This is a genomic window from Bremerella sp. JC817, assembly GCF_040718835.1.
Classification (GTDB): Bacteria; Planctomycetota; Planctomycetia; order Pirellulales; family Pirellulaceae; genus Bremerella.
Genome location: NZ_JBFEFG010000241.1, coordinates 1 through 57,671, shown reverse-complemented (window position 1 = coordinate 57,671; position 57,671 = coordinate 1). Strand labels below are relative to the sequence as shown.

The following is a 57,671-nucleotide window of genomic DNA, read 5'->3' as shown; positions in this document are numbered from 1 at the left end:
AGGCTGTGGCTTGCCGCAGGTAAAAGATCGACCGCGCAGCCTTCCAGCGGAGCAGGCGTGGCATGCGTCGGGCAGAGAACCACATCGACTTTGGCTTCATCCCATTGCTGAAAGACCTGATGAACCTGTTGTGATGCCTGCCAGGTCACCTGCCAGAGCGAATCCGCCGAACGTGGTCCGGAGGCCTGAAACAGTTGGGCCATCTTATGCTTGCCGAACGGCTTCAAGGCAAGGGCGGCGATTAAAGGTCGAAGCCAACGAGGCAACGCAGCCAGTCGAACCAGCCGGGCGACTTCGCTATCGAGCTTGCTGCCTTTTAGCATCCGGCGGAAGTCGCGGCCGCCATCAGCGCTGGCAATTCCGAAATAGGACTTCAACATGTCGAGCGTCGGTGGTGGTCCGAGAGGAATGATTGTCGCGCCCTGGGCACGCAGTCCTTCGGCGCCTTCGCGTAAGGCTCGGCGAACGGCGGGGCAAACGGGAAAGAACCCATCATCTTCCATCAGACCGACTCGCAACTGCGTCACGTCCATCGCACGGGAAGGCAATCGGACCGGTGGATCTTCGGCGTAGTCCCAACCGCGTGGCGATTCCCCCCGCAAAAGAACTTCCATCGCCAATCGCAGATCGGCTACGTTACGGGCCATTGGGCCAGGCTGATATTCGAGCCAGCTCAGGCCACGCAAGTTAGGACGAGCACCGCTGCGAATCAGACGCCGCGAAGTTGGCTTCAAGCCGCTGACGCCGCAGAAGTGACATGGCAAACGAATGCTTCCGCCCAGATCGCTGCCCAGGCCAAGGGCCGTTCCGCCAGCCGCCAGGATCGCCGCTTCGCCGCCGCTGCTTCCGCCAACGCCGCGAGCCAAATCCCAGGGATTGCTGGTCGTGCCATAGACCGGGTTGCGTGTCTCGTGGATGACCATCAACTGCGGCACATTGGTGATGCCGAGCACGATACCGCCTGCTTCACGCAAACGAGCGACCGAAGTCCCATCGGTAGTGGGGATCTCGGGAGGCGTGGTCATGCCCAAGGTCGCCTTGGCACCGGCAACGTGAAAGCATTCCTTGATGCTCAACGGCACGCCACGCAGTGGTTGATCAGGTGGCGAGCTTTCGTTGTCGAACTTCTTTGCCACCTCGCGGGCCTCGTCGAAGCGAGTTTCCACGATCGCATTGATGTGCGGATTGACCGCCTCTATGCGTTGGATGTGCGCATCGATTACCTCGCTGGTCGAGACTTCGCGAGTCGCGATCAGGTGGGCCAGTTGAGCGGCGCCATGGTGCCAGAGTTGGGGGGATGTGCGTTGCATGTCCCGATTCTACCCAGATCGAGACGCACTGTCTTTGGTCACCTAGAAGAGGGCGGGAAATGCCTAACCTTGGACACTTTCCATCCATTTGCCGAGGCCGCTCAGGATCATGTCGACGGCGATCGTACCGGTGAGCAAGGCCATGATTCGACCGATCGTGTCGAGGTAGCGTTCCATGATCGGTTCGTACCGTTTGCGAATCAGGTCGTGCAGCCACTTCAAGAAGATGATCGACACCACGCAGACCAGGACCGAAAATCCGATCGCCCCGGCCGCTTCCGGAATACTGACCCGCGAGCCAGTCACGATCGCGGCACTGATGGTGCCAGGTCCGAGCATGAAGGGAAGGGCGGTTCCTTCGGCACCTTGAGGGGCATCGCCGCGAAGTCCTTTGAGCGCGGAGCTGCCGATCATCACCAGTCGAATCGAGACCAGCAGGAAGACAACGCCGCCAAAAATCAAAAACGATTCGTAGCGGACCTTAAAGGCATAGGTAAACAGTCGATCCCCGGCGACGGCGAAACCGAAATAGACGGCAGCGCTCATCAAGCCTGCGCGCGTCATCGTTCGCGTGAACGATTTCAAGTCGAGTCCTTGAATCAGGTCGAGCAGGTAAATGCAAAGCAGGAAAGGGTTCAGGAGGACCAACAATAGAATGGTTGAGTCGATCAGGGGCTGGCTGAACATTTCGGACTTAGGCTTCCAGTACGGTCTTGAGAAACTCTTGGGTTCGTTGATGGGTCGGATTGGTGAAGATCTCTTCCGGCGGACCATCTTCCAGAATGACGCCGCTATCGAAGAACAGCACGCGGTCGGCAATTTCACGAGCGAAATTCATTTCGTGGGTAACCAGCAGCATCGTCATATCACTTGCGGACGCCAGTTTTCGCAGCACCGCCAGCACTTCGTGCACCAGTTCGGGATCGAGTGCCGAGGTGACTTCGTCGAACAGCATAATGTCTGGCTGCATGGCCAGGGCCCGGGCAATCGCCACGCGCTGTTTCTGCCCGCCGGAAAGCTGGGCCGGGAAGGCGTCGGTTTTGGTTTCCATACCGACCATCTCCAGCAATTGCATGGCAGTCTCGTCGGCGATTTCCGAAGTGACGTGATTCACCAGTCGTGGTGCCAGGGTTAAGTTTTGCCGGACTGAAAGATGCGGAAAGAGGAAGAAGTGCTGGAACACCATTCCCAGTCGCGATCGCATCCGCCGCATATGGGCTTCATCGGCTGGCTTATTGCCGTCGCCATTGGGCATGGTCCATATCGATTCGCCATCGATTTGAATGTCGCCGGAATTCGGTGCCTCGAGCGTCATCAAGATGCGCAGCAAGGTACTTTTGCCAGAACCGCTGGGACCGATGATGGCGATCTTTTCGCCTGCTTGGATGTCGACGTTCAGCCCGCGCAAGACGGCATTGTTACCGTAAGACTTCTGCAGGTCGCGGACTCGAAGCTGTGGAGGTGTTTCGTTCATGACGTCATTGCCGCGGTGCGTTTGCGTAGCCATTCCACTGACAGTCCGGCCAGCAGACTGAGGAAAATGAAGAGCACACCTACGATCGTTAAAGGTTCCAGGTAGCGGTAATGTTCGTTGCCGAAGATCTTCGCCTCGTTCAATACTTCCAGCACAGTGATCGTGGAAAGGAGCGGGGCTTCCTTCAGCATGGCGATCAGGTAGTTCCCCAGATTCGGCAGAATCGGCGGGATGGCCTGGGGCAGAATCACGTAGCGATAGGTCTGCAAGGGCGTCAGATTCAGAGCCTTCGCGGCATTCCACTGTCCCTTCGCGACACCATCGAGGCCTGCGCGATAGACTTCCGCCGTGTAGCAGCTGTAATGCACACCGAGCACGACAATTCCGGTCATCAGCGGTGACAGCCCGCGACCAACCATGTCGATCATCACGAAGTAGACGAAAAATAACTGCACCAGCAGCGGCGTCGATCGAATGAACTCGACCACGCCCCACGTCGGCCAACTGAGCCAACGCTGCTTTGATCGTCGCAATACGGCCCACAGCAAGCCGAGGATCAAAGCCAAGACCATGCCTCCGGCAACCGCTTCCAGCGTGACAACCAGGCCACTTAAGATGTGTGGCATGACCTGCCAGACAACTTCCCATTTCCACATTGGTTACTGTCCTCCACCGTAGTCGCGACCATGCGAGAGGCGACGTTCCAAAAGACGGAAAGCACCGGTGATACAGATCGACAGCAGGAAATAGATAATGAGCAGAAGGCCAAAGATCTCAAACGAACGATGCGTATCGTCTCGCAGAAACTTGCCTTGCAGCGTCAGGTCGGTGACGGTGATCGTTGAAACCAGGGCGGTCCCTTTCAGCAGTTCGATCATCAAGTTGCCGAACGGCGGGATCATGCTGAGCACAGCTTGCGGGAAGATCACGTAACGCATGGTCTGCCAGCGATTCAGGTTTAAAGCTGCCGCGGCCTGGTACTGCCCTTTGGGTACCGAATCGAGACTCGCTCGAACGACCTCGGCACCGTAGGCTCCAACATTTGCCCCCAAGACGAGGATGCCGGTGGTGATCGCGTCGAGGCGGATGTTCGTCAGTTCCGGTAATGCGAAGTAGAACCAGTAGAGCAAGATCAGGGCGCTCGCTCCGCGAAACAGCGTGATATAGATCGAGCTGAGCCAACGCAGGATCGGATCTTTCGATTTGCTCCAAACACCAAACAACACCGACAGCACAATGGCCACCAGGCTGCCACCGGCGGCGAGGATCACGGTGATATGCAGTCCTTGCAGTAAGAACGGAAGCAAATCAAAAGGGGGCGGAAGGTTTTCGATATTCGAGAGAAGTTCACTCACGGTGTTTGTGTCAGTTCCTTGGCAGTCTTGTTTCCAGGCAGAGTCGATTCGTCAAAACCAAATGGTTTGACCAGCTGCAGGTGCTCTGGCGACCCGATGAACTTTGCCAGCTCTTCGTTAAAGCGTTCGCGGATGGCGACATCTTCCTGGCGAAAGCCAAATGCCCCATATCCACGAATTTCCTGGCCATCGATAACCGGGTCGCTGAAGGGCTGGGCCTTTTCGATCTCGTCACTGGCTTGCTTGGCCAGCAGATCGTTGACCGTCAGATCGGTCGCGGCGACGGCATCGATCTGGTCTCCTTTGAGTCCCAGCAGGGCGCTGGCGTAGTCGGAGTAGACGGCAATCTGTCGCGCGTCGATCCCAAGCTTCTTGGCGTAACCTTGCTCGACGCTTCCTCCCATCACGCCGATCTTGGCGTCAGGGTGATCGAGGATGTCTTCATAGCTGTGCAGATCAAGCGGGTTACCAGCTTTGACGATGAATGACTCTCCAATCCCATAGGTTGGATTGGAAAACGAGATCTCGAGCCCTCGCTCCGGCGTGATATACATCCCGGCAGCGATCATATCGAACCGCTTTGCTTTCAGGCCCGGAATGAGCGAGCCAAAGTCCGCCACGATCGGCTGAACATTGGTCACCCCAATCTGCTCCAGGATGGCTTTCGCAACTTCGGGAGCCTCGCCGGTAACCTGGCCAGTCGAAGTGTCCAGGTAGCCATAAGGGGCTTCGTTCGCAAATCCGATGCGGATTGTTCGCGTTCGCTCGATTCGGTCGAGCGTCGGCTCTTCATTTGTTACCGATTGGGTGGCTTGCCAGAAAATGACGCCGCAAGCTGCTGCTATTATTAGCAGTGCTGATACGCCAGTTAGCGTGATTTCCGACTTATTTTCATCAAACATTGATGTGTGGTAATCGTAACTTATTTCATGTAGATATGTTGTGTCTTCAGTGAGTCGGCCGTCAAAACAGTTGTTGGGACGTTGATCTCCTGAAGTCGATGTGCTAAAGTCTAAAGCTAATTAGTTGCGGCAGCAACCATTGCTGCAGTAATTTTTAAGCGTAAGATATGATCGGAGCTTCCCTCACCAGGGTGGTGTGGGCATTCCGTGTTCACTTTAACGGAGGTCACTTGGCCGGATGATTGTCCGGAAACCACGCGTCGAAGATGGCGCACAACTTCGTCAACTGGTCGCCAACAGCGAGGAGATTGATGACAACTCGTGTTATCTCTATTTGCTGTTGTGCCAAGACTTCGCCGACACCTGTGTGGTGGCGGAACACAATGGATCTGTGGTTGGCTTTGTCACCGGTTACACCCCGCCTGACAGGCCAACTTCTTTATTCGTTTGGCAAGTCGTCGTCGCACCGGAAGCGAGACGCCAGGGCTTAGCCAAGCGAATGCTTGAAGCATTGATTGCTCAGTTTCCCGGACAGAGGCTCGAGTGGGTCGAGGCGACAATTACGCCTGGCAACCAGCCTTCTCGCCGGCTCTTTGATGCCCTGGCGCGTTCCCTCGAAACGGAAATCGGCTTTACGCCGTACTTCCTCGCGGAACACTTTGGAAACTTCTCCCATGACCCGGAAGAACTTTGTCGGGTCGGCCCCATTGGCCCCAATTGAAAGAGACCATGAATATTATTGACCGAATGGAATCAAACGTTCGTAGTTACTGTCGTTCGTTCCCCACCACGTTCAAGACAGCCAAGGATCACCTGATCATCGATGAAAACGGCAAGTCGTACATCGACTTTTTTGCCGGTGCAGGCTCGTTGAACTATGGGCACAATAACGAAACGCTGAAGAGAGCGTTGATTGAATACATCGAAGGGGACGGCATTACGCACGCCCTGGATATGACCACTGTCGCTAAGAAGCGTTTGCTGCAGTCGATGCAGGATGTGCTTTTCGCCCCTCGCGGGATGGACTACAAGGTGATGTTCCCTGGACCAACGGGAACCAACGCCGTCGAAAGCGCACTCAAGTTGGCTCGTAAGGTCACTGGCCGTCGCAACGTGGTTTCGTTTACCAACGGTTTTCACGGCATGACGCTTGGTTCGTTGGCAATTACTGGGAACTCCGGCAAACGTGCCGGTGCTGGTGTTTCGTTGCACGACACGACCCACATGCCATTCTGCGATTACTTCGACGCCGAGACCGATACGATCTCGATGATCGAAAACTACCTGGCGGATAATAGCAGCGGTATCGACAAGCCAGCGGCCTTCATTTTGGAAACTGTCCAGGCGGAAGGTGGCGTGAATGTCGCTTCCAAGACGTGGCTACGTCGCATTGCCGAACTGGCGAAGAGCTCTGGCGCAATGCTGATTTTGGATGATATCCAGGTCGGTTGCGGTCGAACGGGTCCGTTCTTCAGCTTTGAATTCGCCGACATCAAGCCAGACATTGTCTGTCTGTCGAAGTCGCTTTCCGGTTACGGTTTGCCACTGGCGATGGTGCTGATGAAGCCAGAGTTCGACGCCTTCCATCCTGGCGAGCACAACGGTACGTTCCGTGGTCACAATCCCGCGTTCGTCACTGCCGCAGCGGCGCTCGAAGCCTATTGGCGAGATGACCGTCTCTCGAAGGAAGTGCACGAAAAAGCACGGATGATCAAAGAGACCTTTCTCGATCTGGCCGACCGTTACGACGGAAGTGTCCGAGGTCGCGGCATGATTCAAGGGATTGAATTCCCGGATCATTCGGTCGCGGGGAAGATTTCGAAATCAGCCTTCGGTCGTGGTTTGATTGTCGAAACCGCCGGTCCTGACGACGAAGTGTTGAAGGTCTTGCCGCCACTGACCATCGAATACGATGCACTCAAGGAAGGCTTGGCGATTCTCACCGAATCGGTCCACGAAAATCTTAAGCCGCAGTCGGCATCCAAACCGCCTGTGACAGCCAAGTCGTAGGTTCCCCTGCGGAACCTGTCGCCGGTAAGGCGGCATATGAAATGGCTTCAAGCGGGGCCTCTGCAAATGTAGAGGCCCTTTTTCTTTAGATGTGTCCAGGGCGAATAGGTCCTGCGATTTAGATAGGAGATATCCAATGCTCGTTCGAAGTTTGACTGATATTCAAGGTACCGACGCCGACGTTGAAGGTGGCAACTGGAACAGCCGCCGCTTGCTGTTGGCAGGCGATGGCATGGGCTTTTCCCTGCACGATACAATCTTGCGAGAAGGCACCACGACGCCGATCCATTACCAGAACCATCTGGAGGCGGTTTACTGTATTGAAGGGCATGCCACTGTCGAGCTCGTCCCCAGTGGCGAAAAGTTCGAGATCAAGCCAGGCACCGTCTATGCGCTGAATCTGAACGACAAGCATCTGCTGCATGCCCATGTCGACACCCGGATGGTATGCGTCTTCAATCCGGCGGTCGTTGGTAATGAAGTGCACGACGAGAACGGCGTTTATCCGGCACCTGCTAACGCCACCAGCTAGTCAGGCGTTGCCGCCAAACGAAGAACCTCACAGACCGTCGTCACGAAACGCGACGGTCTTCTCGTGGTTCGTATTCAGCAGAAATCACAGGTTCGGCATCCAGGTCGGCGGCTTCCATCAATTCGACGACTTGCTCTAGCGAGGCCACCAGGCGGCGTTGCTCTTCTTCATCAAGCGACGTGACGCGATTGACGAACTGTTCTTGCAACGGCGTTGGAATGCCCGCCAGACGCTGGGTTCCTGTTTCCGTCAGGTGAATCAGCACACGCCGGCGATCAGGACTGTTGCGAATCCGTTCGATTAGCTGGGCACGTTCCATCCGCTCGAGAATTCGAGAGACGGTCGGCGCGGCGAGGCCGACGCGGGCAGAAACCTGGGCGGCGGTGACTTCGTCTTTTTCTTTCGACAGATCGCGTATCGCCCGCAAGCAAAGTAGCTGCGGAAGGGTCAAACCGGAGTTTCGCGAGAGCGATCGCGAATATTGGGAGGTCTTCAGAATGACTCGACGAATGGCCCGCAACATTCGTTCGACGAGATCTTGTTCTTCCATCGGCGAGAGATTTTGTGCGGGAGGATCGTTTAGCCAGGCAGTCCCCACAATCTAGCCCCCGACTCGATTTATGTCGATACCTTGGACCGGCGAACTTAGTCGTCTCAAAGTCTTGGGATGTTTATTTGTAAGTATTCAAAAGTTGTTGGCAGGTAAGACGCCCGGGGGGCCTGCGGCAATCAACATCTTGACTCTACTAGACGACTGGTCTAATATCGCAGAAACACCCCCTTATGAACGGCAGGTATTCAGGACGTGGGTCACGAGACAAAACTCGACATAATCGAAGCTGGTCGCAAAGCGATGATTGCGAAGAGCTACAACGGGGTCGGTTTGAACGAGATTCTGACCGACGCCGGGGTTCCCAAAGGCTCGTTCTATCACTTTTTTAAGTCCAAAGAAGAGCTGGGCGTCGCGGTAATCGAGGCGTCGGTGGTCGAGAACGCTCAGAAACTTCGGCAAGCCTTAACAGATCCTAAGTTAACTCCGCTGAAGCGATTAGAAAAATTCTTCTATTCGGCCCGCGACGATTTCCATTCCCGGGAATTGCGGCAGGAATGCTTGATTTGTAAGCTAGCTTTAGAGTTGTCTTCTCTTAGCGAACCGCTACGCAATGCCGTGCAAGTTGGCTGGCATCAGTGGCGAGATATCATGGCCGATTGCTTGCGAGAAGCCCAAGAGGCGGGCGAGATCTCGGAAGAGCACGATCCAGCAAGCCTGGCCGAATTCATTGCCTACTCATTCGAGGGGGCCATGATGCGGGTCCAGGTAGATAATCACATTCGACCGGTGAACCTCTTCTTACATTTTGTATTCCAAGTATTACTGAAACAGGCTGCGTGAAACTTCACACCGTCGGCTGGCATCGATAACAAGACGACTGGTCTACTAGAAAACGTCAAAATATGGAATTAGATAAGATGGCGAAACAATTCGGGATCGCAATGGCGGGGCTCGTGCTGATGACGGCTCCCGTCCTGGCGCAAGGGCCACCCACCGCGGTACGTGCCATGCCGGTGGTCAAGCAATCGGTTGAACCACATCATCGGTTCACGGGCAGTTTGAAGGCGGTCGCTCGTGGTAGCGTCGCCGCTCTGGAAGATGGTCGTGTTCTGGAAGTCACCGTACGTGAAGGTGCCACCGTCCAGAAGGGTGACGTCATTGCTCGAATCGACTCGCGTCGACTCGAAGCCCAAAAAGGGGAAATGGAAGCCGCTTTTGGAACCGCCGAAGCGTTGATCGCTCAGCGGGAAGCGGAACTGCGGCAAGCGAATCTCGACATGGATCGCTCGGCGAGCTTGATTCGCAACAATGCCATCTCGAAGCAGCAGCACGAACGGAGCGAAACGGAACTGGCCATCGCTCAGGCCAAGCTCGATACCGATCGTCGCCGTCTCGATGAAATCCGTCGTCAGCTGGAACTGGTACAAGTTCGGCTCGACGACACGATCGTGCGTGCTCCTTACGACGGTCAGGTCATCATGCGACACACCGAGCCAGGCGAATGGATCCGTGCCGGTGAGCCATTTGTCACGCTGGTCTCGACCGGGATTGTCGAAGCCTGGTTGGAAATTCCAGAACGCTATGCAGGCATCGTCTCGCAGTATTCGCAAAATGTGCCGGTCACGATTGTAGGCTCGGATCGCAAGTTCGTTTCGGCTTCGGCCAAACGCGTTCATGAAGTTCATCCTCGCACGCGTACCTTCCAGTACGTGCTGACGATCGACTCCGACGATGCCATGCTGACGCCTGGGATGTCGGTCGAAGCCTGGTTGCCAACAGGTCCTGCCGAGCCTGCGTTGACAGTGCCTAAGGACGCGCTGATTCGTTCGGCTGGTCTGGCTTACGTGTTTAAAGCGGTCCCCGGCGAAGCAGGGCCGACGGCCGTTCGTACGCCGGTCTCGGTGAAGTTCCAGACGGGATCGCTGGCGGTGATCGAGTCGGCACAGTTGGCCGAAGGTGACATGGTGGTGGTCGAAGGAAACGAACGCTTGTTCCCCGGCATGCCGATCGCCGTGACCGATGTGGCGGAAGATCAGACCCAGACGGCAGCGAATGTCGCCGGTCAGCCTCGCTAGTTATTTGCTTGCCTGACCAGGACTGATTCTGGCAGCACCTTCGCACGAATTGCGATAAGACAACCACCTTAGGAATACGTAATGAACTTCATCCAACTTGCGGTCAGACAACCGATCACGGTCGCAGTCGGGGTGATCCTTAGCCTGATGGCCGGTGTGCTGGCCTTCACGCGGATGCCAATCCGCATGACGCCTGAGGTGAACTCGGTCGTCGTCTCGGTGATGACCTATTGGGAGAACGCTTCGGCTCAAGAGATTGAGTCGGACGTGATCGAGCAACAAGAACGCCGACTGGGCGATCTTTCTGGTTTGGTCTCGATGACCAGCATCAGCCAGCCAGGTTCCGGACAGATTCGTCTTGAATTCATGACCGGAACGAACATCGATGACGCGATGGCGGAAGTCGATCAGAAGCTTTCGGAAGTGTCCGGATATCCACCGGAAGTCGATCAACCGCAGGTCGAGGATTTCGATCCGGAATCGGTCGACTATATCTCTTGGATTGGCCTGGCATCGACCGATCCGAACTTCGACGCGACGGTTCTGTACGACTTCATGGAACGCCGCCTCCGACCGCGCTTCGAACGTATCCCAGGCGTGTCGCAGGTCGGTATCCGCGGGGCACGTGAACGCGAGGTTCAGATTCGTGTCGATCCGTTCGCCTTGGCCCAGCGTGGGATCACCTACCAGGAACTGGTCAATGCACTGCAATACAACAACGGCAACTTCTCTGGTGGTAAGCTGCCGGAAGGCAAACGCGACATTCGTGTCCGTAGCGTTGGTCGTTTTCGCGATGCCGAATGGGTCGAGAATCTGGTGATTCGTCGCGAGGCGACCGGTCCGATCTATCTGCGCGACGTTGCCACCGTCGAGGAAGGGCACAAAGAACTGACCGAGTGGGTTCGTGCCCGTGGCCAGACGATGCCGTTCTTCAACTTCATGTTGGAAAGTGGCGGCAACCTGCTGGAAACGATGGATGGCATCAACGCGGAAGTCGCCGAGCTGAATAAACCTGGTGGCGTGCTCGAGCAGGAAGCGAAGCGGCTGGGGCTCAACGGCACGCTGGAACTTGTCCAGACCTACGATGCCACCACCTACGTGGTCGACGCCATCGCCCTGGTTGAAAGTAATATTATTATGGGTGGCCTGTTGGCCATCGCGACGTTGCTGCTGTTCTTGCGATCGCTCCGTACGATCGGGATTATCGCGATCGCCATTCCTATCTCGACCATTGTGGCCGTGGTGATCATGGTGGCGATGGGCCGTTCGATGAACATCATCTCGCTCGCCGGCATGGCGTTCGCGGTTGGGATGGTGGTCGATAATGCGATCGTGGTGATCGAGAACATCTTCCGTCATATCGAAATGGGCAAGTCCGCCACACGAGCCGCGGTCGATGGCACGCAAGAAGTGTCGGGTGCGGTGTTGGCATCGACGTTGACGACGTTGGTGGTGTTTTTTCCGATCCTGTTGATTGAAGAACAAGCAGGTCAGCTCTTCCGTGACATCGCTCTGGCGATTATGGCGGCGGTGGGTGTGAGTTACGTCGTCTCGACGACGGTGATTCCCTCCGCGGCGGGTCAGTGGCTTAAAGCGAAGGCGATTCAAGAGCATGCTTCGGAATCGGCCATCATGAAGAACCCCAACGCCAAGCCGAAATCGTTCGGCGGACGCGTCTGGGCGATGTTCATGAAGCTGACCGACGTGCCAGCGATGGTGGGCAGTACCGTTTACATGTTGATCGGAAGCTGGTTCACGCGATTGCTGGTGATTGGTGGTTTTGGCGTGGCGACGATCGTCGGGATTTGGTTCCTGGTGCCGCCGCTCGATTACCTGCCGACCGGTAACCGTAACATCGTGCTTGGCATGCTCCTTCCACCTCCCGGGTACAACGTCGATCAGTTGTCGGAGATCGGCAACCGGATGGAAACCATCATCAAGCCCGCCTGGGAAGCTGCCGGCGACAAGTTTGGTGCCGAAGCGGTCGTTCGTGGACACGAATGGAATGGCGAAGACAATCGTCAGCCGATCGCGATGCCAGGCTCGGAAGAAACGGTCTTGCCGCCGCCACTGGAGCATTACTTCCTGGTGGCTTGGGACGGGCGTGTTTTTCAGGTTGGTATCTCGAAGGATAAGCAGAAGGTCGTTGATACTCTGCCGCTCTTCACGCAAGCCGCCGGTGGCGACAACGCCCCTGGCGTGATTAACTTCGCCTTTCAGATGCCGCTGTTCCGCACTGGTGGTACCACTGGGTCGGCCATCAAGATCGACCTGATCGGGGACGATCTCGATCGTGTGAGTAGCTCGGCGGGCGCTTTGCTCGGGAAGCTGATCGAAGGCTACGGTCCATATTCGGTCACGCCGGAACCAACGAACTTCGCCTTGCCGACGCAAGAGATTCGGATCACGCCGAATGACGAACGTCTACAGGATGTGCAGATGACGCGTCGCGATGTTGGGTATGCGGTTGCGGCGAATGGAGACGGCATTTTGTTGCCACGTGCCTTCGACGTCGGTGGCGAGTTGAAAGACTTGAAGATCATCAACAACGAAGCCTTGCAAAGCGACCCGACCAACGCGATGTTCAATTCGCCATTGGCCACGCCCGGGGGGGCTGTTGTCGACTTGTTAAGTCTGGCCGATCGCGAACATGTGGAAGCAGCCGATCAGATCAAGCACGTCGACCGTCAACGTGCCGTGACGCTGCAGTTCACACCTCCACCAGGGTTGCCTCTGCAAGAGGCGATTACGAGTGTCGAGGCCTTGGTGGACGAGCTTCGCGAAGCGGGAGCGATCTCGCCGGATGTCGAGATGCAAATGGCCGGTTCGGCAGGTCAGCTTGCTCAGATTCGTGAAGCCCTGATGGGTGACGGAACCTGGGTGGGCACGCTGGGAAGTTCGTTGTTTTTGGCCTTGGCGATTGTTTACTTGCTGATGGTCGTGCTGTTCCAAAGCTGGACCTATCCGCTGGTGATCATGGTGAGCGTGCCGTTGGCATTGCTGGGTGGTTTCGCAGGCCTGGCACTGGTGCACGAGTGGAGCGTGGGCGATCGTTACATGCCAATTCAGAACATGGACGTGCTAACGATTCTCGGCTTCGTGATCCTGGCGGGTGTGGTGGTGAACAACGCGATTTTGATCGTGTATCAGACCATCAACTTCTTGCAAGGGCGAAGCGAAGAAGGGGAAGACGTCAGCGATCTTTCGCCACGAGAAGCGATTTCCAAGAGTGTCGAAAGCCGTGTGCGTCCGATTTTGATGAGCACGCTGACTTCGGTCGGTGGTATGCTGCCGCTGGTGCTGATGCCTGGTTCTGGTAGCGAACTTTACCGCGGACTGGGTGCAGTGGTGGTGGGTGGCCTGGTCGTGTCGACCGTCTTCACCATGTTCCTGGTGCCAGTCCTGCTGAGCGTACTGTTCGACATCTGGAAGCCGCAGCAAGTCGAGATGGACGTCTAATACCAAGACGCCTCGTTAATAACTTTCCGGAGGGCGATAGGGGTTATCCTTATCGTCCTCTGTTCGTTTCATGGCAGTCTCGGGCTGCTCTTCTTTGGTCACCGGCCAGGCCATCGCAATGACCTTCGGTAAGTTCGCGACGATGGCGAAGACGACCATGATGGTTATCAGCACCTCTCGTTCCGATTCGTGGCCAGGGACGTAGGTGACCGAACTGAACATCAACGCGAACAGAAGTGCCAGTACGGTCAGGATCGTGCTGATCGAATGATGCATTTAGTCGTAGTCCTGCTCGGGTTCGGCCCAGGCAGTCGCTTCGCCGTCGTCGTCGACTTGCACGTGAATCACATGGGGTCGGCAACAAACAGGACAGTCTTCCACAAACTGCTGATCGTGACCTTGCGAGACATCGAGCGGTATCACGATCTCTTCGCCACATGCATTGCAGGTGTAATTGATTTCGGTCTGCATCATCACCTTAAAACCTTGATTAGCTGCCCCCGCATCCTCCACAACCACCACATCCTCCGCCGCCACAGCTTGATCCGCACCCGCTGCTTCCACAGCCGCTACCTCCGCAGCCATTCGATCCACACGCAGCACCGCATCCTCCGTGATTCATCTGCGATCGTTTGACCTCTTCCTGAAGACGATTGTACTCGCCATAAGACAGGTACGAGAGTCCGAAGATCCCGGCTGCAAGGAACACGTCGTCGGCCGATAATGGATCCGAGCTGCGTGCGACTGGGCTCAGTTTCGCGTGCTCGGTTCGGAGTGACTTGAGCACTTCCTCTCCTTTTGGCGTGCGAAATGATCTTCGGAATAATAGAAATGCCATAACGACTGAAGCAAGCCCGACGATTAGCAGAATCCCAACCGGCTTTCCTCGGTCGAATCCGACAATCAGCTTGGCGAAGCAAAGGCCAGTGATTGCCAGCATGGTCAGGGAAGGAACCCAGCGGCGAACGAACGGTTCACACGGATTCGGTTCCAATAGCCCCATCTCTTGCAGTAATGCTCCTTCTTCTTTGGCTAAGGGAATCGCCTTCGCAACCAACTTGCCAAGTTCACCTGGTTTGCTCGACGGGGCCAATCCATAGATCAAACGATCGAGCGAAGTTGCATCGTCCGGCAGGGGACCTGCGACGGTAAGTTGGTATGTCTTGCCTTTCAGCCAACCGGCTGGGATTTCGGTCATCTTCAGGACACCTTGTTCCATCAGCTTGGCGATGACCGCCAGAACCAGACCTTGCGGGCCCTGGCTGAGGTAGACCTTCCGCGAATTCGATTCGACATCGATCGGAATCATTGGATCATGCATTGGATAGAAAAAACGAATGACGATCGCCACGACAAAACCGAAACCACCGACGACGGCCAAAAACGTCAGGAATGAATTTGCATTGAAATCCAGCGGAGCGAGCCCGGCTGGTGCATCTGCCGCGCAGCCCCCCACCATCAGCATGGGAACCACCAGCAGCATTGCCATGGTGAACCACTTCAACGGGTTGCGAGGAATGATGAAGAACTCGGCCGCGTTGACCCAGCGGCTATCGACGACCGATTCCATCTGCTTGCCAGGTGGTGGCCAGATATCGGCTGGCGGTTCTTCCTGAAAGAACTTCCGGTAGCTCTCGAGTGTCTTGGTGTACCAGTCCTCGAATTTCTCGGTTTCAACTTCGCCACCCAGGGTTGGGCAATGATGGAGTGGCCGTGGCAGAACTTCACCGCACAGTTTCTGCCAATAGCTTTTGGTGTAGGTCAGATGCAGGTGCCAGGCCTGATCGACCGCTTCGCTGGGCGAGATCGCATGACCGGCGACCATCGAAAGCAGCAGGAAGCGGCGATATTCATCGACGACGCGTTGGGCATAGCCTAAACGCCAGCCATTCTCGCGAGCGAGCCGGGCAGCAAAGGTCAGCGTGGTACCTTCTTCGTCGAACTTGAACTCTGAAAGTTTCTGCCAGAGCGATTGTGCTTCAGCTTCCATCGAGACGATTCCTTGCGTACTTCTGGAAAGCAACCTGGGCGGACGAGACGCGGCAAATAGTTGCCGATCAATCGGCGACACCCTATTTTAAGGGATGTCGAGGGAAGGATGCGACCAGGAAATCGAGGTTCCTGGCGTGGCTGTTTTTATCTCGATCTTGCCTCGTTTTTGCCTGCCCTATGCCAACCTCGTACAAGACCGGTGGTTCCCAATGACCTGGCGTATTCCTTTCTCGCGACGTGCCTTTCTCAAGTCATCAGCCGCCGCCATGACCCTGGCGGTGGGGGCCAAGGCGGACGCCAACTTTGTTATTCCACCCTATCAAGCGACGGGCGTGCGGACAGGAGAAGTCACTCCGACGTCGGCTATTGTCTGGACACGCAAAACGGCGAACATCTCTCGAAACCAGGATGGCATCGTCTTCACCAAGCGAGGCAGATCGGAAGAGGCACTCAAGACCCCGGTGGCGGATATCGAAGGGGCATGCCCCGGCAAGGCAGGTGAGATTCAATTGAGGTATGCACCGGAAGGTGAATTCAAGAATGTTCAAGAAACCGATTGGATGCCGGTCGACGAAGAAAACGACTTCATCTATCAGTTCGCACTGACCGACCTGAAGCCTGACACAAAATACTGGTTCGAGAGCACCACGAGAGATAACGGTCAAGCGCATCACAGCATCAAAGGAAGCTTCCGCACGGCGCCTTTGCCCGATGCCATCACGCCGATTCGATTTTGTGTGATGACCTGTCAGGGCTATCCCGATCGTGATCATCGAGAGGGACATCCCATCTATCCCGCGATGCTAAAAAAGGATCCGGCCTTTCTTTCGCTGACAGGCGATCTCGTTTACTACGACAATGATGCCCCGAGCGCGACGACGGCCGATCTGGCTCGATTGCATTGGCAGCGGATGTTCAGCCTGTCGCGTCTGCGAGAAACGCTCGGCAAGGTTTCTGCCTATTGGCTGAAGGACGATCACGATACGCTCAGCGACGACTCGTGGCCAGGCCGAAGTTACGGCGAACTGACCTTTGAGGAAGGGCAGAAGATCTTTCGCCAACAGGCACCCCTGAGCAGTGATTCGTATCGAACGTTTCGCTGGGGTAAAGATCTGCAAATCTGGTTAACGGATGGACGTGATTTCCGTTCGCCGAACAAGATGCCGGATGGCCCCAACAAAACGATCTGGGGCGAAGAGCAGAAGGCCTGGTTCAAGAAAACAGTCAGCGAAAGCGACGCGACCTGGAAAGTGCTAATTAGCCCCACGCCACTGGTCGGGCCTGATCGAAAAGGAAAGAACGATAACCACGCCAACGCAGGCTTCCAGCACGAAGGGGACGAACTACGAAGCTGGATCCAAGAGAACGTGCCACACAACTTCTTCGTGATTTGTGGCGATCGCCACTGGCAATATCATTCGATCCATCCAGAAACGGGCGTTCAGGAATTCAGCGTCGGTGCGGCCAGCAATTCGCACGCAGGTGGAACGCCCGGGCGCAATCCCCAGTATCACCAGTTTCACAAAGTCCAGGGTGGATTTCTAAACGTGGAAGTCGATCGCGAAGACGATCAGCCGCGAATCGTCTTTCAGTTGTGCGATGTTGATGGCAACGTTTCTTACGAGAAGGCGTTCTCGCGTCCATCCACGTAAGGCCTGGCAAATGGTACCTTCATAGAGCCGCACAATGAATGCGGCGAATGGGCATCGAAGCGATAGGTACACGCATGGAACTGTTTGCGATCGAGATTCGCACCACGCAATGGCGAACGATGGTGCAGTGGTATTCGGCAGCGTTGGGGATGAAGTCTTCCGTCCGCAGCGACGACGATGGATACGCGCTGCTGGTCGGACGTGGCTGGCGACTGGCGATTCTGGCTCGCGATGATGTGGACCAGAGAAATCATTCCACGATCAGCCTGGCCATCGAGGTCGAAGACCTGGCATCGGCTCAAGCTCACATCGTGCCTTTGTTGTCAGATACTCTTGCAGAAATCGAATCGAGCGATGAGGGCTTTCTGCAGTGGGCAATTGCCGATCCAGATGGTAATCGGATCAAGTTGTTCCAGTTTGTCACGCCGGACTAGTGATACTTAGCGGGAACGTCGCGAGCGTTTGTAGCGAATGTTGCAACCGATCGCGACGGTCTCTTGAACTTCTGGCTGCTTGCCGCCCAGGGTCGCTTCGACGGCGAGATCGACGTAGTTGATCGTGGCTTTCTCGGCATTGGTATCGTTGTCCATCGCGCCCATGTAGATCACTTTGCGATCTTCGTCCAAGACAAAGAACTCCGGCGTGCGCGTGGCCCCCCAGGCTTTGCCCAACTCTTGGTTTGCGTCTTTTAGGTAAAGGAAGTTGAATTCTGCCTTTTGGGCGTGCTCGGTCATCGCTTTGAGTGAATCCTCATCAATCAAGTTGGAATTCACCGCCACCACAGCAACGCGGTCGTCTTGGTTCCATTTCGAGGCGAGCTTCTTCAGGCGGTCTTGGTAATCCACGGCATACGGGCAGGTATTACAGGTAAATGCCACAACTAAGACCTTCTTTGTTTTGAACTCGTCCCACGTGTGCGTCGCTCCGTCGGTCCCTTCCAGGTCTTTCCATGGAGTGACGGCTTGTCCGATATCGAGTACCGGATTGAACTCGCCTGCCGAGGCCAGCGAGAAGAGTTGGAAGCTAAGGAGAAACGCGCAGAAAGTCCGAATCATGGTTGGGGCCTGCTGTTCGTGGCGATACGATAGTTAAAGTCCAAGTCAGAATTCGATTTAGTGTGAATTCCATGATGGAACCACGTTGCTGCACATCAGGAAATCAGGCAACATAAGGCAGGCAAGTGGGGCACTTCCCAGTTCTACCCAATCTTCGTCGTCCTGTTGGCAGCAGGGGACGCAGCGGAGATGCCAGTCGAATCCTACACTCTGGATCTGAAGCAATGCTCATACCCAAGGAGGATGTAGCGGCGTGTTGCATCTTGTTGGTTCTATTCTAAGTCAAATCGGTTCGTTTTTCTTCCAACTTTTCGACACCAATGGATTCCCAGCACGTTGGGATTGCGGAAGTGTTTGGGCAGAGGAACCTGGCGTCGGCTGGCTCCATATCGTCTCGGACCTTGCAATCTTCGGTGCCTATCTGGCGATTCCGATTTGCCTGGCTTACTTCTTGATTCGCAGACGTGACCTGCCATTTCCGACCCTAGTCATTCTGTTTGCGATGTTCATTGTCTCTTGTGGTGTTGGTCATCTGGTCGAGGCGATCATCTTCTGGGAACCGGTTTATCGATTCTCAGGACTGATCAAGTTGATCACGGCAGTTGCCTCGTGGGCAACCGTTATCGCGCTGGTGCCGCTTATTCCACGTATCCTCGATTTGCCGAGCCTCTATAGTCAGAACCAATCGCTGGAAGAGCAAGTGATCGAGCGGACCGCAACCGCAACCTTGTTTCGCTCGGTGTTCTCGGCGGTGCCAAATGGCATCATCGTGGTCGATCGGGAAGGGGTGATGAAACTGGTCAACATTCGCGTCTGCGAGATGTTTGGATACACCGATAAAGAACTGGCCGGCAAACCGGTCGAGGTCTTGATTCCGCATGGCTTGCGAGATCGCCACGTTACGCAGCGGAATGCTTACTTCAATGTTCCCACCAATCGCAAAATGGGCGAAGGGCGTTATCTGGAAGGGATTGATAAGAACGGGCGCTGCTTCCCGGTCGAAGTCGGGTTAAGCCCCACTCAGATTGCCGGGGGGCTGCATGTGATTGTCTCGATTGTCGACATTACGGAACGCAAGAATGCGGAAAACGAGTTAATGCAGCATGCTCGCCGGTTGGAAAAGACCAACCAGGATCTCGACGAGTTCGCCTATGTTGCTTCGCACGATTTGCGATCGCCACTGCAAGGGGTAAAGAATCTCGCATCCTGGATTCGTGACGACAACGAAGGCAATCTCCCTGAAGAGTCGCTCCGGCATCTCGACTTGATGCAACAGCGGATCGGGCGATTGGAGCGGTTGCTGGACGATTTGTTGCAATACTCGCGTGTTGGAAGGATTCGTCAGTCGATCGTGCAGGTCGATGTGGCCGAACTTCTCAACAACATTATCGACAGCCTGCCGCGTCCAGAAGGATTGCGAGTCGAAGTGGCAACCGAAATGCCAGTCCTTGAAACGCCTATGGCACCACTGGATTTAGTGTTTCGCAATCTCATCCAGAATGCCATAAAGCATCATGACCGCAAGGATGGCATGGTAGTTATATCTAGTAGCGACGAGGGTTATTTTTATCAATTTTCGGTACGTGATGACGGACCTGGTATCGCTACCGAATTCCATGAACGCATATTTAAGATGTTCGAGACGCTCGCACCTCGTGACGACGTCGAGGGAAGTGGCATGGGGTTATCGATCGTGAAAAAGGCGGTCGAAAACATTGGTGGCAAGATCTGGGTAGAATCTGAACCTGAAGAAGGGGCGACGTTTACGTTCGTCTGGCCGAAAACTGCACCTCAAGGAGGGCAAGAATGATCCCCCAAAATCTCCGAATCCTGCTGGTCGAGGATGATGACATCGATGCAGAAGCTGTACGCCGCGGATTCAAGAAGTCGGGTGTCGAGCGGCCCCTGTATCGGGCAAGTAATGGCATTCAAGCCATTCAAATGTTGTGCGATGAAAGCGGACCATTTTTTGAAAATCCGTATATCATTTTGCTCGACTTGAAAATGCCGAGGATGAATGGTATCGAATTCTTACAAACAATTCGGAAGGATGCGACACTGCGAAAAAGTATTGTTTTTGTGTTGACGACTTCCAATGATTCCCAGGATCGCCTGGCAGCATACTCCAACTTTGTTGCTGGTTACATCACGAAATCGAAGGCTGGTAGCGAGTTTCGTGATCTAATCGAGATGTTGGATACCTACGCGCGAATCATCGAATTTCCTTTGAGCCGGTGAAAGTGATTCATCGATGAGTGACTCGTTCACCCCACCTAGAGTCTTGCTGGTTGAAGACGACTCCGTCTTTCGGATGCTCGTGAAGCGACTGGTGGGAGAAGATTTTGTCATTGAAGAGGCATCCAGTCTCGATGCCGCACGGCAGGCACTCAGTAGCAATCGATACGAGTGTGTGCTGCTTGATTTTCGTTTGCCGGATGGAACCGGCCTGCAACTGTTACCTGAAGCGATCTTGCTGGATCTTCCCGTGGTCATGATGACCGCCATGGGTCACGAACAACTGGCCGTCGATGCCATCAAGCAAGGCTGCCAGGACTACCTGATTAAAGACGATCTCACCCGGGCGTCGCTCTGCCGAAGTCTGGCCAACGCGATGCGACATATGCAAGCCGACCGCCAGACACTGCGTTGCCGAATCGCGCTGCAGAAGATTGTGACGGCTGCCGCGACGAAGTGCCGAGATACCTCCGCTGCGATCCGTCAGCGAAGCGCCATCGAAGCCGACACGCATGAGCCACTTTTGGATCAGCTCGAACATTTGATGGACGGACTGGTGGCTTATGCACGATTAACGTCGATCTCGTGGTCGCCGGAACCAATCTCGTTGACCGAGGTTGCCCGCGAAGCGATCCAAGATCAACAGCATCTTCAGCCGCAAGCTCCGATCGAGTTGATCAGTCATTCGACGCTGCTGCTGAAATCGGATCGAGAGGCCGTCAAAGCAATTTGCCGGGAACTGCTCGAACTAGCGGCTCTGGATGGTGCGAAGTCGGTGACACTTGAAACCTCGACCGATGCCGAAGAAGCCAAGATCGACGTCCGATTTGAGTCAAAGGCCGAAACCCTGAAGGCCATCTCAGGCCAGTTATCGCCTCAAGCTCAGCTCAATGGCGAAAGCGGCGGGAACATGAGCATCGAAGTCGTTCGTTTGCTGGTCGAACAACTAAACGGCCGTATCTGGTTGGAAGAGGCCCCGAATACGGCTCAAATTCGGATTAAGCTGCCCAGTGTAAGCCAGTTTTCTGGCGTCATTACAGGCTGATCTTGGCCTGCATCGCTCGCCTGAGCGACACTTCTTGCAGTATCACCAGGTCTCGATCCGCGAGATCTGGATTCGGAACACGAGTTGCATCCGTTTCCCACTGGGAACGATTGCAACTCGATGGGTCTGGCTCAAGGAGATTCTGCACGATGACGATTTCGCGAACAGCAAGCCTCGGTCTGGTCTTCGGGCTGGTTCTTTACTCCATTGCATATGCCGCGCCCAAGCCGTCGGAAGAGGCTTCCGACCTGGATGTGCTCGGAAGCCATCCGGCGATCAAGATGGTGCTGATGAATAAAGAAGCGATCGTGCTTGGTCAGCTTGCTCAGAAACAGGCCCATTCGGACACTGTTAAAAAATTTGCCCAGTCATCCGTCGCCGAGCACCGCGCGTTGGAAAAGAAGCTCGAGCCGCTGATCGACCCTCAGCATTGGCAAGCGATCAAGTCGATCGGCACATCAATTCACTACTCGCGGGGCGAGCCTGGCACGTGGCAAGAACGCGCCGACGCCGAAACGATTCGCGACAACAAATGGGTTCTCCAAGGAGATGGCAAACGGAAGCCGCCAACCGCTCCTTGGCGAACGGTTCCTCAAGCCGACCGTCCATCTGCCATGACCATCGAAAATGAAGTCGATGCGGTTCGTTACCAGTGCGATGCCGTGAAGAAGCACATCACGGCGGTAGTTCAGCAGCTGGAATCGGTCCAGAAAGACGAATTCGACCAGGCCTATCTTGAGCAGGTCATCCAGCTGCATGGTTGGATCATTGCCGAACTCGGTATGACGCACGAAGCGCCGTCGCCCGAGCTTCAGCAGCTAGTCCGGCAAACCAAGGCTGCGGCCGACCAGCACCTGGCGGCGGCACGTAAGCTGGAAGATCAGCTCGATGGCGAAACGCCGTAGTTAGTCCGGCTTCGCGGCTTCGTCCGCTTTTCCATAGAACACCATGTGTTGCCAAGGCAGACCATCGAACTGGCGGACGACCTCGAAGCCGTTCGATTCGTATTCCAGATTCATCTGCTTCTTGCTCATCTTATGGAGCAACTTGATCGGGACGTTCGGGTCTTCCAGACGAAACTCGAGCAAGGCGATCACGCCATCGGGTTTGAGCGCCTTTCGCATGTGCCGGAGCATTTCGACCGGATGCGAAAACTCGTGATAAACATCAACGCATAAGATCAGGTCGACTTTGCCTTCAGGAAGCTTGGGATTGTCGATGTCGCCCAGAACGAGTTCGATGTTGTCGATCCCTTGCTCTTCGGCCCGGGCCTTGAGCAAGCGGAGCATCTCTGGCTGAATATCGACGGCCAGGACTTTGCCTTCCTTGCCGACCATCTCCGCCATCTTCAGGCTATAGAACCCGTTGCCGCAGCCCATGTCGCACACGGTCATGCCCGGCTTGATGCCGAGGTTCTTGAGCATCTTCTCGCAGTCTTCTTCGCGTTGTCGGCTCTCGCGGATCAGCCACGGCGCCCCTGCGTAGTGCATCGTCTGGGCGATTTCGCGTCCTTTGTAGGTCGGATGACCGTTGACGTCGACGACACCCTTCTGAGCGAATGTCGTAAGTGGGAAGGCGAGCAGTAGTGAAAGCGTGAGGAAGATGTGACGCGACATGAGGCCAGTCGAACGGCCACGCATGTCACTGCTAGGCCGCTTCCGAAGAGTTAGCAAACTGGGCGAGGCGATCTTCGCTGACAGCAAGGATCGTTAAACGATGGGCTTTCGCAAATTCTAACACGGCAGGCTCGTCGAGGAGAATGGTTTTTTCCGCTTCCAGGACCAGGGTCGATGCCCCGGCAACCACCATCGTTTCCAGTGTGCCGACGCCGATCGTGGGGACATCGAACCGCATGTCTTGCTGCGGCTTGGAAACCTTTACCACGGTGAACCCACCTGCTTTGCACAACTCGCCAGCGCGACGAATGCACGCGTCGGTCCCTTCAATCGCTTCCAGGGCCAGCACGGCCTGGTTCTTCACGGCCACGCTTTGGCCAATATCGAGACGACCAAGTTCTTTGGCCATTTCCCAGCCGAACTCGATATCGCGAAACATTTTTCCGTTGGGACGCGAGCCTGCGATCATGCCAAAATTCACGAGCAACTCCGGAGCGAAATCGGTGGCGGGGAGGAAGGTAATCCCTTGGCGATCAAATCCGTTGACGATCGCCATCAGAAGGGTGTCGTCTTTGCGGTCGCCTGAGCCCCAGATTATTTGCGGGGCGAAGGTTTTCAAACAAAACCAATCAGGAAGGTGCTTCCAGACGGCGGCTCGATCAAACAAGTGTACCTTGTGGATCTTGCCGGCCATCGTGGCGTCGGCGACCTGGTGCTTCAGAAAGTGACGCTTCACTTTGCCAAGCTGGCCGAGGCCAACCCACGTTGTGGCATCGCAGATTTCTTCGAGAACCGGATCGGCATGGTCCTTGACTGCCGCGCAAATCACTTGACGCCCGCTGCGTCGGATCGCTTCCGCAACGACAATCGGCAGGTTTCCCCAACCCGCCAGCAAGCCTACAGGACTTTGGTCTGTCATGGTCATCGATCGAGTCGGTTACGAAGCTTTGCGGATGGCAGGAGCGGCGCTGGCGGCAGCTTCCTTTTCCAGTTGTTCGATACGCTTGGTCAGCGATTTGAGCGTCTTACGCATGTCTGGCAGGCGTTTGACTGCCATGTGCTCGGCGACAACTTCTTTGAACGGCCCAGCCGGAATGCCGATCGTTTGCTGGCCTTCAGGAATATCGGAACCAACGCCTGCCTTGGCACCAAGCTGAGCTCCGGTACCGATGTGGACGTGATCGCGAACACCGACCTGACCTGCCATCACGACATAGTCGCCAGTCGTGGTGCTGCCGGCGATTCCGACCTGCGAGCAAAGCAAGTTATGCTTTCCGATGCGGCAGTTGTGGCCGATCATCACCTGGTTGTCGATCTTGGTCCCTTCGCCGATCTGGGTCGATCCATACGTCCCGCGGTCGATGGTGGTACCGGCACCGATTTCGACGTCCGATTCCAGAATCACGTTGCCAAGTTGAGCGGAAAGAATGTGTCGGCCGGTCGACGAATCGTAGCCGAAGCCGTAAGCCCCCAGCACGGCGGCCGAATGAATGATGCAGCGATCGCCCACTTCGGTCCGATCGTAAAGGACCGCGCCTGGGAAGATGGTGACGTCTTCGCCGATGTGGCAACCTGCTTGAATGTGAACGCCGCTATGGATGACCGAGTTCTTGCCGATTACCACGCCATCGCTGATCACGCTGCCGGCACCAATGGTGGCGGTGGGATCGACGACAGCGGCCAGGGATACAATCGCGCTGCGGTGGATACCGCTCGCTTGCTTCTGTTCCCACGGCTGGAAGAAACGGATCACTTTGCCGAACGCTTCATGCACGTTGGCCACCAGAATTCCGTCGATGTTCAGTTTGTCCGAGATCTCTCGAACGAGCACAGCCGAGGCCTGGCAGTTCTCCATCAACAAGCCGACCTGGTCAGGCTTGTCCATCAGCGTGATTTCACCCGACACGGCATCGCGAATGATATTGGCGCCTGTGATTTTCAGTTTGGGATCGCCGAAGACTTTGCCGTCGACGAGCTCGGCCAATTGCGCCAGCGTCGTGCCCATGGTGGAATCCTTTCCAAAGCGGGTCTTGTAGGTACGGATCGCACTAATGTAACGCGTCTCCCCCCAGGCGACCAACATCAATTGCTCGTCCGGCCTCGACTTGATCAGGCCTGGGAGATTGCCTTGGCAAACTCCAACAGGGAAGCAAATTCCCCAGAAGGTCGGGCAGCGGAAGCCTCTTGCTTGCGGGAAAGGTACGCAGCTTGCCAGCCTTCCCGCTTCGGTGCTACCACGTCGTTTTCCAGGTCATCACCAATCAAAAACAATTGATCCACCGGGATGCCAACTTGCGACTGCACCGTTTGATAGAAAGCCGGTGCTGGCTTCACCCAGCCGACTTCGGAAGAGATGAAGAGCTGCAGATCGAACGAGCCGAGGTAACGCTCGACGATCGGACGAAGCCGGCTATCGAAGTTCGAGGCGATCCCAAGCTGAAAGCCAGCCGACTGAAGAATTGCCAGGGCAGGGGAGACGTCGTCGAATGGCTGCCAATTTTCCGGCTGTCCGAAGTGATTCCAAAGGCAATCGAACACTTCTTCGAAACGATCGGCCGGTGGCGAAAGGACATGCTGGACGATCGCTTGCCAACGAAGACGCTCGGTTGTTTCGTTCGTCCGCGCCGGTTCGGATTGGCCACGCTCGGTCTGAAAAGACTGAACGCTGTAGCGTCTGATCGCCTCACGGAATCGGTGGCGAATCGTCGTCTCGTCCAGATTAATGCCAGCAAGGCGTCCGGCCGCCTGATAAGCGGAGGCGACCGATGGCGAGGGAAAGATGATCGTGCCCACCGCGTCCAGAAGAATCATCTTCGGACGCGGTGTCGGATTATCAGAAGTGCTCAGTGGATTAGCCCCAAGGCAGCCAGGCACTAAAGCGGTTGATGTCGAGGAAGATCACCGTGAGCATCAACGTCAGGACCATGGCCAGACCGATGTAGGTCAGACGCATCATCCACTTCTCGTTCATGGCGCGACCACGGATGCCTTCATACAGCAGGAACATCATGTGACCACCGTCCAGGACCGGAATCGGCAGGAAGTTTACCACGGCCAGGTTGGCACTGATCAGCGTCAGGAAGGTCAGCAGACGTGGAATACCGTGCGACGATTCGACGGTTGCCACGGCCAGGATCGTTGCTGGGCCACCGAGGCCACTCAGACGCATCTCGCCTGAGAAGATCTTGCGGAGCACCATCACGACCTGCTGCATCCCTTCGCTCACTTCACGCACGCCCAGGAAGAGCGAATCGCTGACGCTCGAAGCGTATTGAATCTTCTCGACGCCTTGGAAGTGCAAGTAACGATTTTGGAGCATCTCGGTTTCCGAAGCGACCGTATTGATCGCCAGGTTGACCGCGTTTCCAGTCGACTTCTTCTTCACCGACAAGACAACCGAGGTGTCAGGATGGGCACGCTGGATGGTCGTCTGAACTGCCTGCCAGGCGATTTCGTCTTTCGTCAGGGGGACCTTCTTCGAGCCGATCTTCAGGCTGGCGTTGAATTCGTCGGCCGCGTCGCTGTTCCCCTCGAAGTCAACGATCAGAACTTCATCGCCTGCCACGAGGCCTGCTTTTTCAGCTTCGCTACCGGGCGTGACTTCTGCGATCACAGTTCCCAGGTTGAAGGAAACGCCCAGCGTTTCGCAGCCAATCTCGTAGCCTGGGTAATAGCCCATCGAGAAGCCTTGAGGAACGGCCGTCTGCATCGATTTGGTCACTTCCTTGCCTTCGCGAAGGACGACCACTTCGACCGTTTGACCAGCCCACTTGGTCTCTCGGCTTGGCAGAGTAAAGCCGTTGCCCACTGGTTCGCCATTGATCGAAACCAGCTTGTCGCCAACGAGCAGGCCTGACTTTTCAGCCGGCGAGCCTTCGCGTATGGCCAGGATCGGACTCATTTCCATGACCAAACCAGAGTCACGGTAAGGAACCGTTGGCAGCTTGACGGCAACGTCTTCTTCCTTGGCGTCTTCCCCTTCACCCTTACGAGTCAGCTTCAGGTTGAGGTCTTCGTAAGGATGATTGGCGACATACTTCTGGTAGGTAAGGAAGCTCTCGATCTTTTCGTCATTGATTTGAATCAGCATGTCGCCCGAATGCAGGCTGTCTGCGATTTCTTTGCCATAGGCCATTTCTAACTGCGTCGGAGCGACCAGCATCTCGGTGTTGCGCATCGGTGCCACACCGATGGTCGGACGGTCCGATTCTTCCGAGACCTCTTCTGGCGTGATATCGAGAACGCGTTTCTCGCCATCGGGCGATTCAACGACGAACGGCATCGGGCTACCCGTTCCGTTCGAGATGATGCGAACCATCATGTCTTTGTCGAAACGCACATGCGGACGAATGGTTCCATCGGCGCTAAACCCAACGATCGAATCGCCAGGGACGATGCCAGCCTTCCACGCAGGCGAACCTGGTTGAACCCAACCAATCTCGGCAGGTGTGTACGAAACGCCCATGTTGAAGGCGATCGCCGCGAAGATCACACCAAAGATCAGGTTGAAGATCACGCCGGCCGAAATGATGGCCATACGCTGCGGAACGCTCTTGGCGGTATAGCTGCGAGGATTGACGACCTTCTGCGTGTTGCCTTCTGCGTCGGTCGTTTCGATCATTGTGCTGGCCTGCTCTTCTTCCGAGTTGCCAGGATTGTCGTCCTGCCCCAGCATCTTCACGTAGCCACCCAGCGGAATCGTACCGATCCCGTATTCGGTCTCGCCCCACTGCTTTTTCCACAGGGCCGAAATCGTCCAGGGGCCAATGGTGATCGGTACGTCGAAGCCGACATAGAACTTGTCGCAACGAACACCACAGGCCTTCGCTACCAGAAAATGTCCCAATTCGTGGACGAAGATGACGATCCCGAGGCCAATGATGCCCAGCAGGAACGATCCGGCGCCACCTAGGTATTGGAACAGGCCTGATCCTTGGCTTGCCGCAAACAGCAAGTGATCCACTTGATAGACTCCTCTCGGGCCCAAGCATCTAGCTCGAGCAACCGCGTTAATTCAGGGTTTGATTCAAACGGGTGTTCGTCCAGCACGTGGCGACATACCCGGTAAATGTCAACAAAACGAATTTTACCCTCCAAAAACTGCGCTACGGCCACTTCGTTGGCCGCATTTAGCACAGCTCCGCAGGTCCCTCCACGTTGCGCTACCTCTTTGCCCAGTTTAAGGGCAGGAAATCGCTCGTAGTCTGGTGGCTCAAAAGAGAGGGAAATGGCTTGGGTCAGATCGAGCTGCCGCGCAGGACACTCCGTCCTCTTGGGATAGGTCATCGCCAGTTGGATTGGCATCCGCATATCGGGGGGGCTCATCTGAGCGACGAACGACCCATCAACGAACTCAACCAGCGAGTGAACGATCGATTGCGGGTGGACCACCACGTCTAACTGATCGACCGAAAGATCAAACAGCCATTTGGCTTCGATCAATTCCAGCGTCTTGTTCATCATCGTGGCGGAGTCGACGGTAATCTTGGGGCCCATCTTCCAGGTCGGATGGTCCAAGGCCTCGGCGGCGGTCACTTCGTCGAGTTGTTTCTGCGTGAACTTCCGGAAAGGGCCGCCCGAAGCGGTCAGCACCACCCGCTTCACGTCGACTTCGCGGCCTGCTTTCAGGGCCTGAAAGATCGCGCTGTGTTCGCTGTCGACGGGCAAGATCTCTGCCCCAGACTCGGCGGCCAGCTTGGTGGCCAGATGCCCTGCCACCACCAATGTTTCTTTGTTGGCCAAGGCGACCCGTTTGCCCGCCTCGATTGCGGCGAAGGTGCCTTCCAGACCAGCCCGGCCGACGATCGCGGAAACAACGATGTCTGTCTCAGGGTGGGAGGCGACTTCCTGCAGTCCGGCAGTTCCGGTCAGCAGGGTCGTTCCTTCAGGCAAAGTGGACCAATCAAACGCCTCGGCCGCGGCTTCGTCGCTGGCAACGATAAACCGTGGCTGATGTTCGATGGCCGCCTTCAGCAAGTCATCGAGCCGACCATGTGCCGAGAGTGCGAATGGAAAGAACTCCCCCTTGCTAGCACGAATAACATCGAGCGTGCTGCATCCGATACTGCCTGTGGCTCCCAGGACGACGACATTGCGGCAGGTTTTCGAGAGGGACGAGCTGACCATGGACCGTTTCTAAGCAGGAAGGGCTTTACCGACTTGCGATTGTTCCAGAATTCGCCCAATCGCGAAAGATTACTGTGGAAAAGGGTTTGGTTAGGGTGTCTGGGAGGGATGCGTAGACATTCGCCAGGGTCGTCGAAGCTTTTCGGCCTTCTTGCTATAACATCAGAGCAGCCCTGTTAGCGTGCTCTTTCGTTCTCTTCGATTCCTGCAAATCAGCGACACGTCACGGCATGATTGTCACCATCGATGGCCCGGCCGGGGCTGGAAAAAGCAGTATCTCTCGCCGCCTGGCAGACCAACTGGGGTTCGCCTTTCTCGATACCGGGGCGATGTACCGAGCCATTGCCCTCAAGGGGCTTCAAGCAGGTATCAACTGGGATGATGCCGAGCAGTTGGTGACGTATGCCCGTCAGGCAACGATTGATCTTTCTGGGGCGAAAGTATTTCTGAACGGCGAGGATGTCTCGCACGAAATTCGATCGCAACGGGTCACGCAGCATACCCGGTACGCCGCAAACAATGTCGGTGTCCGCGAAGAACTGGTTCGGCTTCAGCGAGAGTTCGCGGCTGGAAAGGACGTTGTCACCGAAGGACGCGATCAGGGAACGGTGGTCTTTCCGAATGCCGAGTGCAAGATCTTTCTGACCGCGACGCCAGAAGAACGAGCCCGTCGTCGCGTCACTGATCTGGCGGCACGGGGCGAAACCGTGTCGTTTGAGGAAATCTTGCAGCAGCAGACTCGTCGCGATGAAGAAGATAGCCAGCGTGACGTGGGACCGCTCAAGAAAGCGGATGACGCCCAGGAACTGCTGACCGACAAGATGACCGAGGACGAAGTACTGCACGCACTGATTCAGATCGTGAAGGGGTGCCAAGGTGCGTGAGAAGAAGAAGGTACGAACCCGAAGTTGGCTGCAGCGGCTGGTTTATCGATGGTTACGCGTAACGGCCCGTTTAGTGGCGATTTCGCTCTACCGCGTGCGTGTCTTCGGTCGCGAGAACTGGCCCAGCGATGGTGGCGCCTTGGTATGTGCGAATCACCAGGGATTTTTCGACCCCGTCTTGGTTGGGCTATGTTGCGAGCGGCAACTGAGCTTTCTAGCCAAGCAGTCGCTCTTCCGGTTTCCGCTGAAGACATTTATCAAAAAACTCAATGCGATTCCGGTGAATCGAGCCGGGACCGGTTTGGATGGTCTGAAAGAAACGCTTAAACGCCTTCGGGAAGACGATTTCGTCCTGATCTTCCCGGAAGGTACCCGCAGCCAGGATGGCCAAATCGGCAGGTTACGGCCAGGCTTCATTGCGGTGGCCCGGCACGGACGGGTGCCGATCGTGCCGATTGTGTTCGATGGCTCGTTTCAGGCCTGGCCCAAGTGGCAACTGCTCCCCACGGCAGGCGTGGTGCATGTGAAGATCGGGACGCCGATCACACCGGCAGAAATTGCGTCGTTATCGGATGACGAGTTGCTGGAGCGACTTCAGACCGAAATGCACACGATGTTTGCGGAAGTGCAAGCATCGCGGAGCTTCGCGTTGAATCGCATCCCGGCGGATGAACAGAAGGCGCAGCTTGCCTAAACCGAACCTTCTTTCCGCAAAATTGCCGAAACAGGAGGTCTCACCCCACGTTCTGTGGTTGATGGTGATTTGGCGATTTGATAGTTTTACGGGTTCTCAATGAATCTAGCGTTATGAAGGGGATAGTGTAGTCTCCTGCGTCGATTCGCTGGTCCTGGCATTTTTGCACTCGAAACCATCGCCCTGGTCTGCGGACTGGCCGCCGTAATATATCTCTGTTTGCGGCCGACACGAAAATTACCCGGCGACTTCGAGCCCCCTCTTGGTTCAAACTTTAAAGCATGGTCAACCGTAATCTCATTCGCAATCTCGAAAGTGACGACACACTCTTAGCAGAAATCGACAGCTTGGCGTCCGGCACTGAGGACACCTGGCTCGACACGATCGAGTTGGAAGAATCGATCGAAATTAACAAGATTGTCGAGGGTCGAATTCTTCGTATGGACGAAGAATTTGTGCTGATCGACATCGGCGGCAAGAGCGAAGGCAGCGTTCCCCGCGACGAATGGGATGAGGACGAAGATCCGCCGGAAGTTGGCGCCACGGTTCGCGTGCTGGTTGAAGACGTCGAAGACGAATTCGGTCGCACTGACGATCCGCACGGTATGGTCGCCCTTTCAAAGCGTAAGGCTCGTAAGATCGACGACTGGGAACGGACGATGGAATCCATCGCCGAAGGTCAGGTCGTCAAGGGGGAAGTCACCCGCAAGATCAAGGGTGGTTTGCTCGTCGACATCGGCGTCAACGTGTTCCTGCCGGCCAGCCAGGTCGATATTCGCCGTCCACACGACATCGCCGACTACATCGGCAAGATGGTCGAGTGTGAAGTGCTCAAGATCGATGCCGAACGTCGCAACATCGTTGTCAGCCGTCGTTCGCTCATCGAACGTAAGCGTAAGAGCGATCGCGAATCGTTGCTCAAGGAACTGGAAGTCGGTCAAACCCGCAAGGGCGTGGTCAAGAACATCGCCGACTTCGGTGCGTTCGTCGACCTGGGCGGCATCGACGGTCTGTTGCACATCACCGACATGAGCTGGGGCCGTATCGGTCACCCAACCGAAATGGTGAACATCGACGACGAAATCGAAGTTCAGATCCTGAACATCGACCACGAACGCGAAAAGATCGCCTTGGGTCTGAAGCAACTGACCCCAAGCCCATGGGACGGTGTCGAAACCAAGTACCCAGTCGGCTCGAAGGTCAAGGGTTCGGTCGTCAACGTCATGTCCTACGGTGCCTTCGTCAAGCTGGAAGAAGGTATCGAAGGTCTGGTTCACATCTCGGAAATGTCGTGGACCAAGCGTATCAGCCACCCAAGCGAAATCGTCAACATCAACGACGAAATCGAAGTGGTCATCCTGGGCATCAACAAGGAGAAGCAAGAGATCTCCTTGGGTATGAAGCAGACCCAGTCGAATCCTTGGGAAAACATCAAGGACCGCTATCCAGTCGAATCGGTCGTCAAGGGCCGTGTTCGCAACCTCACCAACTACGGTGCGTTTGTCGAGCTGGAAGAAGGCATCGACGGCCTGCTGCACGTTTCGGACATGTCGTGGACCCGCAAGATCGGTCATCCAAGCGAAATGCTCGAGAAGGGCCAGGAAGTCCAGTGCAAGGTGCTCAGCATCGACGAAGAACGTCGTCGTATCGCTCTGGGCCTGAAGCAGCTCGAATCGGATCCATGGGCGACCACCATTCCTGAAAAGTACCAGCCGAACCAGTTGGTTAAGGGTAAGGTCACCAAGATCACCAACTTCGGCGTGTTTGTCGGTCTGGAAGACGGCCTCGAAGGTCTGCTCCACATCAGCGAACTGTCGGACGACAAGGTCGAAAACCCAGAGAACGTCGTCAAGGTTGGCGAAGAGATCGAAGTCAAGATCCTGCGAGTCGACACCGACGATCGCAAGATCGGTCTGTCGCGTAAGCGTGTTCAGTGGGCGGAAGACGAAGCTCCAGAAGCTTCGGAAGAAAGCCGTGGCGGCAGCAGCCAGCCATCCGAACTCAAGGGTGGTCTGGGCAGCAGCGGCCCGCTGTTCAACATGCCAAGCGAAGGCGAAGAGAGCTAGTCTTCGCTGGTACGCATCACGAAATGAAGAAGGCCCTGATCACACGATCAGGGCCTTTTTTTGTTGGTATAGGTGACGAGTGGCATTCTAGTAGCGTCGGATCTCTTTGACATAGTGGCGGGCCGTGTCGGCGACGTCCTCGCTTCGATCTTCCGCAAGGTTGCGAATCTCGGGCAGGTAAGGCTTCGCCAGCTTTCCCCAATCGTGGAAGCTGATAATCGCGAGGCGACGGACGTTGGCCCGTCGATCGTTCAGCTTCTCGGCCAATGAAGGCAAGATCCGTTCGCTTTGCTTTTTGCCAAGCCGCTTGTCTCCCAGGCAGCAGACCGCATGCTGGCGAATCCATGCCTGGGCAGAATCAAGACCGCGCAGTGCTTCATCGATATCGCTGACCTGAATCGGGCGCCCACCGGCCCTCTCTTTCTCCATTTGCTTTTGGCACCACTTGTCGGATAAGACCTGCTCCGCCAGTCGATAGTCGAGCGGGATCTTTCGAGCAAAAGCCAGGTCGTCGTTGTAAAGCGAAAGAATGCCTTCCACGGCAATCTTTCTGGTCTTCACCTTGCGGGTCAGGCAAAACAAAAAGTCATGGTCTCCGAGCATGGCCAACGCGGTCGTGTCGTGGAAGCAGGTTTCTTTCCCCGTGGAGGCCCGTCGGCGAAGCAATGCGATCGCCTGGGGATCGTCTAGCCCCATCTCGCCAATCAGGTCGGCCGCTGCCCAGTCCTGATCTTTGTCGTTCTGCAAAACATCCAGCAGAAGCGGCAAGGCGTCGTGCCCGAGTTGAATGATCTGTTGGCGATGCTCCCACAGGTCTTTCCGGTAGAGAGCCAATTTCTGGTCGACTGGGCTGCCGGAAAGTTGCTCTTCGTTGTCAATCATTTCCTGAATGTTAGGAAAGAGCCTGCGAAACCGCGCCGGTGAGACGCATTTCCGCAGAGTCTCGACTTCGTTTTCTTCCGTGAAAACGAAAGCACCGAAGTCCTGGGTAACCTGCGGATGCTTTTTAAACGCTTTGCTAATTGACTTGGCGACGCGAATGAAAGAGTCGACATATCGCTGGTACGCCTTTGCCCAGTCATCGTCGTCGAGTTGGGCGGCTTCCTTCTGGAGAGCACGATGCGCCTTGCGCAATTCCGGCGAAGCATATTTGATGTTCGTCCATTTCCAATCGGCAGAACTCCAGCGGCTGTCGGTTTCCTCCCCCAGCAATTCGACGGTATTGGCCGCGAGCCAGGGCAGGGCGATCATGCCGCCACGCTCGCCATAGAATTCATGAAACACGACGGCGTAGAACGTTCCCTTTGTACCGCCGATCCTCTTATCGAGGGCAGCCAGGACGCCCTCGTAGCAAAGTTGTTCCCACGCTTTCCAGTCCACGATCGCCATCACCTGTCCTCGATTGGTGCCCAGATCTCTTGCTGCTGACGGTCGGTTTTAGCGGGACGAGACATCAATTGCCAGCATGGCCATGCTTCATCCGATTGCCAGATGCGTCTCTAAATCAGCAAGTAAGAAGTGGATGGCAACACGGGCCATGGTCAGCGGCATACCTGCAACGGGAGAGGAGACCTTGGATCGGTGAAAGAGGGAAACCGGGCTGCATAATCCCTACAGCCATTACAGCCGCCGACAGATTCTCTAAATATCCCAGACGTGCGGCTACTTCGATTGCATTCAGCACAACCGGAACATTCTGTGTATTGGTGCCGGTTTCGCCATGTGGCAAAGAAAGTGATAGCACATGGACGATAGCAGTGGTGTGACAGCGTGAAAATATTTCCCCCGCCACAAGTTCGAAAGCATAGAAGCGATATGGCCACCAAGACTAAACGGAGTGAAACGGAATTCGACGATTTCGAATCCGTGCAGAGTCCGCTCGAAACTTATTTGCGCGAAATCAACGAGACGGCGCTTCTTTCTGCGAAGGAAGAACGCGAGCTCGCAACCGCAATTGGCGAAGGGGACGTAGCCGCTCGAGATCGTATGGTTCGCGCCAACTTGCGTTTGGTCGTGAACATCGCTCGCGGTTACACCGGCAAAGGTCTGGGCCTGCAGGATCTCATTGAAGAAGGCAACCTGGGACTCTTGCGTGCGGTCGAGGGTTTTGACCCGGCAATGGGAACTCGGTTCAGCACCTATGCCAGTTACTGGATCAAGCAGTCGATCAAACGAGCCCTGATCAACTGTGCCAAGACGATCCGCATCCCGGCCTACATGGTCGAACTTCTGTCGAAGTGGCGACGGGCCACCAATCGTCTGACCGAAGAGCTTGGCCGTACGCCAACGCCGGAAGAGATTGCCCGCGTCCTGGGTCTGCAGAAGAAGAAGCTGCCGATCATTAAGAAGGCGATACGCATCTATAACAGCACCCCGCAAACCGATCAGGCCGACAATGGCTGGTCGCTTGGCGAAATGGTGACCGACGAACGTCTGAAGAATCCTGAAGAGGAACTGGTCGAACATGACGACCTGAAGCACGTTCGCGAAATGCTGAAGACGATGGATGGCCGCGAGTCGACCGTCTTGAAGATGCGATTTGGTCTGCACGGCGAAGAGCCGCACACGCTGAAAGAAATCGGCGAGAAGCTCGGCCTGACCCGCGAACGTGTCCGTCAGATCGAAACCGAAGCACTGAATCGTTTGGCCGAAGGATTGCAAGATCCTCGCGAACGAATGCTGGAAGGCCCGATTCGTCGACGTACCCGCAAATAAGCTTCTGCTAGATTCGCTGAATCACAAGGTCTTCCGATGTGGCGTCGGAAGGCCTTTTTTGTTTCTTGTCGCGGGGTGTCTCCCCGCCGTTGGTGTCTCGGCCCCATTCTTTCCGCAGCCTGAAAAACCACGTATATTCAGCACCTGGAGCTATCCATGTTTCAGGTGCTTTTTAATGGCTGGAGTGAGCAGCATGTCGGAAATTGACCTCAAGGCGTACATTCGCGATATCCCGGATTTCCCCAAGCCAGGAATTCTGTTCCGCGACATCACGCCCCTTCTCGCCAACCCGCATGCCTTCAACGAGGCCATCGAGCAGATGGCTGCCCACTACGAAGGAAAGCAGATAGATGCGATCGTCGCGGCGGAAGCTCGCGGTTTCATCTTTGCGGCTCCGCTGGCTTTGAAATTGAACTGCGGTTTCGTCCCGGTTCGTAAGCCTGGCAAGCTGCCGTTCGATACGCACTCTTTCCACTACGAGCTGGAATACGGCAGCGATACGCTCGAGATCCATATCGATGGCGTGCGTCCAGGTCAGAACGTGCTGATGGTCGATGACCTGCTCGCGACCGGGGGCACGATGAAGGCCTGTTGCAACCTGGTCGAAAAGATTGGAGCGACCGTCGCTGGTTGCTGTTTCCTGATCGAGCTGAAGGCCCTGGAAGGCGCTGAACGGATTGCTCCGTTTGAATCGTTCAGCTTGATCGAATACTAATCGAACGCGAATCGTACCTATTTCGCTAGTCGAATCCCGGTGAACTGCCACCGGGCTTCCGGCGGAAAGAAGTTGCGATAGGTGTTGCGAATGTGACTTTGCGACGTGGCACACGATCCACCTCGCAGCACGTACTGGTTGCACATGAACTTGCCGTTGTACTCGCCAATGGCACCTTCCGCCGGTTGATAACCAGGATACGCAACGTACGGACTGGCGGTCCATTCCCAGGCGTCTCCCATCATCTGACGCAGTCCGACATCGCTGTCGGCGGCGATCGGATGGAACTTCTGCATCTCGACGAAGTTCCCCTCTCCCGAAACACTTTGACTCGCCGTTTCCCACTCGAACTCTGTCGGCAGACGAACCCCTTTCCAGCGAGCGAACGCGTCGGCCTCGAAGTAACTGATGTGCGTCACTGGCGCATGGGGATCAAGTGGCACAAGTCCGTGTAGCGTGAATTCGTGCCAGGCATCCTCTCGGTGCACCCAATACAACGGCGAATTCCACCGATCGTTCTGAACCTGGTTCCAGCCCATCGAGAGCCATAGCTCGGGTCGCTCGTAGCCGTTGTCCTCGACGAATTCTCGATACTCGCCGTTGGTAACCAGTCGGCCTGCGATCTCGAACGATTGGATCAACGCTTCGTGACGCGGAAGTTCGTTGTCGTAAGCAAAGCGATCGGTCGCGTGGCCCACTTCGACAATTCGGCCGTCAAAGCCATGCCACGACTGCGGACGATTAGTGGAGTCTTGTTTTTGGCATGGATCGCACGGCTGATACACCGGATAAAGCGGATTCTGTGCGAACGCATGCTTCAGGTCGGTCAGCATCAACTCTTGATGTTGTTGCTCGTGATGCAAACCAAGTTCGACCAGCGACGCGATCTGAGCGGCATCACTGCGTTGAGCCTCGAGCAGGAGCTTTTCAATGCGATCGTCCACCTGGCGGCGATAGTCGATGATCTCGGCAACGGTCGGCCGTGTCAGCAATCCACGCTGAGGCCGCGGAAACTGCTCGCCGATTCCGTTGTAGTACGAGTTGAAAAGGTACTCGTACATCGGATGGACCGGATCGAAGTTCCTGGCGAATCGCTTCAGGATGAAGGTCTCGAAGAACCAGGTCGTGTGCGCCAGATGCCAACGAATGGGGCTGGCATCGGGCATCGACTGAACTACGTAATCTTCAATTTCCAGGGGCTCGCACAAGACATGCGTGAAGCCACGGACCGCTTCGTACTGAGGCAACAAGAACGCGGCGGTCGGTTGTCGATCAAGGGGAGTGGTGGACATGAGCCATTTCCGAAAAGAGCTGCAGGGAAGGGAACCGCTTACAGGACGACCAGGTGTAAGACGGCGAAGTAGCGGTTCGCGTCGGTCCATGAACGGCGTAGCGTCCAGCCCACCTCGCTCGCCATTTTGGCGAAGCCGTCGATGCTGTACTTGTGCGAGTTCTCGGTATGGATCAATTCACCAGCCTTCAGGCGTACCGATTCATCGCCCAGGTGAATCGCTTGATCGATGCGACTTCGCAGGTGCATTTCGACGCGTGACTTCGCTGGGTTGTAAAAAGCATGGTGGTCGAAGGCATTCAGGTCGATCTTAGCGTCTAGCTCGTTCCGCATCCGGCGAAGGAGGTTCAAATTGAATTCTGCGGTGACTCCGTCCGAGTCGTTATACGCCTTCTCGAGAACTTCCGGATCTTTCTTTAAATCGATACCAATCAACAGCCCACCTTGTTGGCCACAGAGCTGCGCAATATTGCTCAGCAGCTTCTGGGCTTCGGCAGGCTGAAAGTTGCCGATGGTCGAGCCAGGGAAATAGACCGCCTGATGGCTCGCAGGCCGATCGGACGAAGGCAACGAAAAGGGGCGGGTAAAGTCGGCACACACCGGTAACACTTCCAGGTCGGTATACTCCGAGCGAATCCGATCGGCTGAACTGTGCAGATGTTCGCGCGAGATGTCGACCGGAACATAGGCCGCCGGATCAAGTAAATGGTCCAGCAAGAATCGCGTCTTCAGACTGCTGCCGCTGCCGAATTCGATGAGCATCACATCGCGACCGAGACATTCTCCCATCTCGTCTGCGTGATGTTGCATGATCGACGTTTCAGTCCGGGTTACGTAGTAGTCGTCGGTCTCGCAAATCGCATCGAACAAACGCGAGCCTCGTTGGTCGTAGAAGTACTTGCAGGGAAGTTGCTTGGGCTGGTTTCTAAGCCCGGATAATGCATCTTCCAAAAATGTATCGCGGGCAGAGCTTCGGTTAAGGGTCGTCGAGTGGTGACGGCCCGAATCGGAACGAGGCAGAATCATGGTTCTATCCAGGACGGGGAGATGTTGTTGCAGCGATGTCACCCAGTAACGCAATCATCGCGCCGGAAACCCGCAAGTCATTGTTGCGGGGCATTTTCAGAAGTCGGTGGCGTGGCTTACCAAACGAGCGGCCGAAGTGCGTTCCGATTGGCAGTTCGACTGCCAACTCAAAGTGCCGCTAAGAGAGCGTTCGGATAAATTTCCAGTTATTCCATCGGAATATAAAGAACGCCATTCGGCCGGGGAGAATCTCGCCCACCCAAGCGAAGCGCAATCCCATCGCTGGGGAAATGGCAAGTGAGCCGGGAGTAAAAGCTGGCAAATTTGTAGAACCCGGGACGGACTGTGCAATTTCTGCACACTCGATCGGTCAATTTGGCATCACTCCGAATCGTTACCTGCCACGTCAAACGTGTGAGCTTTTTTTGTCCAATCTATGCAAGAACTTCGCAATCTCGGCGGGTTCCCTTACCGCCGGTCTATGGGCTGGCTTCCCCTCGTTGCAAGGCCCAAATGTCTTGCATTCAATCTCCCAAATGTGTTAGCCAAATCCAAATCATTATTTGGCACGGCTCGTGCATTTACGGCGTAGTGTTGCGCCACAGGCGCTAGCAACACCAACACCACAGGCTCGCTTCATGGCTGTCGATCTTTGTTTCAACAACCACCACCGTCCGTCTCTGCGGTCGCGTCGAACCTATCGGCGTTGGCTGCTGGGAGCGATGCTTTTCGGCGCCGCGATCTGCGGTTCGCCACAATATTTAGGTGCGGCAGAACTCGACGAATCGAAAAAGCGTTCGTCGGTCGATGCAGCCATGGCTGCTGATCCCATCTTTGCCGCGATGGACGCGAAAGCGAAAGAGCACTCGCAGCGCGAGTACGAATCTTCGCACGAGCTTCCCGAGGACCTTAAAGAGCTCAACTACGATACCTATCGTTTGATCGCCTTCGAGCACGTACGCTCGATCTGGAAGAAGGAATCCCTGCCGTTCTGGCTTGAGTTCTTTCATCGCGGTTATATCTTCCGCGACGAAGTCCAGGTTTCGCTGCTACCCGACGGCGCCACTTCCGGTGACCAGGCCAGCCGATTGGATTTCGACAAAACGATGTTCCAATACCGGGGCGAACTGGCCGGACTCGATCCTCCGAAAGACCTTGGCTATGCCGGGGTGAAGGTGATCGGCAAGTTTCCCGACTCAAAGAACTACCTCGAAATCGCCTCGTTCCTCGGAGCGAGTTACTTCCGTGCGATCTCGCCAGGACAGTTCTACGGATCGAGTGTTCGCGGCCTGGCAGTCGACATTGGACTCGCCAAGGCGGAAGAATTTCCAATATTTCGTGAATTCTGGATCGAGACTCCGAAGCCAGATTCGCGTGATTTAAAGGTGTGGGCGTTGCTGGACAGCCCGAGCGTTGCCGGGGCCTACGCCCTGGTGATTCATCCAAACGACACGATGACCATCGACGTGAAGGCTCGACTTTACTTCCGCCGTGTGCCAGAGAAGGTTGGGATTGCTCCATTGACCAGTATGTTCATGTGGGGACCCGGTAAGCCTGGCCCCGAGAACGACCCACGACCGCGCGTCCACGACGCCGATAGTTTGCTGATCCAACATGGCGAAAACGATTGGATTCGACGTTCGTTGAACCGCTTGGATTTTCCGTCCCTTAGTAATTATGATGCGAAAGAGCTTCACGGCTTTGGATTGATGCAGGCCGAACGCTTGCCCAGCCGATACAAGGATGACGAGGCCAAGTATCATTTGCGACCCAGCGTGTGGATCACGCCGAAGACGCCTTGGCAGGATGGTGCCGTCCAGTTGTTAGAGCTGCCTTCCGAGCATGAAGGGATCGATAACATCGGCGCTTACTGGATGCCTAAACAACCAGTGAAGGTCGGTGAGCCGATCGATCTGGAGTATGAAATTGCCTTTCTCAGCCAGTCACCCAAGCAGCATTCGCTTGCCAAAGTGACTGATTTCCGAGTCGATCGCTCGGACAAATCCTCCCTCCGTCTCACCGTCGTCTTTCAAGGCGACGCCATTTCCAAATTCTCTACGGAACGCCAGTTGCATTCGCATATCGATGTGCAACGTGGCAAAGCGGAAAACATCGTCGTCCGGCGAACCGCTTTAAACACCGTGGAAGTGACGTGCAACCTGGTCCCGGACACACCGTACGCTATGGAGATGGAGGTTCACCTCGTTGACGAGGAGGAGCTCTTCTCAGAATCGTGGAGATATCTATGTCCCATTTAAGTTCAACCACCGATGTCGGAGCTGTCTTCGGACATTCCTTCGATACCGATCTGGGGTCGGTATTTCCCCACGTACCTGCATTGGTCGAGATACCGGAATCGGATGTTCGGTCTGCCAAGATGGTGGTTGCTGAATACCTGCGCGATCTCGGTTTGACCGATCCAGAATTCATCGCCGCCGAAAGCAAGCGAATCGTCAGCGACGCCCTCGAGCAGATCGCGACCGATCCGAAAGCCAACGGCAAGCGGCTCCGCAAACTGGCGGTACGTTTGACCGTCAAAAAGCTGGCCAAGTGGGTGCATGCCATTGAAGTCGAAAACGACGCCAGCGATTCGCCTATTCCGACCGGCGTCATCGGCGCGCACTTGCCTGAACTACTAAATCAACATCCGGAAGGCCTCCTGGGCGACACCTTGCCAGAACCACTGGTCGCCAATGCCAAGACCAAGCGAAAGCAGGTCGTGCCACACTCCAAGCCGAAAGAAATGACCAAGCAGGAGCTGCCACTTCTGCCTCGTTGGGGAAAGCAGTTGGCGGAAAAGCTCGGCTGGCAACAAGCCAAACGAGATCAACGCGACCAGGCACCCGCTTCTCAGCAGACCGATTGCTCGGTGTTGAACTGCTTCAACGTGACGCGTGGTTTGCTCGCCTTCCTGACGGTGCTGACGACAGGTGCCGCAGCGGCAGCCTACTGGGAAACCGTCAGCGCGACCGGGTTCTTCCAGTATCCCCTGGTGGCGCTGTTCGTGTTGCTGTTCTTCTGGATCGCGTTCAGCTTCTGGACCGCCTCGATGGGGTTGGCTTCGATCCTGTTCTCGAAGAAACAGAAGAACACGCTTAGCCCTGGCGACGAAGGCTATCTCGCCGGACTGCCACGCAGCGCCATCCTGATGCCAATCTATAACGAAGACACTTCCAGCGTGATGGCCAACCTGAAAGCGGTTGCCCTTTCGCTGAAATCGATTGCAGCCGCCGAGAAGTTTGACCTGTTTGTTTTGTCCGACACGACCAACCCAGACATCTGGCTGGAAGAAGAACGTGCCTGGGCCAAGCTGGTGATCGACCTCGGCGATAGTTGCAATGTTTACTACCGTCACCGCCCCAAGAATGTCAGCCGCAAGGCAGGTAACATCGCCGACTTCTGTCAGCGTTGGGGTGACCACTATCCTTACATGATCGTCCTCGACGCCGACAGCGTGATGGACGGGGCGACGCTGGTCGAAATGGTTCGCCGCATGGAAAACGATCCGAAGATCGGTATCCTGCAGGTGCCACCAACCCCAGTCAATCGTCAGTCGTTCTTTGCCCGGACTCAGCAGTTCGCTGCCCAGGTCTACGGTCGCGTCTTCCTCGAAGGGTTCGCCCTTTGGTCGGAATGCGACGGCAACTACTGGGGACACAACGCCATCATCCGCATTAAGCCATTCATGGAACACTGCGATTTGCCAGTGCTGCCAGGTAATGGTCCACTGGGTGGTGAAATCCTCAGCCACGACTTTGTCGAAGCCGCTTTGATGCGTCGCGCTGGCTGGAAGATTTGCCTCGCTCACGATCTGCAAGGCAGCTACGAAGAATGTCCAACCACTATGCTCGACTACGCCCAGCGTGACCAACGTTGGTGCCAGGGTAATATGCAGCACATGGGCTTGCTGTTGGCGGACGGTTTTCACCCAGCCAGCCGCCTGCACCTGAGCATGGGGGTGATGAGCTATCTTTCGTCGCCACTGTGGCTGGTGTTCCTGTCGCTATCGCTGATCGCAGCCATTATCAGCGGTGGTTCCGAAGGCAATGCCATCCTGGGTGGGCTGGCCGGTGGCTTGTTCGCCGCAACGATGGGCATGCTGCTGTTGCCGAAAGCATTCGGTCTGATCGCTCTTTATCTGCGACCAGCTCCGCACGATACCCCCGAAGTTCGCGAGAAGGCCTGGATGAGCGTCCTGCTCGAAACCGCCATCGCGATCCTGATCGCTCCGATCATGATGCTGCTGCACAGCCAGTTTGTGTTGGCAACGCTTCGCGGCAAGAAGGTGAAGTGGAACGCTCAGCAGCGTGACGACACCGGCGTGAGCCTGGGCGATGCGATCATGATGCATTGGGGGCATACCCTTATTGGCTTGGTCGTCACGACAGGATTGTTCATGACCGCTCCGGCGTTTCTGTTCTGGCTGTCTCCGGTTTTGGTTGGCCTGCTCTTCTCGGTGCCGATCTCGATGGTTCTGGGGAGCCTCGAAATTGGTCGCAACTTGAAGAAGAATGGTCTGCTGATGATCGGTGAAGAAGTCCACAGCCCAGAAGTGCTGACCGCTCAGAAGACTGCCTTGGCTCAAGCCTTCCGTGAAAAGCAAGGTGCGTCGAGGACCGATCCATTCCAGTTGGTTTTGGAAGATCCGGCTTACCTGGTGCTGCACTTGGGGATCCTTCGCACGGCCGATCGCGAGATTCCTGTCTTCCGCGATCAGTTGATGGAAATTCAAGCGATCGTGAAGAAGGACGGGCTGCAGGCCTTACCTCCACAGGTTCGCTTCCAGGTTCAGAACAATCGGTACGCTATGGAGCAACTGCACATTCAGTTGCGTTCGCAGCGTCAGCCGAAGTCGGCTCTGGCTTATCGCTAAGCCGACCGAGAGAAGTCAACCATCTCAGGTGTTATGCCCACGTTCTGCGTGGGCATACATCTTTTCTTGGTGGAAGATTTCGGCTTAAGAACTCTCTTGATCATTGGCCGCTTGCCGCCTAGAAATGCGGGCAGCCTTTGTCGCTCGTTTGTCACTCGGTCCCTATGACAGTGTGCCATGTCTGCCGAACCATCTCCCTTCGATCGCAAGTTGGCCCATCGTCAGTTTTCGGCCGAAGCGTTCAACACGGCCTGGGAACTCATCGAAAAGACCGACCGTGGCTTGGAAGAAGACATCGATTTGCTATGCCATGCGGCGGCATCGATGTGGCATTGGCGTCACCGCGAAGACTTGACCGATCAATCACGCTCGGTCGGCTATTGGCAGCTTTCGCGAGTCTTCGCCCTGCTGAGCGACGGGGCGATGGCCAAGCAGTGTGGGCAACTCTGCCTGAAGTACGCCCGGGGGACGCCCCCCTTCTATCAGGCCTACGCCTATGAAGCTCTGGCGCGAGCCGCGGCGATCTGTGGCGAAATGACCGCAGCAAATCGCCATCTCGATACGGCCGAACAACTTGCGAAACAGGTTGGTGAGGCATCGTCCCGGGAAATGCTACTTGCTGACTTGCAATCTATTCGGGGTTGAGTGCGCGAATCGGGAATTTCCGGTTTGTCGCGGTTGTTTTTGGGAATTCCGTAGATAGACTAAGCATCCAATGCCTCTGGTGGGGTGCGATGCTCCCCATTCCAGACCGGCAGCCAGCCAAGTCTCTAATACGCCCCAACCGTGTACCCATATCCGTCGTGGGACGCCTCCGCGAGATATTTCGCCGTGATCTCAACTGCCATATCGTGGCTTTTGCGTCCGTCCGCTGCCAAAGCGGCCGTGCGTTCGTCGGTCCGGACGAACCGACGTCTGCCGATCGAGACGTTGGAAGTCCGTACGCTGATGACGTCTGTTTTGGCGCCAGATAGCCCTATGGAGCCAGTGGTTCCGATTCCATACGTGCTGTTCAGCAATTCACTCGAGCCACGCTATACCGCCGACTCAGTCGTGTTTCTGGGGGACAAGGCGTATCACAACGGCCGCGATGCCAATGGAATCTCGCAGTTGTTCGAATTCGATCAGGCCGACGCCGATGGTCAGCCTGCGGAACGAGCCGTAACTAACTTTCGCTGGTCGGTCTATCCAACCAGCATCATTCAAGTGACGCTGCTGGACGGGCAGATCTATTTCCAGACCAAGAACTCGCAGGAAGTGCAGCTTTGGAAGTTCGATCCTGCCGCGAACCAAGGGGCTGGCGAAGCCACGTTGCTGCATCGCTTTGAAGGCTTCCAACCTGGCGAAACGATCCCGGAAGCGGAAGGGATGCTGACTGAGAACGGGAAACTTTATTTCGAGCTGCAAAAGGATGGCCAGGCTCACGTCTGGACCTACGAACCTGCTTCCGCAGAACCGCTGCAGCCGATCGACGCGATCCCGCAGCATCTAATGGAACAGCCGCCCGTCGAACAGCCCTGGGATGCGGGCATCCTGATACCGAGTGGATTGCCTCCGATCATTCGGCTGCGGCTCGGTTTCCCAGTAGAAAATCGGTGGACGCACGAGCGGACGGTCGTCGACATTCAACTCACGCGTGATCCCTCGCTGCCTCTCGGAGCGAAGAGCTCTGGCTTGCCGCTGGAGCCTGGGCAAATAAGCAGCAGCAACCGCTTCAACGAATGGGAGGAAGTCCCAGGCGAGCTTTGGGTAACCGTTGGTGCTGATATGAAGTCTGGCCCAGTCGATTTGAACTGGGTAATGAAGTCGAAGGCATATTGGCTAGACGATCCTGAGATGGTCGCCGCGATTGGCGACGCCTCGCTGGAGACCGTCACCGATGAAAACGGTGTCCGTGTCACCACCGGCACGCTGCATGGCATTGATCTCTCAGGCTACGCCATCGGCGATCGGGTCCTGGTCGCGCGTTTTGTCCAGAAGCCCAACGCGGACGATCCAGTTGGGATTGCGATTCAATCCGAGGGCTACTATCCCACGCCAGAGACCAACGTGATGTGGCTCGACGAAGCCCAGGTCAGCGGGAATGAAGAGTCCGCGATGGTTTCGCCCACGATCGCTGGAGAGTTTCATCCGGTCGCCTTCGATACCAACGACGACGGCCGCATCGATCGCGCGGACCTCGACGCGCTGCTAGAGCAAATGGCGAAAGGTCCTCTTGCGATCACCGGTGACGAAGGCTTCGCTTTCGACTTCAATCACGATTTGAAAGTGGGGCTCGTCGACTTTTCGATGATGACGAAAGAAATCGGGAAGTCGAAACCTGTCACGGCACCACCGACGTCGGCTTCCGACATTCCTGCGACGCCCGAAGAAGATCCATACGTCTATATCACGGGGTTCAATGCGGAAAACGAGTGGGAAGTCTTCCACGTGCCGAAGTCCGTGAGCCAGGCTCTCATCGACGAGCTGGACGGAATGAACTTTGTGGTGTACGAACAACTCCCGATTTCGTTGCCTAGGTTCGGTTTCGAGCCCGTGTGGATCTTTCCGATCGAACTGACGGAGTTCAATTTCTGTGGCAATCGTGATATTGAAGAGCTGTCTGATTTGAACGACGACGTCGATGACGGGGTAGACGAGGCAAGCTGAGAAGTAAGCCTCGCGCGGTAGTACACATCCCCTGCGGAAATAGTTCTTCCGTCATGGGCGGGGTGTCGTGATTAGAGTGCCTCCTTTTGGTAGAGACCTTTCCACTATCAGGGCGGCCAGAAAAACTTTTCAGATTGGCCCTGAACGTTGTCGTTTTTCTCTGGGCGATTCATCATGGATGGCTTATCTTCGGTTCACGAGATCTAAAGAACAGATATCACCAATGTTATTAACATTCGGATGATATTGAATTTGATCTGGCGTTATGTCCCACTATGCCAGATTGGAGGTCTTCCCAGGCAACTCAAGATCTTGCCCCCCACCATGCCAGCCATCGGGCTGAGCCCTCAAGTTTGGATAAGGCGGAACTCTGTCCAGAGTCTTTACCGTTGGGAACACACTTGAAGAGGGGAGAATCATGCCGAAGCGAACAGCCTTCACGCTGGTGGAATTGCTTGTTGTTATTGCAATTATTGGCGTTTTAATCGCACTTCTTTTGCCTGCGGTGCAGATGGCACGCGAGGCCGCGCGACGTGGGCAATGTGTCAACAACATCAAGCAGATGTTGCTCGGAATGCACAACTATATGGACGTCAATGGCGGACACATACCGCGTGGCGTGCACTTCTCACACACGACCCGTGCCGATGGATGTGGAGGGGATGAGGGGAATCCTTACGCCCATACTTTGCATACCTATTTGTTGCCCTATATCGAACAAAAGAATATCTACGACCAGGTCGACTTTCGTTACGGGATGAAGGCATCGCAGAACGCCCATGTCAAAGCGATGCGTGTCGCAACCTATGAGTGCCCGAGCTCGCCACTGGGGCCGTACATCAGCACGTGTGGTCCGAACAACTATCCGGTGGCAATGTCGAGCCATGGCTACGGCCAGTGTGGTCGCTATGGTCCGCCCAACGGCGGCGTGTTCTCGATCTTCTGGGGCCTGAAGTATCCATTCTCAGCCGGAACGCCGATTCCGCTCGACAACGCTCCGGTCGTGGCACCCAAGATGAAGATGGCGGCCGTGACCGATGGGCTCTCCAACACGATGGTCATCGGCGAGTTCGCCCCAGGCCGCGACTATGTGCTGGAGAATGGAGTCGATAAGAACCAATTTGCCCGAAGCTGGTTTGACGGGCAGTATCAGTCGAACATCGGCTACACCATTCATCGCAATGGAACCCCTAACAGTCCTGAGCCAACGTGGGGTTCCGGTACCTATGCCCGCAACATCTCGACGGTGGGGAGTTATCATCCCGGCGGTGTGAATGGCGGGATGATGGATGGGAGCGTCCGATTTATCCCCGACACCATCGATGGCAACTTGTGGTTTGCGATGGGAACGCCGCAAAGCGGCGAAGTCGTTACGTTGACGTTTTAGCACCGACGAAGGAGATGCGATGAGATTTCTAATGATGTTGTCACTGATCGTCGCGCTGGTTGGATGTTCTCAGGCAATCACGCCTGAGAACGTCGTGGAAGTCAGCGGCAGCATTTTGATGGAAGGAAAACCTTGCCGCGACGCGGAGGTGACCTTTCAAGCCGAACACCTGCCGACGGTCGGGCGCGCGGTGACCAACGGCAACGGAAAGTTCGTCGTCGACGAACTGTTGCCTGGGGAATACACGGTTAGCATATTCCGGATGTCGCAAGATGGTATGTCGATCGATCCGATGTTCGAAAAATACGCTGGCACCGACAGCCAACTGGTCGCCATCGTCACGCCAGAGAAAACGACGTTCGACTTCGACTTAACCAAGTAACCTGCTGCCAATAAAAAAGGCCTCCGATTCACGCGGAGGCCTTGGCACGATTAGGGATCGGTTTGTGGGTGTGGTTAAGAATCGCTTGAAAGCTTCCAACAAGTGAGGCTCGCGCCGCTCCGCAGGTAAAGCCGGTCGCCGACCAGCGCCGGATGCGAGAAGGCATCGATCTTTTCGGCACTGAAAGCAAAACGGCCAACGATTGGGCAGTCGTCATCGGTCGCATCAATCAGCAGCAGTTCGCCGTTGCCAACCACCAGTAAGTGACTGTCGTCCGCGATGATGGCGGCATAGTCGCCGAGCGTTTTGTCACGCTGCCGCGAGAGTTCTTTCAGGTCTTGCGATAAGTCCAAGCAGTACAGAAACCGATTCACACAGAAGACACGCTTCCCCACCACTACGGGCGAACTCATGTCGGGCGTCAGCTTCCGGTTGGTCATGACCGGCTCCGGATCGATCATGCCGTCGGCCTGAAATTGATACAGCCGAGTCCCGTTGTTCTCCGTCGCGATCAACAGTTTGTCGTCCACCACGACGGGCGTAGGAACGTTGAAGTCTCCTTCGATCTCTGGTGTGATCGTCCATAGACGAACGCCGGTCGTCGCATCCCATCCGCCGAGCGTGGTGGCGTCGTGTCCGACGATCTGTCGACGATTGCCTAAGGTTGCCACGATTAGCGAGCCATACGATGGCGCGGCACCGGCAGTCTTCCAGGCGACCTCACCGCTGGCGATATCCAAAGCAACGAGCGCGGCTTCTTTTCCGCCGGTTTGCACAATGACTTTGTCATCGACGATCAAAGGAGATCCGCAGTAACCCCACGGCAAATCGGCATCAGCCCCGAAGCGGGATTTCAGATTCATGTTCCACTGAATCTTACCGCTGGCAAGCTCCACGCAGTGCAGATCACCCATCGCACCAAGTAGGATCACACGATCATCAACGATGGTAGGCGTGCTGCGTGGTGACTGGCCGTAGTCGAGATTGTCGACCGCCAGGTACTGCAGTTGCCAAAGAGTTTTGCCGGTGGCGGCATCGAGGCAACTGAACATGTCCTGAAAGTCATCGAAGTCACGATGACCGACGACCACAAACTGGTCGTTCGCGGCAATGCCTCCCAGTCCAGCACTGGGAAGCACGGTGGTCCAAAGCGATTGCGGTTCTGCCGGAAACGAAGCGGGCAATCGCGGGTAATGGCCATCACGACCCGGGCCGCGCCAACCATTCCAAGCTGGGGAAGAGACCTCAGCTACTTTTTTTTTGCAGCATCTTCTTCCTCGACCGGCACGAAGCCGACGAGCGTTTCCAGCTGCGAACAAAGTTCAGGTTCCGTGGCGACCATCATCAGGGCGTCGTGAACCTGCTTCTGTTGTTTTGGCGAAAGATTGTCCGTGGCGAAGGCGGTCACGAATGGAACGGTCTTCGTCTTGCCAATCACACGCAAGTCACCCTTCTTGATCGTGCCACAGCCTTCCAAAAGAGGCGCGGCATAGCTCGAGATGACAGCGGCCCCTTTCGTCGGGCCTTCCAGCTCGAGGATCTTACAGGCACCATCGCTACAGGCCTGAGAGATCTCTAAGGTCTCTGGCAATGTGATGCCTGCCTTGGTCAGCAGTTCGATGGCGGCTTCATGTTTCTCGGCGGCATCGATCGCACCGAAGTAGATCTGGTATCCCTTCAGGTCGGCAGGCTTCTGGGCCGGGTCGTCCTTGGGAACCACGATCATGCCATACTGCGTGGTCGAACCAGTCTTGTCGGTCAGTCGCGCGAGGGCAGTTGCCGACAGGCCTTTCTGCTTCGTGTCGTATCGCACGACCGAATCCTTGCCGATCACGACGTCGATGGTTCCGCCTGCCAGGTCTTCCGGCTTCAGCGTTTCCAGCGACTCGGTGAAGAGCAGATGCACCGATTGGCCCATTTGCTTTTCAAGGAACGCTTCCAGGGCTTCATACTTCCGCTGGGCGTAACCTTCCACGCAAGGGCAGGAAAGGGGAGCGGCCAGCGGATCCATGACCACCATCGTCAGCGGCTTTTCTTCCGCATAGAGGATCGTCGCAGAGATAACGGCCAGCAGCATCGCTCCGAAGAGCGATGCCTGGCGGGTAAATAGACGCATTGAGTTTCTCCTGAGAGAAGTCATTCGTAGATCGAAAGGAGAATCGCACCGAGGCGATTAGGTTTCTTTGGTCGCTTCCACCTTGGTGGTTTCGGCCGAAGGTGCCTTACGCTGCATCAACACAATATGGTTTCGCGTGATGTCGAGCATGTAGACCGAATCGTTGTCAGGCGAAATGGCGATCGAGACGTTCTTGCAACCAGGAACGAGCTTGACGTCGCCGATGTATTCCTTGAACGTGCCATCGGCAGCGAATCGCTTGATACGACCGGTGTTCGATTCGGCAGTGTAGACGTCGCCAGCTTTGTCGAAGCAAACGTTCATCGGATTACAGCAGCTGGTGAAGCCGTCGGCGCCGGTGCGATCTCGCTTACCCCAGCTCGTCAACATTTCGCCGGAAGGCTCGAAGCAGGCCACGCGATGGCGAGCGTTTTCAGCAACGTAGATTCCGGAGGCACAGGCCTGAACGTCCATGTGTCCGCAGCAACCACGAAGTTCTTTTACCACTAGCTTCGGTTCGGCGAAGTCGACGTTGGTTTGCCATACGTCGAAGGTATAACCCACGGAGGAAGGTGTTGCCAGGTAGACGTTCTTACCATCGGTGCTGATCGAAGCAACCCGCAGTTTACTCACCTTAAGTGACTGCAAGACTTTTTCGATTTCGGCCGAGTTGTCAGGCTTATTTTTGTCTTCACCCGCTTTGGCCTGAGCTTCTTCCTGGGCCTTTTGTTGCTCTTCGAAGTTCTTGATGTTTTCGGGCAAGATCTGCAGCAAGCGGATTTCCTGTTCGTTCAGTTCTTCCGTCTTCTGTTTTTCTTCGAGCTGGGTAATCATCCCTTTGTAGGCCGAGATAATCGATTCCAGCGATACGGGCGGGCGATTGACCTGTTCTTCGGCTTGTTTGCGAAGTTCGTCTTCATGCTCGGCGAGGGCCGCTGCATGGGGAGCGTCTGCTTCTTTGAGCAGCTTGCCCTCAGGCGAGAATCGCAGCATTTTGCCATGACCGGCAACCAGGATGGTCCCGTCGGCGGCCGAGTTGATTGCTTCGGGTTTGATGGAAACTTCCCACGAAGAGAGTTTTTCACCGTTGGCGTCCAGCACCATGACCTGGCCTGGGCCAATTCCACAAGCCGCAAGAATCTGTCCCTTGGCATTCAGGCAGAAGGCATTCACCGGGGTTTCCTTCGGAATCTCGATGAGCCGAGTCTGCTCGTGCGTTGCCTGCTGGTCAATGTCGATCGGTTCCTCTGGCTCTTGAGCCCATACCGGAAACGCGATCAAAGCCGTCAAGAAAAGTCCCCATGCACCCCAGATTTGCCGCATGTCTGTGCTCCTTGTGCGATAAGTGTGGCTCCGTATCGGAAGGTTTGATTATCGCGCGAATCTATATAAATGACAATCAAAATACGAAGCTAATTGTCCTGCATTAGATGAATTCGCATGTATTTTTTCGCGTAAACGGCACATAAACATGTCACCAAGAAATCGGAAAAAATGAGATCATCATCAAGTCAAGAATCATGGATGGGTGCAGAGCGAATCCTGGTGGGTTAGGATAGATTTCCTTCCTCAATTCCCGCCTAAATCTCCAGAGAGACTCGTCATGTCGATGCGATTTTTAGCCAGTACATTGCTGCTGATCCTTTTGAGCTCAACGGGTACCGCCACAGAGCCAAATGCCGAGCGTTTGCCAAATGTCATCGTGGTGATGGCAGACGACATGGGCCTGGGCGACCTCTCGGCGACCAATCCTCAGTGCCAGATCAAGACGCCGCGGCTCGATCGACTCGCAAGCGAGGGATTGACCTTTTTCGACGCGCATACGCCCAGCTCTGTTTGTACGCCAACCCGTTATGGTCTGCTGACAGGCCGTTACAACTGGCGATCGAAGCTGGCTAACGGCGTGCTGGGAGGAACCAGTCCGCATTTGATTCCTGCCGATCGGCCAACGCTGGGGCATCTCATGCGGCAGGCAGGTTATCACACAGCCATGATTGGCAAATGGCACCTCGGTTGGGACTGGCACAAAACGAAAGACGGAATCGATTTCAGCAAGCCAGTGAAGAATGGGCCAGATATCAATGGCTTCGATTACTACTACGGGCATTGTGGCTCGCTCGACATGCCTCCGTACGTTTGGGTAGAAACGGGCAAGCCAACGGCCATTCCGACGCGCGAAGAAGGTGTGACGCGGGAAGAAGATGCTTATGGCTGGTATCGCAAAGGACCGATCGCACCTGACTTCGAGATCGAACAGGTCTTGCCGCATCTGTTCGACAAGTCGATCGCTTACGTGCAAGAGCGGACCTTGGAAGCAAATCGTGACAAACCTTTCTTTCTTTATTTGCCACTGCCAGCGCCACACACGCCGATCGTGCCGCTACCGCCGTTTCGTGACGCGAGCGGTTTGAATCCCTATGGTGACTTCGTCATGCAAGTCGATCATCACATGGGACAGCTTTTGGATACGCTGAAGGAGCAAGGGATCGAAGAGAACACGATTGTCTTCTTCACCAGTGATAACGGTTGCTCGCCCCAGGCAAACTTCCCCGTGCTGAAAGAAAAAGGGCACGACCCCAGCGCCGGTTATCGTGGTCACAAGGCCGATCTATACGAAGGTGGTCACCGCGTGCCGTTGCTCGTCCGATGGCCTGGGCACATTGAACCAGGCACCAAAACCCAATCGCTGGCGTGCCTCACCGATATCTATCCGACGCTGGAGGCAATCACGCAGCAAGAACGCCAAACGACCGGAGGTGAAGATGGCTATAGCCTGGTGCCGCTATTCCAAGGCAAAGATTCAAACGGACGAGAGACGCTGGTGAGCCATTCGATCTCAGGCCATTTCGCCATTCGCCAGGGAAACTGGAAACTGCTGCTCGCCTCCGGCAGTGGTGGTTGGAGTGCACCGAAAGAGAACATTGCCCGGAAACAAGGTTTGCCAGATCTGCAGCTCTATAACCTGGCAGCCGATCCGGCCGAACAAGAAAACCTGGTCGCGGAACACCCTGAGAAAGTGAAACAGCTTCTCGACCTGCTTCAGCAGCAGGTCGAGAATGGCCGATGCACTCCTGGCGGGAAAGTTCCGAACGATCGCCAGGTGAAAGTAATGCCGCAGGATTAAACCTTGAACTGTCCCAGCAAACCTTGCAGTTCGTGCGTGAGCTGAGCAACGCTGGAAGCGGTCGTACGATTCTGTTCGGCGTTGCGATAAGTGTCTTGAGCGATCTGATCGACATGGATGATGCCATTGGTGATCCGTTCGCTTTGTTCTCGCGATCCTTCGATCGTCGAAACGACCGTCTTGGTCATCTCGGACGCGTTGGTAACGTTGTCCGAGATGCTGCGGGTCACGATATTCTGCTCTTCGACCGCTGAAGCAATTGTCGTGGCGAGCTGCGTGACATCGCTGATCATCGCGTTCATTTCGCCGATGGCGCTCATCGCTTCGGACGACGAGTTTTGAATGTGTAGCACTTTCTCGCGAATACTATCGATCGCTCCGGCCGTTTGCCGAGCGAGTTCTTTCACTTCAGTGGCCACGACAGCGAAACCCTTGCCCGCTTCCCCGGCCCGAGCCGCTTCGATCGTGGCGTTCAACGCGAGTAAATTGGTTTGCTCGGCGATGTCTTCGACTTGCTGAATCACAGAACCAATATCTTCCGCAGCGCTGCCCAGCGTATCTATCTTGGCATTGCTGGCGGTTGCCAGGTTCGATGTCTTGGTCATGCTTGACGCAGCACGTTCCGAGTTGCGCGCGATCTCGTCGATCGTTTTCGTCATCTCTTGCAATGACGAGGCGATCGTCTGGATATTGCTCGACATGACCGTTGTTGCCGACGAAACACTTCCCAGGCCCACTTCCATTTCGTTGGAAGATGTGCGCACCTGGGTAGATTCGCTGGTCGTTTGCCGAGCACCATCAATCAACGACGAGGCAGCGCTATCCAGTGAAGTCGCTGACGTCTGAATCGAGGTTGCATTTTGTGCGATGTGGCGGATCAAGTGCTGAAGCTTCTCGACAAATTGATTGAAGCCCTTGGCGAGCTGAGCGATTTCGTCGGTGCCCGAAACATGCAGTCGTCGGGTGAGGTCCCCTTCGCCTGCGGCAATGTCACGAAGCATGTCCACGGTTCGGCGGAGCGGAGTCGCGATCGAACGGGTACAGATCACGCCAAAGGCGACGCCAATGATCAAGGCGACAATTGTGACCATCGAAAGTGAGATCACCGCGAATTGACGATTGGAGTCAACACTGGCCATCGTCGAATCGACGGCACGCTGAGCATCGTCCCCGAGTTCTTCCACATGAGCGACTAAGGTTGAAGCGATCTGCTGATAATCCTTGGCTGCTTGGCGATATTGCGAAAGACTGGCAATAAAGTCGTCGGAAAGGCGAGATTGTTCGCGGAAGAGCTGTCGGTAGACTTCGGAGTAGGTTTGGGAGTTGTACTGGGGGAACTCTTCCGACTGGAAAGGAACGTCGAAGCTGCCTGAGGCCAGCATGCCTTGCATCGCTTCTTCATGAAATTTACGAGCGGCATCCAAATCGACCTTGGACTCTGCGATATTACGACCAGCGATAATTTGTTCGAGGTAGAACAGCTGCGTCAGGAAGCCGATCGATGCTTCCATCCCTCCGTCAGCAGCTTCCCACTTTTGAGCAATCCCATCATTCCAGGTAAACGGTTTGTCCGGGTTTTGTTCCAGCTCTTCGACCGCGGAATCTCCGAGAGTTTCTACCAATTCGCCAACTTTCACGAAATGATTCGAATGATCCCGCAGCAAGGTTCGTTTGGCATCCATGTCAGTGTACAGGGAAAGCAAGTTGTCGAGCGAGGAGTTGTACTCAACGAATTGCTTCTGAAGTCGCTCGGAATGCTCGCTATCAATCAGGCCGGACTCCATGATCTCGACAAATGCTTGCTGTGATGTTTCGCGAGAGGTGGTGATCAACGCGAGATTCTCTTCACGATCGAAGCCTTGGCGAATGTTTTCGACCGCCAACATTTGTGAGCGAACACCCAAGATCCCTTGCGTTGCGCCAGAGTTTGCTTGCCAGCCATTGCTGATCAGGTAGTCGAGTGAATGGTCGTAGCAGTGAACGACATAGGCGCCGGTGGCTGCACATGAGAGCACTAGCAGGCCCATCACCAGGAAGCCAATGCCAAGCTTGGCGCCGACTCTTGAATTCACCCATCCCCACCAGGTCGATCGCTGAATTTGCATCTGTTCAGTACTCATTTGCCCCACCGAATTACAATAACGAACATGATGTATGTTGTGATTCGATCTAGATGATCGAGGAAGCATAGGCTGTTATTTAGCACTGTTTGACGTCGCGAAACCGATTCGCCGCTCTAATCGAAATGACCTGTTCTTGGGACGAAATTCGCCCCCATCTAAGCGTTGAATTGCGGACTGCCGCAGCCCACTAGTACCTGCTTGGCAACCGATGAAACGTGCGACGGAACCACCTCTTAACCCCAGAAGGTTGGCAATCACGGATGATTCGATTCGGGCAGGTAATCAGTCTCTTAATCGCTATTTTCTTAGTAGTCATTGATCGCGCAGAAGCAGCACGATTCCAAGGTTATCCAGAACCTGGGATCGCACCGAATGATGCGCCAATGGAGACTCAACATCATCCTTTGGTGGTGCCGGAGTTGCGCGGACCCAGCGGTGGCCCCGATGAGTTGTTAGCCTCTGAGGCGCAGATCGAGAAAGAAGAACTCGAGCCTTGGGGAGGAACGCTGTTTGGTGAGTGGTTTCATGTGCTGGGACCAAAACAATCAGTCACCGGTGAGTACATCTACACCGGCGAGGTCTTCAACAATGCCCATGGTGGCATTAAGACGAGTGGCGCGACGGCCTACCGTGGCAACATCGATATTGTCTTCAGCATCGACATGAACGAAGCGGTCGGGATTGAAGGAGGTACCTTCTTCATCTACGGCGAGAACAATCACGGCCGCAGCATCACGACCGATTACGTGGGCGACTATCAGACGCTGAGTAACCTCGACGCCGATCCTTTCACGCAGATCAGTGAATACTGGTGGATGCAGGAATTCGGCGAGGGAGACGTCTGGTTCAAGATTGGTAAGCAAGACGCCAACGCCGACTTTTGTGCCCTCGATCTGGCGGGCGATTTCGTTGGATCTTCGTTCGGTGTGATTCCTAACGTTCCGATGCCAACTTTTCCGACCCCTGGGATGGGCATCGCCGGATTTGCTCGTTGGTCTGATTCCTTGCTGCTGAAAGGTGGCATCTACGACGGAAATCCGCGCGGAGGAACCTGGGGCCTTAACGAACTCGGGAAATATGGCCACTTCGCGATTTTTGAGGCGGCCTGGGAACCTCGTTTCGGAGCAGAAGGGCAGTTAACCGGAGTTTATCGCTTTGGTGCCTGGCGACATTCAGGCGAAGTCGAGCATGTCGATGGCAGCGGCGAAACTCGCCAGGGAAATCATGGCTTCTATATGGCGTTCGACCAGTTGGTCTTCCGAGAAGGGAACGACCCAGAAACGGATCAGGGTTTGGGTTTGTTCTTCCAACTGGGCTGGGCCCCTGAGCAGTACAACGAAATCAACCGATATTACGGCTGCGGTCTGAACTACAAGGGATTCTTCGAGGGACGCGACGAAGATTACATCGGCCTGGGGTGGGCCTATACCCAATGGGGGCCCACCATTCATGAGATTTCAGGACATACCTACGAATCGGTCGTCGAGCTCTATTATCTTTGCCAGCTAACGGACTCGATTGTTTTGCAGCCTGACTTCCAATTCATTGCCAACCCAGGCGGAGTGGATGCCCGAGACTGTCTGGCAATTGGACTGCGATTTGAAATCGCTCTCTAGAAAACCAATCTATCGGCGATAAATCTTGCCGCGACGATTGCGGTAGTGGTACCGAGCTGCCACTTCCGTTGGCTGATCTTGAATTTCAGCCGACCGATCAGGCGTGATCGTTGGGGGAACCAAAAGGAGCGAAGCGACGGTCAGCAGACCGGCCGATACAAGAATAAATGCGTTTCGCATCCGAGAACCTCAGAAAAAGCGAATCATCGATGGGGGAGTGAATGATCAAAGATCTATCTCCACCCTAATCAAAGCTGCAGAAGGGTCAACTTCCGCGAATGGGGCAGGGTGTTGTCGTATCGGATATGCCGGTTATTCAGAATCCGAATTACCGCCAGAAGACCAGGCGAGATATGGACAGGCCAACCAATGGTCTGGTCGACGAGCGAGCCCGAGATGTTCCGTCTGTATTGCGACACTGATTTGCTACGCAGCGCGCATGAAAAAACCTCTTAGAGCGGTGAAGCTCTAAGAGGCATTTCAATATAAATAAGGTAGTGACTTGCTTGAGTGATCGGTGGTCGTCCCACTTTTGGGTTCGTTGGGTTCGTGAAAACCACTTGAACCAAAAGTTTTCCTTAGAAAGGAGGTGATCCAGCCGCAGGTTCCCCTACGGCTA

At 55.5% G+C, this 57,671-nt stretch carries 50 protein-coding genes (1 of these 50 running past the window's edge); 25 read left to right on the top strand and 25 right to left on the bottom strand.

The window, feature by feature from the left end; genetic code table 11:
* The 6 genes from AB1L30_RS02515 to ehuB form a co-directional block, all read right to left on the bottom strand.
* Positions 1 to 1,310: the 5' portion of an amidase family protein gene (locus tag AB1L30_RS02515; protein WP_367011770.1), read on the bottom strand. 277 nt of this gene lie to the left of the window's left edge; 1,310 of the gene's 1,587 nt are visible here — the first part of the coding sequence; it begins with the start codon at positions 1,308 to 1,310; the stop codon falls past the left edge of the window.
* Positions 1,311 to 1,373: 63 nt separating this feature from the next.
* A complete protein-coding gene (locus tag AB1L30_RS02510; RefSeq protein WP_367011769.1) occupies positions 1,374 to 1,997 on the bottom strand; it encodes a MarC family protein in 624 nt (207 codons plus the stop codon).
* A gap of 7 nt (positions 1,998 to 2,004) precedes the next feature.
* Entirely contained in the window at positions 2,005 to 2,784 is a 780-nt protein-coding gene (gene ehuA / locus AB1L30_RS02505) for an ectoine/hydroxyectoine ABC transporter ATP-binding protein EhuA (protein WP_367011768.1), read from the bottom strand.
* Positions 2,781 to 3,440 (bottom strand): ectoine/hydroxyectoine ABC transporter permease subunit EhuD, encoded by a 660-nt coding sequence (ehuD, locus tag AB1L30_RS02500; protein ID WP_367011767.1) that lies wholly within the window; start codon positions 3,438 to 3,440, stop codon positions 2,781 to 2,783. The genes ehuA and ehuD overlap by 4 nt, the downstream gene beginning before the upstream one ends.
* A 3-nt stretch (positions 3,441 to 3,443) precedes the next feature.
* Complete coding sequence (ehuC, locus tag AB1L30_RS02495) at positions 3,444 to 4,139, bottom strand: ectoine/hydroxyectoine ABC transporter permease subunit EhuC (protein ID WP_367011766.1); 696 nt, start codon at positions 4,137 to 4,139, stop codon at positions 3,444 to 3,446.
* Positions 4,136 to 5,041: an ectoine/hydroxyectoine ABC transporter substrate-binding protein EhuB gene (gene ehuB, locus AB1L30_RS02490; protein WP_367011764.1), complete on the bottom strand. Its 906-nt coding sequence runs from the start codon at positions 5,039 to 5,041 to the stop codon at positions 4,136 to 4,138. The genes ehuC and ehuB overlap by 4 nt, the downstream gene beginning before the upstream one ends.
* A gap of 238 nt (positions 5,042 to 5,279) precedes the next feature.
* Between ehuB and ectA the strand changes: the two genes are divergently transcribed.
* From ectA to AB1L30_RS02475, 3 genes are all read left to right on the top strand, one after another.
* Positions 5,280 to 5,762, top strand: coding sequence for a diaminobutyrate acetyltransferase (ectA, locus tag AB1L30_RS02485; protein WP_367011763.1), 483 nt, complete (start codon positions 5,280 to 5,282; stop codon positions 5,760 to 5,762).
* Between the two features lie 8 nt (positions 5,763 to 5,770).
* On the top strand, positions 5,771 to 7,051 hold the full coding sequence (gene ectB / locus AB1L30_RS02480; protein WP_367011762.1) for a diaminobutyrate--2-oxoglutarate transaminase: 1,281 nt from the start codon (positions 5,771 to 5,773) through the stop codon (positions 7,049 to 7,051).
* 136 nt (positions 7,052 to 7,187) lie between these two features.
* On the top strand, positions 7,188 to 7,583 hold the full coding sequence (locus AB1L30_RS02475; RefSeq protein WP_367011761.1) for an ectoine synthase: 396 nt from the start codon (positions 7,188 to 7,190) through the stop codon (positions 7,581 to 7,583).
* Between the two features lie 40 nt (positions 7,584 to 7,623).
* Here AB1L30_RS02475 and AB1L30_RS02470 read toward each other — a convergent pair whose 3' ends face one another.
* Entirely contained in the window at positions 7,624 to 8,133 is a 510-nt protein-coding gene (locus AB1L30_RS02470; protein WP_367011760.1) for a MarR family transcriptional regulator, read from the bottom strand.
* A 255-nt stretch (positions 8,134 to 8,388) separates the two neighbouring features.
* Between AB1L30_RS02470 and AB1L30_RS02465 the strand changes: the two genes are divergently transcribed.
* From AB1L30_RS02465 to AB1L30_RS02455, 3 genes are all read left to right on the top strand, one after another.
* Positions 8,389 to 8,976 (top strand): TetR family transcriptional regulator C-terminal domain-containing protein, encoded by a 588-nt coding sequence (locus AB1L30_RS02465; protein ID WP_345084138.1) that lies wholly within the window; start codon positions 8,389 to 8,391, stop codon positions 8,974 to 8,976.
* Positions 8,977 to 9,053: 77 nt separating this feature from the next.
* Positions 9,054 to 10,211, top strand: coding sequence for an efflux RND transporter periplasmic adaptor subunit (locus AB1L30_RS02460; RefSeq protein WP_367011758.1), 1,158 nt, complete (start codon positions 9,054 to 9,056; stop codon positions 10,209 to 10,211).
* A gap of 81 nt (positions 10,212 to 10,292) precedes the next feature.
* On the top strand, positions 10,293 to 13,670 hold the full coding sequence (locus AB1L30_RS02455; RefSeq protein ID WP_367011757.1) for an efflux RND transporter permease subunit: 3,378 nt from the start codon (positions 10,293 to 10,295) through the stop codon (positions 13,668 to 13,670).
* Positions 13,671 to 13,685: 15 nt separating this feature from the next.
* Here the strand turns inward: AB1L30_RS02455 and AB1L30_RS02450 are convergent, their stop codons facing one another.
* From AB1L30_RS02450 to AB1L30_RS02440, 3 genes are read right to left on the bottom strand one after another with little or no spacing between them, the layout of a single operon-like run.
* Positions 13,686 to 13,946 (bottom strand): hypothetical protein, encoded by a 261-nt coding sequence (locus AB1L30_RS02450; RefSeq protein WP_367011756.1) that lies wholly within the window; start codon positions 13,944 to 13,946, stop codon positions 13,686 to 13,688.
* Entirely contained in the window at positions 13,947 to 14,144 is a 198-nt protein-coding gene (locus tag AB1L30_RS02445; RefSeq protein WP_345084127.1) for a CPXCG motif-containing cysteine-rich protein, read from the bottom strand.
* Positions 14,145 to 14,160: 16 nt separating this feature from the next.
* Positions 14,161 to 15,660, bottom strand: a complete 1,500-nt coding sequence (locus AB1L30_RS02440; RefSeq protein WP_367011754.1) for a TIGR04222 domain-containing membrane protein — start codon at positions 15,658 to 15,660, stop codon at positions 14,161 to 14,163.
* A gap of 136 nt (positions 15,661 to 15,796) precedes the next feature.
* Here AB1L30_RS02440 and AB1L30_RS02435 point away from each other — a divergent pair, with 136 nt between their 5' ends.
* Both AB1L30_RS02435 and AB1L30_RS02430 read left to right on the top strand, forming a co-directional pair.
* On the top strand, positions 15,797 to 17,314 hold the full coding sequence (locus tag AB1L30_RS02435; protein WP_367011752.1) for an alkaline phosphatase D family protein: 1,518 nt from the start codon (positions 15,797 to 15,799) through the stop codon (positions 17,312 to 17,314).
* Positions 17,315 to 17,388: 74 nt separating this feature from the next.
* Positions 17,389 to 17,748, top strand: a complete 360-nt coding sequence (locus AB1L30_RS02430) for a VOC family protein (protein ID WP_367011751.1) — start codon at positions 17,389 to 17,391, stop codon at positions 17,746 to 17,748.
* Positions 17,749 to 17,754: 6 nt separating this feature from the next.
* Here AB1L30_RS02430 and AB1L30_RS02425 read toward each other — a convergent pair whose 3' ends face one another.
* Positions 17,755 to 18,369, bottom strand: coding sequence for a thioredoxin family protein (locus tag AB1L30_RS02425; protein WP_367011750.1), 615 nt, complete (start codon positions 18,367 to 18,369; stop codon positions 17,755 to 17,757).
* Positions 18,370 to 18,622: 253 nt separating this feature from the next.
* On the opposite strand from AB1L30_RS02425, the gene AB1L30_RS02420 reads away from it, so the two are divergent.
* The 4 genes from AB1L30_RS02420 (at position 18,623) to AB1L30_RS02405 (ending at position 22,554) form a co-directional block, all read left to right on the top strand.
* A complete protein-coding gene (locus tag AB1L30_RS02420; protein WP_367011748.1) occupies positions 18,623 to 20,179 on the top strand; it encodes an ATP-binding protein in 1,557 nt (518 codons plus the stop codon).
* Positions 20,176 to 20,607, top strand: coding sequence for a response regulator (locus AB1L30_RS02415; protein WP_367011747.1), 432 nt, complete (start codon positions 20,176 to 20,178; stop codon positions 20,605 to 20,607). Before AB1L30_RS02420 ends, AB1L30_RS02415 begins: the two co-directional genes overlap by 4 nt.
* 13 nt (positions 20,608 to 20,620) lie before the next feature.
* Positions 20,621 to 21,649 carry a response regulator gene (locus tag AB1L30_RS02410; protein ID WP_367011746.1) on the top strand — a complete coding sequence of 343 codons (1,029 nt, stop codon included), beginning with the start codon at positions 20,621 to 20,623 and terminating at the stop codon, positions 21,647 to 21,649.
* Between the two features lie 149 nt (positions 21,650 to 21,798).
* Positions 21,799 to 22,554, top strand: a complete 756-nt coding sequence (locus AB1L30_RS02405) for a DUF4142 domain-containing protein (protein WP_367011745.1) — start codon at positions 21,799 to 21,801, stop codon at positions 22,552 to 22,554.
* Here the strand turns inward: AB1L30_RS02405 and AB1L30_RS02400 are convergent, their stop codons facing one another.
* The 6 genes from AB1L30_RS02400 to dxr are packed head-to-tail and all read right to left on the bottom strand — an operon-like array spanning position 22,555 to position 29,391.
* A complete protein-coding gene (locus tag AB1L30_RS02400) occupies positions 22,555 to 23,265 on the bottom strand; it encodes a class I SAM-dependent methyltransferase (RefSeq protein ID WP_367011744.1) in 711 nt (236 codons plus the stop codon). It lies immediately after the preceding gene.
* Positions 23,266 to 23,296: 31 nt separating this feature from the next.
* The gene (lpxI, locus tag AB1L30_RS02395) at positions 23,297 to 24,184 is read right to left on the bottom strand and encodes a UDP-2,3-diacylglucosamine diphosphatase LpxI (protein WP_367011743.1); all 888 of its coding nucleotides are present in this window, start codon (positions 24,182 to 24,184) and stop codon (positions 23,297 to 23,299) included.
* An 18-nt stretch (positions 24,185 to 24,202) separates the two neighbouring features.
* Positions 24,203 to 25,348, bottom strand: a complete 1,146-nt coding sequence (lpxD, locus tag AB1L30_RS02390) for a UDP-3-O-(3-hydroxymyristoyl)glucosamine N-acyltransferase (RefSeq protein WP_367011742.1) — start codon at positions 25,346 to 25,348, stop codon at positions 24,203 to 24,205.
* Between the two features lie 26 nt (positions 25,349 to 25,374).
* Positions 25,375 to 26,076: an HAD-IA family hydrolase gene (locus tag AB1L30_RS02385; protein ID WP_367011741.1), complete on the bottom strand. Its 702-nt coding sequence runs from the start codon at positions 26,074 to 26,076 to the stop codon at positions 25,375 to 25,377.
* A 40-nt stretch (positions 26,077 to 26,116) separates the two neighbouring features.
* A complete protein-coding gene (locus tag AB1L30_RS02380) occupies positions 26,117 to 28,228 on the bottom strand; it encodes a site-2 protease family protein (protein ID WP_367011739.1) in 2,112 nt (703 codons plus the stop codon).
* Entirely contained in the window at positions 28,174 to 29,391 is a 1,218-nt protein-coding gene (dxr, locus tag AB1L30_RS02375) for a 1-deoxy-D-xylulose-5-phosphate reductoisomerase (RefSeq protein WP_367011738.1), read from the bottom strand. Before dxr ends, AB1L30_RS02380 begins: the two co-directional genes overlap by 55 nt.
* Positions 29,392 to 29,621: 230 nt before the next feature.
* Between dxr and cmk the strand changes: the two genes are divergently transcribed.
* The 3 genes from cmk to AB1L30_RS02360 all read left to right on the top strand — a co-directional run bounded on the left by cmk (position 29,622) and on the right by AB1L30_RS02360 (position 33,035).
* Entirely contained in the window at positions 29,622 to 30,275 is a 654-nt protein-coding gene (gene cmk / locus AB1L30_RS02370; protein ID WP_367011737.1) for a (d)CMP kinase, read from the top strand.
* Complete coding sequence (locus AB1L30_RS02365) at positions 30,268 to 30,969, top strand: lysophospholipid acyltransferase family protein (protein WP_367011736.1); 702 nt, start codon at positions 30,268 to 30,270, stop codon at positions 30,967 to 30,969. Before cmk ends, AB1L30_RS02365 begins: the two co-directional genes overlap by 8 nt.
* 281 nt (positions 30,970 to 31,250) lie before the next feature.
* Positions 31,251 to 33,035 carry a 30S ribosomal protein S1 gene (locus AB1L30_RS02360; RefSeq protein ID WP_367011735.1) on the top strand — a complete coding sequence of 595 codons (1,785 nt, stop codon included), beginning with the start codon at positions 31,251 to 31,253 and terminating at the stop codon, positions 33,033 to 33,035.
* 87 nt (positions 33,036 to 33,122) lie between these two features.
* Here AB1L30_RS02360 and AB1L30_RS02355 read toward each other — a convergent pair whose 3' ends face one another.
* On the bottom strand, positions 33,123 to 34,424 hold the full coding sequence (locus tag AB1L30_RS02355; RefSeq protein ID WP_367011734.1) for a hypothetical protein: 1,302 nt from the start codon (positions 34,422 to 34,424) through the stop codon (positions 33,123 to 33,125).
* Positions 34,425 to 34,850: 426 nt separating this feature from the next.
* Here AB1L30_RS02355 and AB1L30_RS02350 point away from each other — a divergent pair, with 426 nt between their 5' ends.
* Entirely contained in the window at positions 34,851 to 35,750 is a 900-nt protein-coding gene (locus AB1L30_RS02350) for an RNA polymerase sigma factor RpoD/SigA (RefSeq protein WP_367011733.1), read from the top strand.
* Positions 35,751 to 35,943: 193 nt separating this feature from the next.
* The gene (locus tag AB1L30_RS02345) at positions 35,944 to 36,465 is read left to right on the top strand and encodes an adenine phosphoribosyltransferase (protein WP_345084070.1); all 522 of its coding nucleotides are present in this window, start codon (positions 35,944 to 35,946) and stop codon (positions 36,463 to 36,465) included.
* Between the two features lie 17 nt (positions 36,466 to 36,482).
* On the opposite strand, the gene egtB is transcribed toward AB1L30_RS02345, so the two are convergent.
* Both egtB and egtD read right to left on the bottom strand, forming a co-directional pair.
* Positions 36,483 to 37,757, bottom strand: coding sequence for an ergothioneine biosynthesis protein EgtB (gene egtB, locus AB1L30_RS02340; protein ID WP_367011731.1), 1,275 nt, complete (start codon positions 37,755 to 37,757; stop codon positions 36,483 to 36,485).
* A 38-nt stretch (positions 37,758 to 37,795) separates the two neighbouring features.
* Entirely contained in the window at positions 37,796 to 38,782 is a 987-nt protein-coding gene (gene egtD, locus AB1L30_RS02335) for an L-histidine N(alpha)-methyltransferase (RefSeq protein WP_367011730.1), read from the bottom strand.
* Positions 38,783 to 39,420: 638 nt separating this feature from the next.
* Between egtD and AB1L30_RS02330 the strand changes: the two genes are divergently transcribed.
* From AB1L30_RS02330 to AB1L30_RS02305, 6 genes are all read left to right on the top strand, one after another.
* Positions 39,421 to 41,040 (top strand): glucan biosynthesis protein, encoded by a 1,620-nt coding sequence (locus AB1L30_RS02330; RefSeq protein ID WP_367011729.1) that lies wholly within the window; start codon positions 39,421 to 39,423, stop codon positions 41,038 to 41,040.
* Positions 41,028 to 43,655, top strand: coding sequence for a glucans biosynthesis glucosyltransferase MdoH (gene mdoH, locus AB1L30_RS02325; RefSeq protein ID WP_367011728.1), 2,628 nt, complete (start codon positions 41,028 to 41,030; stop codon positions 43,653 to 43,655). The genes AB1L30_RS02330 and mdoH overlap by 13 nt, the downstream gene beginning before the upstream one ends.
* A 177-nt stretch (positions 43,656 to 43,832) precedes the next feature.
* Positions 43,833 to 44,300 (top strand): hypothetical protein, encoded by a 468-nt coding sequence (locus tag AB1L30_RS02320; protein ID WP_367011727.1) that lies wholly within the window; start codon positions 43,833 to 43,835, stop codon positions 44,298 to 44,300.
* A gap of 186 nt (positions 44,301 to 44,486) precedes the next feature.
* The gene (locus tag AB1L30_RS02315) at positions 44,487 to 46,304 is read left to right on the top strand and encodes a hypothetical protein (RefSeq protein WP_367011726.1); all 1,818 of its coding nucleotides are present in this window, start codon (positions 44,487 to 44,489) and stop codon (positions 46,302 to 46,304) included.
* Between the two features lie 418 nt (positions 46,305 to 46,722).
* The gene (locus AB1L30_RS02310) at positions 46,723 to 47,691 is read left to right on the top strand and encodes a DUF1559 domain-containing protein (protein WP_367011725.1); all 969 of its coding nucleotides are present in this window, start codon (positions 46,723 to 46,725) and stop codon (positions 47,689 to 47,691) included.
* A 19-nt stretch (positions 47,692 to 47,710) separates the two neighbouring features.
* Positions 47,711 to 48,073 (top strand): carboxypeptidase-like regulatory domain-containing protein, encoded by a 363-nt coding sequence (locus AB1L30_RS02305; RefSeq protein WP_367011724.1) that lies wholly within the window; start codon positions 47,711 to 47,713, stop codon positions 48,071 to 48,073.
* A gap of 74 nt (positions 48,074 to 48,147) precedes the next feature.
* On the opposite strand, the gene AB1L30_RS02300 is transcribed toward AB1L30_RS02305, so the two are convergent.
* The 3 genes from AB1L30_RS02300 to AB1L30_RS02290 all read right to left on the bottom strand — a co-directional run bounded on the left by AB1L30_RS02300 (position 48,148) and on the right by AB1L30_RS02290 (position 51,512).
* Entirely contained in the window at positions 48,148 to 49,257 is a 1,110-nt protein-coding gene (locus AB1L30_RS02300; protein ID WP_367011723.1) for a PQQ-binding-like beta-propeller repeat protein, read from the bottom strand.
* Positions 49,258 to 49,322: 65 nt separating this feature from the next.
* Positions 49,323 to 50,189, bottom strand: a complete 867-nt coding sequence (locus AB1L30_RS02295; protein ID WP_367011722.1) for a PhnD/SsuA/transferrin family substrate-binding protein — start codon at positions 50,187 to 50,189, stop codon at positions 49,323 to 49,325.
* A 57-nt stretch (positions 50,190 to 50,246) separates the two neighbouring features.
* Positions 50,247 to 51,512 carry a hypothetical protein gene (locus tag AB1L30_RS02290; protein ID WP_367011721.1) on the bottom strand — a complete coding sequence of 422 codons (1,266 nt, stop codon included), beginning with the start codon at positions 51,510 to 51,512 and terminating at the stop codon, positions 50,247 to 50,249.
* A 280-nt stretch (positions 51,513 to 51,792) separates the two neighbouring features.
* On the opposite strand from AB1L30_RS02290, the gene AB1L30_RS02285 reads away from it, so the two are divergent.
* Complete coding sequence (locus AB1L30_RS02285; RefSeq protein ID WP_367011719.1) at positions 51,793 to 53,313, top strand: arylsulfatase; 1,521 nt, start codon at positions 51,793 to 51,795, stop codon at positions 53,311 to 53,313.
* On the opposite strand, the gene AB1L30_RS02280 is transcribed toward AB1L30_RS02285, so the two are convergent.
* The gene (locus AB1L30_RS02280; protein ID WP_367011716.1) at positions 53,310 to 55,433 is read right to left on the bottom strand and encodes a methyl-accepting chemotaxis protein; all 2,124 of its coding nucleotides are present in this window, start codon (positions 55,431 to 55,433) and stop codon (positions 53,310 to 53,312) included. The genes AB1L30_RS02285 and AB1L30_RS02280 overlap by 4 nt on opposite strands.
* 386 nt (positions 55,434 to 55,819) lie before the next feature.
* On the opposite strand from AB1L30_RS02280, the gene AB1L30_RS02275 reads away from it, so the two are divergent.
* Complete coding sequence (locus tag AB1L30_RS02275; RefSeq protein WP_367011715.1) at positions 55,820 to 57,052, top strand: carbohydrate porin; 1,233 nt, start codon at positions 55,820 to 55,822, stop codon at positions 57,050 to 57,052.
* A 9-nt stretch (positions 57,053 to 57,061) separates the two neighbouring features.
* On the opposite strand, the gene AB1L30_RS02270 is transcribed toward AB1L30_RS02275, so the two are convergent.
* The gene (locus tag AB1L30_RS02270) at positions 57,062 to 57,232 is read right to left on the bottom strand and encodes a hypothetical protein (RefSeq protein ID WP_367011713.1); all 171 of its coding nucleotides are present in this window, start codon (positions 57,230 to 57,232) and stop codon (positions 57,062 to 57,064) included.
* Positions 57,233 to 57,671: the final 439 nt, after the last annotated feature.

Bases quoted from the DNA above. Each gene is read 5' to 3' on its own strand.
- AB1L30_RS02510 (WP_367011769.1), bottom strand. From the start codon at position 1,997: ATGTTCAGCCAGCCCCTGATCGACTCAACCATTCTATTGTTGGTCCTC.
- ehuA (WP_367011768.1), bottom strand. From the start codon at position 2,784: ATGAACGAAACACCTCCACAGCTTCGAGTCCGCGACCTGCAGAAGTCT.
- ehuD (WP_367011767.1), bottom strand. From the start codon at position 3,440: ATGTGGAAATGGGAAGTTGTCTGGCAGGTCATGCCACACATCTTAAGT.
- ehuB (WP_367011764.1), bottom strand. From the start codon at position 5,041: ATGTTTGATGAAAATAAGTCGGAAATCACGCTAACTGGCGTATCAGCA.
- ectA (WP_367011763.1), top strand. From the start codon at position 5,280: ATGATTGTCCGGAAACCACGCGTCGAAGATGGCGCACAACTTCGTCAA.
- ectB (WP_367011762.1), top strand. From the start codon at position 5,771: ATGAATATTATTGACCGAATGGAATCAAACGTTCGTAGTTACTGTCGT.
- AB1L30_RS02475 (WP_367011761.1), top strand. From the start codon at position 7,188: ATGCTCGTTCGAAGTTTGACTGATATTCAAGGTACCGACGCCGACGTT.
- AB1L30_RS02470 (WP_367011760.1), bottom strand. From the start codon at position 8,133: ATGGAAGAACAAGATCTCGTCGAACGAATGTTGCGGGCCATTCGTCGA.
- AB1L30_RS02460 (WP_367011758.1), top strand. From the start codon at position 9,054: ATGGCGAAACAATTCGGGATCGCAATGGCGGGGCTCGTGCTGATGACG.
- AB1L30_RS02455 (WP_367011757.1), top strand. From the start codon at position 10,293: ATGAACTTCATCCAACTTGCGGTCAGACAACCGATCACGGTCGCAGTC.
- AB1L30_RS02450 (WP_367011756.1), bottom strand. From the start codon at position 13,946: ATGCATCATTCGATCAGCACGATCCTGACCGTACTGGCACTTCTGTTC.
- AB1L30_RS02445 (WP_345084127.1), bottom strand. From the start codon at position 14,144: ATGATGCAGACCGAAATCAATTACACCTGCAATGCATGTGGCGAAGAG.
- AB1L30_RS02440 (WP_367011754.1), bottom strand. From the start codon at position 15,660: ATGGAAGCTGAAGCACAATCGCTCTGGCAGAAACTTTCAGAGTTCAAG.
- AB1L30_RS02430 (WP_367011751.1), top strand. From the start codon at position 17,389: ATGGAACTGTTTGCGATCGAGATTCGCACCACGCAATGGCGAACGATG.
- AB1L30_RS02425 (WP_367011750.1), bottom strand. From the start codon at position 18,369: ATGATTCGGACTTTCTGCGCGTTTCTCCTTAGCTTCCAACTCTTCTCG.
- AB1L30_RS02415 (WP_367011747.1), top strand. From the start codon at position 20,176: ATGATCCCCCAAAATCTCCGAATCCTGCTGGTCGAGGATGATGACATC.
- AB1L30_RS02410 (WP_367011746.1), top strand. From the start codon at position 20,621: ATGAGTGACTCGTTCACCCCACCTAGAGTCTTGCTGGTTGAAGACGAC.
- AB1L30_RS02405 (WP_367011745.1), top strand. From the start codon at position 21,799: ATGACGATTTCGCGAACAGCAAGCCTCGGTCTGGTCTTCGGGCTGGTT.
- AB1L30_RS02400 (WP_367011744.1), bottom strand. From the start codon at position 23,265: ATGTCGCGTCACATCTTCCTCACGCTTTCACTACTGCTCGCCTTCCCA.
- lpxI (WP_367011743.1), bottom strand. From the start codon at position 24,184: ATGACAGACCAAAGTCCTGTAGGCTTGCTGGCGGGTTGGGGAAACCTG.
- lpxD (WP_367011742.1), bottom strand. From the start codon at position 25,348: ATGTTGGTCGCCTGGGGGGAGACGCGTTACATTAGTGCGATCCGTACC.
- AB1L30_RS02385 (WP_367011741.1), bottom strand. From the start codon at position 26,076: ATGATTCTTCTGGACGCGGTGGGCACGATCATCTTTCCCTCGCCATCG.
- dxr (WP_367011738.1), bottom strand. From the start codon at position 29,391: ATGGTCAGCTCGTCCCTCTCGAAAACCTGCCGCAATGTCGTCGTCCTG.
- cmk (WP_367011737.1), top strand. From the start codon at position 29,622: ATGATTGTCACCATCGATGGCCCGGCCGGGGCTGGAAAAAGCAGTATC.
- AB1L30_RS02360 (WP_367011735.1), top strand. From the start codon at position 31,251: ATGGTCAACCGTAATCTCATTCGCAATCTCGAAAGTGACGACACACTC.
- AB1L30_RS02355 (WP_367011734.1), bottom strand. From the start codon at position 34,424: ATGGCGATCGTGGACTGGAAAGCGTGGGAACAACTTTGCTACGAGGGC.
- AB1L30_RS02350 (WP_367011733.1), top strand. From the start codon at position 34,851: ATGGCCACCAAGACTAAACGGAGTGAAACGGAATTCGACGATTTCGAA.
- AB1L30_RS02345 (WP_345084070.1), top strand. From the start codon at position 35,944: ATGTCGGAAATTGACCTCAAGGCGTACATTCGCGATATCCCGGATTTC.
- egtB (WP_367011731.1), bottom strand. From the start codon at position 37,757: ATGTCCACCACTCCCCTTGATCGACAACCGACCGCCGCGTTCTTGTTG.
- egtD (WP_367011730.1), bottom strand. From the start codon at position 38,782: ATGATTCTGCCTCGTTCCGATTCGGGCCGTCACCACTCGACGACCCTT.
- AB1L30_RS02330 (WP_367011729.1), top strand. From the start codon at position 39,421: ATGGCTGTCGATCTTTGTTTCAACAACCACCACCGTCCGTCTCTGCGG.
- mdoH (WP_367011728.1), top strand. From the start codon at position 41,028: ATGTCCCATTTAAGTTCAACCACCGATGTCGGAGCTGTCTTCGGACAT.
- AB1L30_RS02320 (WP_367011727.1), top strand. From the start codon at position 43,833: ATGTCTGCCGAACCATCTCCCTTCGATCGCAAGTTGGCCCATCGTCAG.
- AB1L30_RS02310 (WP_367011725.1), top strand. From the start codon at position 46,723: ATGCCGAAGCGAACAGCCTTCACGCTGGTGGAATTGCTTGTTGTTATT.
- AB1L30_RS02305 (WP_367011724.1), top strand. From the start codon at position 47,711: ATGAGATTTCTAATGATGTTGTCACTGATCGTCGCGCTGGTTGGATGT.
- AB1L30_RS02295 (WP_367011722.1), bottom strand. From the start codon at position 50,189: ATGCGTCTATTTACCCGCCAGGCATCGCTCTTCGGAGCGATGCTGCTG.
- AB1L30_RS02290 (WP_367011721.1), bottom strand. From the start codon at position 51,512: ATGCGGCAAATCTGGGGTGCATGGGGACTTTTCTTGACGGCTTTGATC.
- AB1L30_RS02285 (WP_367011719.1), top strand. From the start codon at position 51,793: ATGTCGATGCGATTTTTAGCCAGTACATTGCTGCTGATCCTTTTGAGC.
- AB1L30_RS02280 (WP_367011716.1), bottom strand. From the start codon at position 55,433: ATGAGTACTGAACAGATGCAAATTCAGCGATCGACCTGGTGGGGATGG.
- AB1L30_RS02275 (WP_367011715.1), top strand. From the start codon at position 55,820: ATGGAGACTCAACATCATCCTTTGGTGGTGCCGGAGTTGCGCGGACCC.
- AB1L30_RS02270 (WP_367011713.1), bottom strand. From the start codon at position 57,232: ATGCGAAACGCATTTATTCTTGTATCGGCCGGTCTGCTGACCGTCGCT.